The 57,671-nt window shown below is 37.7% G+C and carries 47 protein-coding genes (1 of these 47 only partly in view); 26 read left to right on the top strand and 21 right to left on the bottom strand.

Features of this window, described 5'->3' with window-relative positions; translation table 11 throughout:
• Positions 1-79: 79 nt before the first annotated feature.
• From secG to miaB, 5 genes are all read right to left on the bottom strand, one after another.
• Positions 80-448, bottom strand: coding sequence for a preprotein translocase subunit SecG (gene secG / locus ABJH90_RS11805; RefSeq protein WP_348143456.1), 369 nt, complete (start codon positions 446-448; stop codon positions 80-82).
• Positions 449-1,372, bottom strand: a complete 924-nt coding sequence (locus ABJH90_RS11800) for a hypothetical protein (protein ID WP_348143453.1) — start codon at positions 1,370-1,372, stop codon at positions 449-451. It abuts the gene before it with no gap.
• 72 nt (positions 1,373-1,444) lie between these two features.
• Positions 1,445-1,963, bottom strand: a complete 519-nt coding sequence (locus ABJH90_RS11795; RefSeq protein WP_348143450.1) for an LptE family protein — start codon at positions 1,961-1,963, stop codon at positions 1,445-1,447.
• Between the two features lie 47 nt (positions 1,964-2,010).
• The gene (locus ABJH90_RS11790; RefSeq protein WP_348143447.1) at positions 2,011-3,276 is read right to left on the bottom strand and encodes a sigma-54 dependent transcriptional regulator; all 1,266 of its coding nucleotides are present in this window, start codon (positions 3,274-3,276) and stop codon (positions 2,011-2,013) included.
• A gap of 2 nt (positions 3,277-3,278) precedes the next feature.
• Positions 3,279-4,724: a tRNA (N6-isopentenyl adenosine(37)-C2)-methylthiotransferase MiaB gene (miaB, locus tag ABJH90_RS11785; protein WP_348143444.1), complete on the bottom strand. Its 1,446-nt coding sequence runs from the start codon at positions 4,722-4,724 to the stop codon at positions 3,279-3,281.
• A gap of 160 nt (positions 4,725-4,884) precedes the next feature.
• On the opposite strand from miaB, the gene ABJH90_RS11780 reads away from it, so the two are divergent.
• Positions 4,885-6,114 carry a hypothetical protein gene (locus ABJH90_RS11780; RefSeq protein WP_348143442.1) on the top strand — a complete coding sequence of 410 codons (1,230 nt, stop codon included), beginning with the start codon at positions 4,885-4,887 and terminating at the stop codon, positions 6,112-6,114.
• A gap of 165 nt (positions 6,115-6,279) precedes the next feature.
• On the opposite strand, the gene ABJH90_RS11775 is transcribed toward ABJH90_RS11780, so the two are convergent.
• Complete coding sequence (locus ABJH90_RS11775; RefSeq protein ID WP_348143440.1) at positions 6,280-9,423, bottom strand: glycosyl hydrolase; 3,144 nt, start codon at positions 9,421-9,423, stop codon at positions 6,280-6,282.
• 192 nt (positions 9,424-9,615) lie between these two features.
• Here ABJH90_RS11775 and topA point away from each other — a divergent pair, with 192 nt between their 5' ends.
• The 7 genes from topA to ABJH90_RS11740 all read left to right on the top strand — a co-directional run bounded on the left by topA (position 9,616) and on the right by ABJH90_RS11740 (position 19,142).
• Positions 9,616-12,090: a type I DNA topoisomerase gene (topA, locus tag ABJH90_RS11770; RefSeq protein WP_348143439.1), complete on the top strand. Its 2,475-nt coding sequence runs from the start codon at positions 9,616-9,618 to the stop codon at positions 12,088-12,090.
• 15 nt (positions 12,091-12,105) lie between these two features.
• Positions 12,106-13,263, top strand: coding sequence for a formimidoylglutamase (locus tag ABJH90_RS11765; RefSeq protein WP_348143436.1), 1,158 nt, complete (start codon positions 12,106-12,108; stop codon positions 13,261-13,263).
• A gap of 116 nt (positions 13,264-13,379) precedes the next feature.
• Entirely contained in the window at positions 13,380-14,735 is a 1,356-nt protein-coding gene (gene gldK / locus ABJH90_RS11760; RefSeq protein ID WP_348143433.1) for a gliding motility lipoprotein GldK, read from the top strand.
• A 77-nt stretch (positions 14,736-14,812) separates the two neighbouring features.
• The gene (gene gldL, locus ABJH90_RS11755; RefSeq protein ID WP_348143431.1) at positions 14,813-15,460 is read left to right on the top strand and encodes a gliding motility protein GldL; all 648 of its coding nucleotides are present in this window, start codon (positions 14,813-14,815) and stop codon (positions 15,458-15,460) included.
• Positions 15,461-15,513: 53 nt separating this feature from the next.
• A complete protein-coding gene (gene gldM, locus ABJH90_RS11750; protein ID WP_348143428.1) occupies positions 15,514-17,082 on the top strand; it encodes a gliding motility protein GldM in 1,569 nt (522 codons plus the stop codon).
• A 22-nt stretch (positions 17,083-17,104) separates the two neighbouring features.
• Positions 17,105-18,007, top strand: a complete 903-nt coding sequence (gene gldN, locus ABJH90_RS11745; protein WP_348143425.1) for a gliding motility protein GldN — start codon at positions 17,105-17,107, stop codon at positions 18,005-18,007.
• Between the two features lie 79 nt (positions 18,008-18,086).
• On the top strand, positions 18,087-19,142 hold the full coding sequence (locus tag ABJH90_RS11740) for an FAD-binding oxidoreductase (protein ID WP_348143423.1): 1,056 nt from the start codon (positions 18,087-18,089) through the stop codon (positions 19,140-19,142).
• On the opposite strand, the gene ABJH90_RS11735 is transcribed toward ABJH90_RS11740, so the two are convergent.
• Positions 19,139-19,525, bottom strand: a complete 387-nt coding sequence (locus ABJH90_RS11735) for a DUF983 domain-containing protein (protein WP_348143420.1) — start codon at positions 19,523-19,525, stop codon at positions 19,139-19,141. The two genes, ABJH90_RS11740 and ABJH90_RS11735, sit on opposite strands and share 4 nt — an antisense overlap.
• 63 nt (positions 19,526-19,588) lie before the next feature.
• On the opposite strand from ABJH90_RS11735, the gene ABJH90_RS11730 reads away from it, so the two are divergent.
• The 7 genes from ABJH90_RS11730 (at position 19,589) to ABJH90_RS11700 (ending at position 29,211) form a co-directional block, all read left to right on the top strand.
• Positions 19,589-21,511, top strand: coding sequence for an ABC-F family ATP-binding cassette domain-containing protein (locus ABJH90_RS11730; RefSeq protein WP_348143417.1), 1,923 nt, complete (start codon positions 19,589-19,591; stop codon positions 21,509-21,511).
• A 177-nt stretch (positions 21,512-21,688) separates the two neighbouring features.
• Positions 21,689-22,567, top strand: a complete 879-nt coding sequence (locus ABJH90_RS11725) for a hypothetical protein (RefSeq protein ID WP_348143414.1) — start codon at positions 21,689-21,691, stop codon at positions 22,565-22,567.
• Between the two features lie 151 nt (positions 22,568-22,718).
• On the top strand, positions 22,719-23,183 hold the full coding sequence (locus ABJH90_RS11720; RefSeq protein ID WP_348143412.1) for a MarR family transcriptional regulator: 465 nt from the start codon (positions 22,719-22,721) through the stop codon (positions 23,181-23,183).
• Between the two features lie 10 nt (positions 23,184-23,193).
• The gene (locus tag ABJH90_RS11715; protein ID WP_348143410.1) at positions 23,194-24,327 is read left to right on the top strand and encodes an HlyD family efflux transporter periplasmic adaptor subunit; all 1,134 of its coding nucleotides are present in this window, start codon (positions 23,194-23,196) and stop codon (positions 24,325-24,327) included.
• The gene (locus ABJH90_RS11710; protein WP_348143407.1) at positions 24,324-27,626 is read left to right on the top strand and encodes an efflux RND transporter permease subunit; all 3,303 of its coding nucleotides are present in this window, start codon (positions 24,324-24,326) and stop codon (positions 27,624-27,626) included. Before ABJH90_RS11715 ends, ABJH90_RS11710 begins: the two co-directional genes overlap by 4 nt.
• Positions 27,623-28,969: a TolC family protein gene (locus tag ABJH90_RS11705; protein ID WP_348143404.1), complete on the top strand. Its 1,347-nt coding sequence runs from the start codon at positions 27,623-27,625 to the stop codon at positions 28,967-28,969. Before ABJH90_RS11710 ends, ABJH90_RS11705 begins: the two co-directional genes overlap by 4 nt.
• Positions 28,970-29,025: 56 nt before the next feature.
• Positions 29,026-29,211, top strand: coding sequence for a CPXCG motif-containing cysteine-rich protein (locus ABJH90_RS11700; RefSeq protein WP_348143401.1), 186 nt, complete (start codon positions 29,026-29,028; stop codon positions 29,209-29,211).
• A 122-nt stretch (positions 29,212-29,333) separates the two neighbouring features.
• Here the strand turns inward: ABJH90_RS11700 and ABJH90_RS11695 are convergent, their stop codons facing one another.
• Positions 29,334-30,140 (bottom strand): hypothetical protein, encoded by an 807-nt coding sequence (locus ABJH90_RS11695; RefSeq protein ID WP_348143398.1) that lies wholly within the window; start codon positions 30,138-30,140, stop codon positions 29,334-29,336.
• 334 nt (positions 30,141-30,474) lie between these two features.
• Here ABJH90_RS11695 and ABJH90_RS11690 point away from each other — a divergent pair, with 334 nt between their 5' ends.
• The 5 genes from ABJH90_RS11690 (at position 30,475) to ABJH90_RS11670 (ending at position 38,689) form a co-directional block, all read left to right on the top strand.
• A complete protein-coding gene (locus ABJH90_RS11690) occupies positions 30,475-32,100 on the top strand; it encodes a sodium:solute symporter (RefSeq protein WP_348143397.1) in 1,626 nt (541 codons plus the stop codon).
• Between the two features lie 61 nt (positions 32,101-32,161).
• Positions 32,162-33,649: a sulfatase gene (locus ABJH90_RS11685; RefSeq protein ID WP_348143394.1), complete on the top strand. Its 1,488-nt coding sequence runs from the start codon at positions 32,162-32,164 to the stop codon at positions 33,647-33,649.
• A 106-nt stretch (positions 33,650-33,755) separates the two neighbouring features.
• Positions 33,756-35,192, top strand: a complete 1,437-nt coding sequence (locus ABJH90_RS11680) for an arylsulfatase (RefSeq protein WP_348143392.1) — start codon at positions 33,756-33,758, stop codon at positions 35,190-35,192.
• A 148-nt stretch (positions 35,193-35,340) separates the two neighbouring features.
• Positions 35,341-37,149, top strand: a complete 1,809-nt coding sequence (locus tag ABJH90_RS11675) for an arylsulfatase (protein WP_348143389.1) — start codon at positions 35,341-35,343, stop codon at positions 37,147-37,149.
• Between the two features lie 10 nt (positions 37,150-37,159).
• Positions 37,160-38,689 carry a sulfatase-like hydrolase/transferase gene (locus ABJH90_RS11670; protein WP_348143386.1) on the top strand — a complete coding sequence of 510 codons (1,530 nt, stop codon included), beginning with the start codon at positions 37,160-37,162 and terminating at the stop codon, positions 38,687-38,689.
• Between the two features lie 63 nt (positions 38,690-38,752).
• Here ABJH90_RS11670 and fucP read toward each other — a convergent pair whose 3' ends face one another.
• The 7 genes from fucP to ABJH90_RS11635 are packed head-to-tail and all read right to left on the bottom strand — an operon-like array spanning position 38,753 to position 46,911.
• A complete protein-coding gene (fucP, locus tag ABJH90_RS11665) occupies positions 38,753-40,087 on the bottom strand; it encodes an L-fucose:H+ symporter permease (RefSeq protein ID WP_348143383.1) in 1,335 nt (444 codons plus the stop codon).
• 21 nt (positions 40,088-40,108) lie between these two features.
• On the bottom strand, positions 40,109-40,909 hold the full coding sequence (locus tag ABJH90_RS11660; RefSeq protein WP_348143380.1) for an SDR family oxidoreductase: 801 nt from the start codon (positions 40,907-40,909) through the stop codon (positions 40,109-40,111).
• Positions 40,910-40,946: 37 nt separating this feature from the next.
• Positions 40,947-42,440, bottom strand: coding sequence for a tagaturonate reductase (locus ABJH90_RS11655; RefSeq protein WP_348143377.1), 1,494 nt, complete (start codon positions 42,438-42,440; stop codon positions 40,947-40,949).
• A gap of 43 nt (positions 42,441-42,483) precedes the next feature.
• A complete protein-coding gene (locus ABJH90_RS11650) occupies positions 42,484-44,136 on the bottom strand; it encodes an altronate dehydratase family protein (RefSeq protein ID WP_348143374.1) in 1,653 nt (550 codons plus the stop codon).
• A gap of 12 nt (positions 44,137-44,148) precedes the next feature.
• Positions 44,149-44,817, bottom strand: a complete 669-nt coding sequence (locus ABJH90_RS11645) for a bifunctional 4-hydroxy-2-oxoglutarate aldolase/2-dehydro-3-deoxy-phosphogluconate aldolase (protein WP_348143371.1) — start codon at positions 44,815-44,817, stop codon at positions 44,149-44,151.
• Positions 44,818-44,834: 17 nt separating this feature from the next.
• On the bottom strand, positions 44,835-45,875 hold the full coding sequence (locus ABJH90_RS11640) for a sugar kinase (RefSeq protein WP_348143369.1): 1,041 nt from the start codon (positions 45,873-45,875) through the stop codon (positions 44,835-44,837).
• 22 nt (positions 45,876-45,897) lie between these two features.
• Positions 45,898-46,911: a zinc-binding alcohol dehydrogenase family protein gene (locus ABJH90_RS11635; RefSeq protein WP_348143366.1), complete on the bottom strand. Its 1,014-nt coding sequence runs from the start codon at positions 46,909-46,911 to the stop codon at positions 45,898-45,900.
• A 272-nt stretch (positions 46,912-47,183) separates the two neighbouring features.
• On the opposite strand from ABJH90_RS11635, the gene ABJH90_RS11630 reads away from it, so the two are divergent.
• From ABJH90_RS11630 to ABJH90_RS11615, 4 genes are all read left to right on the top strand, one after another.
• On the top strand, positions 47,184-48,302 hold the full coding sequence (locus ABJH90_RS11630) for an alcohol dehydrogenase catalytic domain-containing protein (RefSeq protein WP_348143364.1): 1,119 nt from the start codon (positions 47,184-47,186) through the stop codon (positions 48,300-48,302).
• 8 nt (positions 48,303-48,310) lie between these two features.
• On the top strand, positions 48,311-49,105 hold the full coding sequence (locus tag ABJH90_RS11625; RefSeq protein WP_348143361.1) for an alpha/beta hydrolase-fold protein: 795 nt from the start codon (positions 48,311-48,313) through the stop codon (positions 49,103-49,105).
• 70 nt (positions 49,106-49,175) lie between these two features.
• Entirely contained in the window at positions 49,176-50,060 is an 885-nt protein-coding gene (locus tag ABJH90_RS11620) for a phytanoyl-CoA dioxygenase family protein (RefSeq protein ID WP_348143358.1), read from the top strand.
• 69 nt (positions 50,061-50,129) lie between these two features.
• Entirely contained in the window at positions 50,130-50,897 is a 768-nt protein-coding gene (locus tag ABJH90_RS11615) for an aldolase/citrate lyase family protein (RefSeq protein WP_348143355.1), read from the top strand.
• Between the two features lie 28 nt (positions 50,898-50,925).
• Here the strand turns inward: ABJH90_RS11615 and ABJH90_RS11610 are convergent, their stop codons facing one another.
• Together ABJH90_RS11610 and ABJH90_RS11605 are read right to left on the bottom strand one after the other, a co-directional pair.
• Positions 50,926-51,300 carry a VOC family protein gene (locus tag ABJH90_RS11610; RefSeq protein WP_348143352.1) on the bottom strand — a complete coding sequence of 125 codons (375 nt, stop codon included), beginning with the start codon at positions 51,298-51,300 and terminating at the stop codon, positions 50,926-50,928.
• Positions 51,301-51,376: 76 nt separating this feature from the next.
• On the bottom strand, positions 51,377-51,883 hold the full coding sequence (locus ABJH90_RS11605) for a RidA family protein (RefSeq protein WP_348143349.1): 507 nt from the start codon (positions 51,881-51,883) through the stop codon (positions 51,377-51,379).
• A 250-nt stretch (positions 51,884-52,133) separates the two neighbouring features.
• On the opposite strand from ABJH90_RS11605, the gene ABJH90_RS11600 reads away from it, so the two are divergent.
• Together ABJH90_RS11600 and ABJH90_RS11595 are read left to right on the top strand one after the other, a co-directional pair.
• Positions 52,134-53,840 carry a GMC family oxidoreductase gene (locus tag ABJH90_RS11600; protein WP_348143346.1) on the top strand — a complete coding sequence of 569 codons (1,707 nt, stop codon included), beginning with the start codon at positions 52,134-52,136 and terminating at the stop codon, positions 53,838-53,840.
• Positions 53,841-53,844: 4 nt separating this feature from the next.
• Positions 53,845-54,438: a gluconate 2-dehydrogenase subunit 3 family protein gene (locus ABJH90_RS11595; protein WP_348143343.1), complete on the top strand. Its 594-nt coding sequence runs from the start codon at positions 53,845-53,847 to the stop codon at positions 54,436-54,438.
• Positions 54,439-54,442: 4 nt separating this feature from the next.
• On the opposite strand, the gene ABJH90_RS11590 is transcribed toward ABJH90_RS11595, so the two are convergent.
• The 4 genes from ABJH90_RS11590 to ABJH90_RS11575 form a co-directional block, all read right to left on the bottom strand.
• Positions 54,443-55,012, bottom strand: a complete 570-nt coding sequence (locus ABJH90_RS11590) for a uracil-DNA glycosylase family protein (RefSeq protein WP_348143340.1) — start codon at positions 55,010-55,012, stop codon at positions 54,443-54,445.
• A gap of 18 nt (positions 55,013-55,030) precedes the next feature.
• The gene (locus tag ABJH90_RS11585) at positions 55,031-55,543 is read right to left on the bottom strand and encodes a GNAT family protein (RefSeq protein ID WP_348143337.1); all 513 of its coding nucleotides are present in this window, start codon (positions 55,541-55,543) and stop codon (positions 55,031-55,033) included.
• 57 nt (positions 55,544-55,600) lie between these two features.
• Positions 55,601-56,113, bottom strand: a complete 513-nt coding sequence (locus ABJH90_RS11580) for a GNAT family N-acetyltransferase (protein ID WP_348143334.1) — start codon at positions 56,111-56,113, stop codon at positions 55,601-55,603.
• Between the two features lie 151 nt (positions 56,114-56,264).
• A protein-coding gene (locus ABJH90_RS11575) for a prolyl oligopeptidase family serine peptidase (RefSeq protein WP_348143331.1) crosses the window boundary here: on the bottom strand, positions 56,265-57,671 show its 3' portion. The gene runs 1,038 nt beyond the window's last position; 1,407 of the gene's 2,445 nt are visible here — the last part of the coding sequence; its start codon lies off the right edge, out of view; it ends in the stop codon at positions 56,265-56,267.

Below are 57,671 nucleotides of genomic sequence, written 5' to 3'. Positions count from 1 at the left end.
TAAAAACTGACATAATGTTAAAATAAAAATGCCAGCTTGTCATTTATGCTGGCATTGGTATATATTTCATTTCTGAATACTACTGTATTGAATCTGAAGGATTGTTATTGTCAGTTGCAGGTAATTGTTCCGGAACTTCTTCAGGAACGGTTTCAGGAACTACATTATCAATATCATCACCTTGCAGTAATTTAGATTCTCCTTCCCCAAAATTCCCTTTAAGTGCTACATTGGATAATAAAATAAGAACTATCAATAATGTAGCCAATGTCCAGGTGCTTTTATCTAAAAAATCCCCGGTCTTTTTTACACCCCCAACAATTTGAGTTCCTCCTCCGCCAAACGAAGAAGATAGACCACCTCCCTTAGGGTTTTGAACCATAATAACCAATACCAGGAGTAAACAAACCACTATGATAAGGACCAAAAATATTGAAAATGTGCTCATTTAATTTGTGTTTTCTTGTTGTAGCTTTTGCACTGCTTTTATTCGGTTTGCAAAGAAACTACTTTTTTCTGGATATTTCAAACTTAAAATCTTGTAAGCCTGAATGGCTTTTTTATACTTTTTTTGCTCAAGATAAACCTTTGCCAGAGTTTCGGTCATCAACTCATTTTTATCTATTGTAGTTGATTCTTTAATGTTAATAATTGAAGTCAGATTTTCCGTTGGAACTATCTTTGGCTTGTTCTCTATAAACTTATCTATTAACTCAAACTTTTTCTTTTTTAGAATGTCCTCTTCTAATGGAAAATGAATATCCTTCATTTCTCCTTCTATGGTTTCTTCTTTTTTCCTTTTTATTGATTTAAATGAAGTAAGTTGCAACCACTCCCCAAAAGAATGTTTTTCTCGTTTTGTAAAGGGTAGGGGTTTGCCAAGCTCTAATTCTTCTGCGGCCTTTTTTTTAGCCTCTATGAATTTATCTACTTTAGGATCCTTTGATGCAAAAAGTAAAGGATCAAGAATCTTATCTGCATCCTTAGCACTTTGTGGTAAAGGATGATCCTGAGAATCATCAATAAGGTGAGTGTCAGCATCCGGGTTAGGTTCAACTTCTTCTGAGATGATATCCTTGTCTGACAGGGGTAAAGTTTTACCAGAAATGGTATCTGCAATTGAGTTTTGAAGAAACACTTCAGAGGTAATAAAATCGAAAAGTATATCCCTGTCGGTAGTGTAGGCCGCTGTAACTTTTAGTGCGTTATTATATTTAAAGCTATTTAGATTTTTTAGTCCCTTTAAATGGAGTGCACGGGCAGCCTGGAAGTACGGGTACTCTTTAAGGATATCTTCCAATTGATTGGTCTGAACAGGTTCTAAAACCTTATCCGGATTCTGCAATAGGAATGTAAAATCTGCTACGTTCATATCAATTAATCAACTAATGTATTGAATATTGGCAATATCAGTCGACTCCTTATATCTTTATTCTGTTATATATTACCAGTCTGCCAGAGATGCATTAAAAATATCCTGCGTTATTCTTTCGAAAATGGCCTCCAGTGCTTCATCTCTAACCGAAGAAAATTGTGTATTAGCGTCGTAATCATAAAAAAAAGAAAACCGCTGTTCAAAATCTACATCTTCTTTGGTCCGATTAAAAAAGCGGACGTTTACACCCATAGTTAATCTATTCTGGGCAGCTCGCTGTTCTGCTGTGGCTGTCATTGGAGAAATTCGGAATTCTACAATTTCGCCCTCATATAATAAATCTGCATCAGAATTGCGTAAATCTAAACTTGTTTGGTTAAGGATCAGGTCCTGCAAAGCCAAAGTGAAATCTCTATCCAAGCCGGGTTCAAATGTAGATCCAGGGCTTTGAGATGCATAATTCTGAAAATAATTCACTTGAAATGAAGTTGCCGTACCAACGTCACCCCCGGTAAAGTTATAAGCTCCGCAGCCAATTAAAAGGAATAGCAAGGAGATGCACAAAATACTATTAAATTTTTTTTTCAAAAGATATAGTTCAAAAAGTTATCGAAATAGTTTAATTCAAAATTATGTTACAAATCATATTGTTTAATCTTTCTGTAAAGCGTTCTTTCAGAAATTCCCAATTCTGCGGCTGCGGCTTTTCGTTTTCCCCTATTTCTCTCCAGCGATTTTCTGATTAATTCAATTTCTTTTTCCTGTAAAGAAAGTGTTTCTTCCTCCTCTATTTCCTCTGCAAAATGGTATTTGTCTTCCTGCTGTATTTCTGGTCCTGTTTCTATTCTGGCTTCCGGAAGGGGTAAAACTTTTAATGCTTTACTCTCTTCTTCCTTAATACCCTCCCCGTTTGCACCATAGATCTTACGGATCAGATTTTCATTTTCCTCCTGTACTTTCGAGGAATCATTGTTTTGAAGCAGTTCCAAGGTAAGCTTTTTGAGATCATTAAGATCTCCTTTCATATCAAACAAGACCTTGTAAAGAATCTCTCTTTCGTTACTAAAATCACTTTCCTTTTTTCTCCTTTCAATTACGGCCGGAAGATTAGAATCGTTGGCATTTGGCAAATATTCGTTTAATGTTGATAAACTTATATTTCTTTCTGCTTCTAAAACCGAGATTTGTTCAGCAACATTTCTTAATTGCCGGATATTTCCGGGCCATCTATATTTTGTGAGTAGTTGTATGGCGTCATCCCGCAGCCTTATAGTTGGCATTTTGTATTTCTGGCCAAAATCTGACGCAAATTTTCTAAATAATAAATGAACATCTTCACTTCGTTCTCTTAGAGGAGGAATATGAATATCTACTGTACTTAATCTGTAATATAGATCTTCCCTGAATTTTCCCTCTTTGATAGCCTCTATCATATTCATGTTGGTGGCAGCCACAATACGAACGTTGGTTTTTTGTACCTGAGAAGATCCCACTTTTAGAAATTCCCCATTTTCCAATATTCTGAGTAGCCGTACCTGAGTGGTAAGTGGAAGTTCCCCTACTTCATCTAAAAAGATAGTACCGCCATCTGCAACTTCAAAATATCCTCTTCTGGTTTGTGTTGCCCCGGTAAAAGCTCCTTTTTCATGACCAAACAGCTCACTGTCTATGGTACCTTCGGGGATGGCTCCACAATTTACAGCTATATATTTTGCGTGTTTTCTATGGGATAAAGAGTGAATAATTTTTGGAACGGATTCTTTTCCAACACCACTTTCACCTGTAACCAAGACAGAAATGTCTGTAGGAGCAACCTGAATTGCCTTTTCCAACGCGCGATTGAGCTTTGGATCATTTCCGATAATCTCAAAACGTTGTTTTATTGCCTGTACACTTTCCATACTTAATTGTTTTCAGAATAACCAACTGCTTTGCCCAATAATGTGGCAGAGGTACAATTTTCTACCCGTACCATTACAAATTCTCCAATAGAATAGTTCTCTTTAGGAAAAACCACAACGGTATTTTGAGAATTACGTCCCATCCATTGTAATTCAGATTTTTTAGATGTTCCTTCAATAAGAACTTCTTCTACTTTACCTAAATGTTGTTTGGTTCTAAAAAAGCTATGCTTTAATTGCAAATCAATAATATCACTTAATCTTCTTTTCTTTACTTCCTCAGGAATATCGTCAACAAGTTTTCTCGCCGCCAATGTACCCGGGCGTTCAGAATAAGCAAACATAAAACCAAAGTCATATTTTACATATTCCATTAAAGATAAAGTATCCTGGTGATCTTCCTCGGTTTCGGTTGGGAAGCCCGTAATCATGTCCTGGCTTATGGCGCAGTCCGGTAAAATGTTACTAATATTATTTATTAAATCAAAATACTCTTCCCTGGTGTGCAATCTGTTCATTGCCTTTAAAATTCTGTCGCTTCCACTCTGAACGGGCAGGTGAATGTAATTACAGATATTTTTAAACCTGGCCATGGTTTCAATAACATCAAGGGTCAAATCCTGTGGATTTGAAGTAGAAAAACGAATCCTCATTTTGGGCTGTGCTTCTGCAACCAATTCCAATAAATTGGCAAAATTCACTGCCGTTGCTTTTTGTATTGATGATGCTGAGCTGAAATCTTTTTTTAAACCACCACCATACCACAAATAGCTATCAACATTCTGACCCAATAAGGTAACTTCCTTAAATCCTTTTACCCATAGTTCATTTACTTCATTTACAATTGAATGAGGATCCCTGCTGCGCTCCCTACCCCTTGTAAATGGCACAACACAAAAAGTACACATATTATCACAGCCACGAGTAATCGAAACAAAGGCGGTTACCCCGTTTGAATTTAATCGTACAGGAGCCACATCACCGTATGTTTCATCCTTGGAAAGTATAACATTAACGGCATTCCTTCCCTCGTCTACTTCTCGGATAAGATTTGGCAGATCCTTATAAGCATCGGGACCCACCACCATATCAACGATTTTTTCTTCTTCTAAAAGCTGACTTTTAAGCCGTTCTGCCATGCATCCTAAAACTCCTACTTTCATATGCGGGCGAGTTTTTTTAACGGCATTAAATTTTTCAAGCCTTTTTCTGACAGTAAGTTCCGCTTTTTCCCGAATAGAACATGTATTAACCAAAACAAGGTCTGCCTCTTCTAAAGAATTAGTGGTATTAAAACCTTCTTGAGCTAAAATAGAAGCAACAATTTCGCTGTCTGAAAAATTCATCTGACAGCCATAGCTCTCAATATATAAGTTACGGGTGTTTTTATTGTCTTTCTCCAGCTTAAGCGGGGTACCCTGATTTTTTTCCTCAATAATTTTCTCCATTCTAGTGTGTCTTCTGCGATAGCTCAAACAGTCTGCAAAGATAGTATATTCTATATACTAGTGACAAATTGACAGTTAATTATTTAACAAATTTTACGCAACTGGACGTTATAACAAGTATCTACTTTTATACAACCCAATATCTTAAATAAATCAGGTTATGAAAAAATGTATTTTAAGCCTGCTACTTGTTTTAGGTTTAGTATCCTGTGACAAAAAAGAAGAAGGCGATTATGCCGACTATCTTGTGGCGACCCCAATAACAATGAGCGTGACAGATTTTAAAAATAGTGTGGATGTAGTTGCGCCAAGACCTATTAATGAATCTGGTAAGATCTATGCCTATCAGAATTATATTTTTGTGAATGACAAATACAAAGGGGTACATGTTATTGATAATAGTGACCCAAGTTCTCCGCAAAAAATTTCATTTATTAAAATAGCGGGTAACGTAGATATTTCTGTTAAAGGAAATTTCCTATACGCCGACAGTTTAACCGACTTAATAGTGTTAGACATTTCTGAAATTAATGCTATAAGAATTGTTAATCGAATGGAAGACGTCTTACGCGATAATGTTGTATGGCCCGTCGCTGATATTTATGAATACGATGGGGTAGATTATCAGAATGAAATTTTAATCGGGTGGGATGTTAAGACTGAAAGCAGATTGAAATCTGAAGTATATGATCGTTTTGATGATCAGATATTGCTGGCCGAAGCTGCCAATGATAGCCAGGTTGGACAAGGAGGTTCGCTGGCGCGATTTAAAATTGTAAATGATTATTTATACGTTGTAGACAGTCACACAATTAATGTGTTTGAAATTAGTGATTTGGAAAACCCCAAGGATCTGGAAGATATATATGCCGGTTTCGATATTGAAACAATTTTTAACAGAGGTAATAATTTGTTTTTAGGAAGTATGCGGGGTATGTATATATATGATATAACCTCTCCGGCCACACCGACATTTATTTCAGAATTTCAACACGGCACTGCTTGTGACCCTGTAATAGTTGATGGAGATTATGCCTATGTTACCTTGCGTGGAGGTAATAATTGCGGGGCTACTGAAAGCGGCTTATTTATTGTTGATATTTCGGACATTACCACACCTGTCCTGGCAACATCATACGCAATGGATGAACCTTATGGGCTGGGAATAAAAGAGAACAAATTATTTATCTGCGATGGGAAATTTGGTCTTAAGGTTTATGATAAAACTAATATTGATAATCTTGTATCATTAAATCATTATGAGAATATTATCACTTTTGATGTCATTCCAATGGATGAAACTTTGATAATGATTGGTGATGAAATCCTGTACCAGTATAGATATTTAGATAACGATATAGAACTAATCAGTGCTATGAATCTAAACTAGATTTTTATGAGATTTATAGGAAACATCCCGTATTTTGGGATGTTTTTTTATGCATTGATATGGACTAAAAACACCAAATAAAAAATTTGACATACTTTTGTTATTGCGTTTTATGCAGATAAATTAAAGATGGTATTCAAATTACAGAGATACTATGAATAAGTACTAATCAATAGAAATCATTTTTATCTGATTGTCTAATACTTGACTATTAATTTTATTTATATAAGCCTCAAACAAAGCGTTTAAACCGTTTATCTCTATGTCCAATTCCTTTTTAATATCCTTAAAAAAAGCAAGTGCCTGATCCGTTGGAGGGTAATCCCCTCTTTGAGAATCTGACATCAGAAATGCCAACCTATTGTTTATTCTGATACCATAATTTAACGGATCTTGCCTACTTTGATTTTTAGTCATATGGATATTATTTTCAACTTTGTCTAACTTGGTTTCAAACTCGTCTATAAGTTTTTTAAGCTCCTCCTCAGTCGTAACCTTTTCCTTTACATAAGCCAAATCTTTTTTTATAGAGCGGATATCAATAATTGCCTGATTAGCTCTGTTAACCTGATCCCGTACTTTTATGAGGAAATCAAATTGATTTTTAAAATCGGTGTCTGTATTCGGGAGTCTTGGATCTTTTACTATGGTAAATTCCTTTTCAGATGCCATTCCATTATATGTAAGTCTTACCCTATAAGTGCCAGGAACTGCTTTTGGACCTACATTAGGAGAAGAGTACAAAACCATACCTTCAAAGCTTTTAAAGCCAGGATATCTTAGATCCCAGATAAAACGATTTCCACCTGTGGCAACTTTTAAAGGTTTTGAGGCCGACGGATCCAGTTTGTCTGCTTTAGAATTCGTGTTATACTTTTGAACTAATGTGCCTTTAGAGTCCAATATCTCCAGGGTAATAGTATCTGTTTCCTTTTTATCTTTTAGATAATAATTAATAATGACCCCATTTGGATGATTTTCACCTTCTAACCTCATATCGGGTTTACTCCTGCCCTGCGACTGTTTCGTTCTATAAGTAATATCGGGTTTATATAGATAAAAGTCGCTTTTTGCCATTTCTTCTGTGAGTTGATGTAAGGGGGTTAAATCATCAATCATCCAAAAACTTCTTCCATGTGTGGCGGCAATAAGATCGTTATCTCTTACGGCTAAATCTCTTATTGAGGTTATAGGAAGATTTAATTGAAATGAAGACCAATGTTGTCCGTCATCAAAAGAAACGTACATTCCCCATTCGGTACCTGCATATAATAACCCTTCTCTAACTTTATCTGACCGAATAGCTCTGGTATAATGTTTATTCTTTATCCCATTGGTAATGAGTGTCCAACTCTCACCATAATTAATGGTTTTATAAAGGTAGGGGGTATAGTCGCCAAACTTATAGGACGTTGCAGCCAAATAGGCAACGCCTTCTTTGAACGGGCTTGGTTCAATACAATTAATCATATTTAATTTGGGTGACATCTTAGATGGGGGGGTGATATTTTTCCATGTTTTTCCGTCATCTTTGGTAATATGTACTAGGCCGTCATCACTACCTACATAAATAACCCCTTTCTCTAAGGTTGATTCTGCAATCGCAAAAATATTAGAATAAAACTCTGCCCCTGTATTATCTTGCGTAATAGGTCCTCCAGAGGATTTTATTGTTTCAGGAAGACCCCTGGTCAAATCGGGCGAGATTACCTCCCAGGATTGTCCTTCGTTTGTGGAAATATGTAAAAAATTGGATCCTGCATATAGACGGTTTTGGTTATGTATACTAAACATAACGGGATAATTCCAATTAAAACGATATTTCATAATTTCTACTCCAGAACCCGCAGGATTGTCTGGCCAGACATTCGTAGACCTTGTCTGATCTAATGAATGGTCATAGCGCATCATATATCCTTTATAAGTGCCACCATATACTATATCATTATTCTTTGGGTCAACAGCTAAATGAGCGCTCTCTCCTCCCGCGGTTATCTCCCAATCTTTTTCTCCGATGCTGTTTCCAGAGCTTCTATGGGAGATTCTAACCGTAGAGTTGTCTTGTTGTGCGCCGTATATTCTATATGGAAAATTATTATCTGTGGTAACGCGGTAGAATTGCGCAGTAGGCTGGTTGTGATAGGTTGTCCAATTGGTTCCCCCATCATTTGATATTTGCCCCCCACCATCATCCGCTATAATCATCCGTTGATTATTATCCGGGTCTATCCACAAATCATGATGATCTCCGTGAGGGGCATTTTTCAATATAAAAGTTTTGCCACCATCGGTAGATACACCATAACTTACATTCATTACATAAACTTTATTCTTATCTTGAGTGTCTGCATAGATTCTACTGTAATACCAGGCTCTTTGTCGTAGTGCTCTGTTTTGGTTGATTTTCTTCCAGGTATTTCCTGCGTCATCAGATCTAAAAAGCCCGCCATCTTCAGCTTCTATTATTGCCCATACTCTATTTGAATCTACCGGCGATACTGTAATACCCACTATACCCCAGGGTCCTGAAGGAAGCCCATTATGTTCTGTGATATCGGTCCATGTATTGCCACTATCAGTGCTTTTATAAAGTTTACTGTCTGGTCCACCGCTGTCCATTCTATAACCGTTTCTCTTCATTTCCCAGGTAGAGGCATAAATAATCCTGGGATTATTTGGGTCTAGGATGAGATCACCTGCGCCAGCTTTATTACTTATATAAAGAACCTTTTCCCATGAAGAACCACCGTCAAGACTTTTGTAAACTCCTCTAGTCTCATTGGGAATCCATAGATTTCCAATTACCGCAACATAAACCATATTCGGATTGGTAGGGTGAATGCGAATTCTGGCAATATGTTCGGATCCTTCTAGGCCAATAAATTTCCAGGTCTCTCCGGCATCAACGCTTTTCCAAATTCCGTTTCCAGAAGAAACATTTCCTCGCAACGTTTGTTCCCCTTCGCCTACATAAATTACATTAGGATCGGATTCTGAAACAGCAACCGCCCCTATGGAGCCTCCAAAATAACCGTCAGAAATGCATTCCCAAGTACTCCCTGCATCAGTTGTTTTCCAAACACCGCTACCAGCAGTTCCCATATAATAAAGTAAATCATTATCCTTTACGCCTGTTACCGTTCCGGCCCTCCCTCCTCTAAACGGGCCTACTAATCGCCATTCTATAGAATTGTAAAGGGTTTCATTATATATTTTGGTGCTTAGATCTTTAGTTTTTCTTTGTGAATTAGAAGTTATAGGAATTATTAGAAAAAAGAATAAAACCAGGATTGAGATCTTTTGAAACATATTATATGGGTTAGTGATTTGCATAAAAATAACATATTTTTCCCTTCTTTTCACCAATTAAAAACAAATCCTAAAGGCATTTTATAAGGGGTAAAATTCCGGTTACTTTGGACTTCTAAATAACTTTGGTTTTACAACGCATCAACAGAAATAAAAAATTTGACATACTTTTGTCTCTTCAAAAACTGATGAATGGCTAAGAATTTAGTAATCGTAGAGTCGCCTGCAAAGGCTAAAACAATAGAAAAATTTCTTGGAAAAGATTATAAAGTTGAATCCAGTTTTGGCCATATAGCCGATCTTCCTTCCAAAGAGTTGGGAGTTGATGTGGAAAAGGACTTTAAACCTAAATATATTGTTGGCCAGGACAAAAAGGCCCTGGTGAAAAAGCTGAAGGATCTTGCAAAAAAAGCAGACACCATATGGCTGGCGAGTGATGAAGACCGGGAAGGGGAAGCAATTTCCTGGCATTTGGCGGAGACACTAGACCTTGATCGATCCAGAACTAAACGTATTGTGTTTAATTCAATTACCAAGTCGGCTATTCAAAAGGCAATTGAAAACCCAAGAGAAATAAATTATAACCTGGTAAATGCCCAACAGGCAAGAAGAGTTCTTGATAGGTTGGTTGGATACGAATTGTCACCTGTTCTTTGGAAAAAAATTAAACCCGGCTTATCTGCGGGCAGGGTTCAATCTGTAGCTGTTCGTTTAATTGTTGAAAGAGAACGCGACATTGATGTTTTTAACCCTGAAGCTTCCTACAAGGTAGTGGCGGAATTTAAAACTGAGAAAGGAAATGTCTTTGGAGCAAAACTCGGAAAGAACTTCCAAACTAAAGAAGAGGCTCAGGTGTTTTTAAATAAAAATGCAGGAGCCCTGTTTAATGTTGCAAGCCTGGATAAAAAACTTGCAAAAAAATCACCTTCCGCACCATTTACTACTTCTACTTTACAGCAGGAGGCATCCCGTAAATTATATTTTTCAGTAGCGAGAACTATGCAGGTTGCGCAGCGTTTATATGAAGCTGGTCTAATTACTTACATGAGGACAGACAGTGTAAATTTATCAGGAGAAGCAATAGGGGCTGCTAAAGACACCATTATTCAGAATTATGGTGAAAAGTATAGTAAAGTCAGAAATTATAAAGGCAAATCGAAAGGAGCTCAGGAAGCGCATGAAGCCATACGACCCACAGATATGAATTTACAATCTCCTTCACTGGAAAGAGATCAGTCTAAATTATACGAATTGATTTGGAAACGTACGCTTGCCTCACAAATGAGCGATGCACAATTAGAACGTACTAATGTAAAAATCAAATCGAACTCTTATCAGGAAGAATTTACCGCAAATGGTGAAGTCATTAAATTTGATGGCTTTTTAAAGGTTTATCTTGAGGGTAAGGACGAAGAGGATATAGCTGAAGAGCAGGAAGGTTTGCTACCGGCAATGAAAACCGGCGATGAGTTATTCTATAATTATATAACGGCAACAGAACGGTTCACAAGACCCCCGTATAGATATACAGAGGCTACATTGGTAAAGAAACTGGAGGAACTGGGTATAGGAAGACCCTCAACTTATGCCCCAACAATATCCACTGTTCAAAATAGAGGATATGTGGAAAAAGGAAGTATTGAAGGTGAAGAACGAAAGTATTCACAACTGATTTTAAAATCAGATAAGGTTGAGGAAAAATCTCTTACAGAGGTAATTGGCTCAGATAAAGGCAAATTGGTACCTACTGACATAGGGATGATTGTAAATGATTTTTTGGTGAATCATTTTGCACATATTTTAGATTACAACTTTACTGCCAAAGTGGAGAAAGATTTTGACGAAATAGCCAAAGGTCAGGAAGATTGGCAAAAGGTAATGAAGGACTTTTATCAGGACTTTCACCCAAATGTACTGGATGTTGAGGAAAACGCCGAACGTGCAAGTGGAGAACGTGTCCTGGGGACAGACCCTAAATCGGGAAGACAAGTTGCAGTTCGTTTGGGACGATTTGGTCCTATGGTTCAAATTGGTACGGTTGAAGAAGAGGACAAGCCATTATTTGCAAGTTTACTTCCGGAACAATCCCTTAATACGATTACCTATGAGGAAGCAATGGAACTTTTCCAACTTCCCAGAAAATTGGGTGTATTTGAAGGAGAGGAAGTAGAGGCCAATGTGGGCAGATTTGGTCCTTATGTTAGATTTGGGAAAAAATTTGTCTCTTTGGACAAAGGCGAAAGTGCTTTTGATGTTAATCTTGAAAGGGCAATAGAATTAATTCGCGAAAAGCAAAAAGCCGATGCTCCTATCGCAGTTTATGAAAATAAAGATGTTACTAAAGGTAAGGGTCGTTTTGGACCTTTTATCAAATGGGATGGTATGTTTATTAATGTAAATAAAAAGTATGACTTTGATAATCTTTCGGAAGCTGATCTTATTGAGTTGATAGAATCTAAAAAACAAAAAGAGGCAGAGAAACTTATCAAGGAATGGTCTGATGAAGGCATCCGGATTGAAAAGGCGCGATGGGGAAGGCACAATATTATCAAAGGCAAGACCAAGGTTGAACTTGCTAAAGACGTAGATGCAGCCAATATCTCCCTGGAAGATGCACAAGCATTACTCGAAAAGAAAAAACCCAAAAAGAAGACTAAGAAAACCTAAGACTAGCGTACAAATATGGCGTTCGATTTTTTACTTCCTGTTAATGAAATGGCCCTTGCCCACTGTGAGTTATTACCACCACAATCTCTTGGCCGGAATATTTTTAAACACACAGAAAAAAAAGGGTTACCTGTCTTAGCTAATGCTTCCTTTGCCTTAATAGGAGTTCTGGAGTCGAGAAATGCATTTGAAAAGAAAACAGAGCGACTAGATACGACTGAGATCAGAATTCAGCTTTACAAGCTCTTGATGGGTAATTGGAATTCAGTTTTTGTTGACCTGGGGGATATAGCGGAAGGAGAATCGGTCGAGGATACTTATTTTGTTGTAAAGGAAATTGTAGCAGAATTACTTGAAGAAAATGTGATTCCTATAATAATTGGGGCCACTCAGGATATTACTTACCCTTCTTATAGGGCATTTGATAAAATTAAGGATATGGTAAATCTGGTGTCAATAGACAGCAGGTTTGATTTCGGGGCGGATGAGGAACTTATTTCTTCCCATTCATATATGAGTAAAATAATTACAGATAAGCCCAACAATCTTTTCAACTTTTCAAATATTGGTTATCAAAGCTATTTCAATGCACAGGAAGAAATAGATCTGATGGACCGCCTATTTTTTGATGCATACAGACTGGGAGAAATAACTTCCGACATTTCCTTGGCAGAACCTGTATTGAGAAACGCGCATATTGTAAGCCTTGATGCCAGAGCAATAAAAGCAGGCGAGATAGATGGATCTAAGAATTTTTCTCCAAATGGATTTAATGGAAGAGAAATATGTGCAATAGCCAGATATGCCGGCATGAGTGATAATGTTGCAATATTTGGAATATATGAAAGCGAGAATACCGTACAATCCTTTCAATTAATTTCACAAATTATCTGGTATTTCATAGAAGGATATAATTTTAGAATAAAAGAGTTGCCGAGTGCTAAAAGCAAAGATTTTAACAAGTTTAATGTGCCTACAGAAACCGAGCAATTAATTTTTTATAAAAGTTTACTTACCGAAAGATGGTGGGTTGAGATTCCATCAATTTTATCTTCACATAATAAAATAAATTCACCTGCGTTATTACCTTGCACTGAACAGGACTATTTAGACGCATGTAACCAAAATATTCCCGAAAGGTGGTTCAAGGCCTATAAGAAAGGTTTTAACTAACATCAAATTATTTTAAAGGATAGACTGTTTTATACAATAAATTATTCAAAATGCAGTTTTAGAGAATAATAATTGTGAATACTGTTTATAGTCTTAATCGAAATTTAACCTAAAGTATGAAGAAGCTATTGTTATTATCTATAGCGTTTGTTTTTTTGCTCACTAGTTGTGGGTCTAAAACAAAAGGAGAACTAGTCGGAGTCCAGGGTAAAAAGTGGTATCCGGAAAAACCTTATGGAATGGAACTAATCCCAAGAGGAGCATTTATCATGGGTAAAAGTGAGGAAGATGTAGGGAAGGTTCTTAATGCGCCAACCAAAACTGTAACCGTAAGATCATTCTATATGGATGATACGGAAATAACTAACAGCGAATATCGCCAGTTTGTAGAATGGGTGAAAGATTCCATCGTAAGAACTAAGCTGGCCATCCTGGCTGATGAATTAGGGATGGGTCCGGAAGATGAAGGTATCGGCGAATATGCATTTAAGGATGCCGATACTACCAATATGTCTACGTATGAAAAGTACATGTTGGATAATTATTCCGGGATGGGCGAAACTGGTTATGAAGGAAGAAGCCTAAATAGAGATCAGGATTTGATCTGGGACATTTCGGATTATCCGGATGAATACTATACAGAAATAATGGATTCAATATATATTCCTGAAGAGGAATCATATAACGGTCAGCGAACTGTAGATGTCACAAAAATTAAATACAGTTACAACTGGATGGACATTGAGGCAGCTGCACGTTCAAGAGATGCCAGAAGAAAAGATTTTATTAGACATGAAGAATTGGAGATCTATCCGGATACGACCGTTTGGATAAGAGACTTTCAGTACTCTTATAATGAACCAATGCATAATGACTATTTCTGGCACGATGCCTATAGTGATTATCCGGTTGTTGGAGTTTCATGGCAACAGGCCCAGGCTTTTTGCAACTGGAGAACGAAATTTAAAAATGATGACCAGAAGAGCAGAGGAAGACAATTTGTTAATGGATTCAGATTACCTACGGAAGCTGAATGGGAATATGCCGCCAGAGGTGGAATTGAAAGTGGAACTTATCCCTGGGGTGGTCCTTACGTGATCAGCGATACAGGTTGCTTTATGGCTAACTTTAAACCACAGCGGGGTGATTACGCAGCGGATGCGGCTTTGTATACGGTAGAAGCCAAGTCTTATGAACCAAATGACTATAACCTTTACAATATGGCAGGAAATGTTTCTGAATGGACTAACTCCAGCTATGACCCAAATTCATACGAATATGAATCTACTATGAATCCCAATGCAGGTGATTATGGTAACAAAAGAAAAGTTATACGCGGAGGTTCTTGGAAAGATGTTGCTTATTTCCTACAGGTAAGTACCAGAGATTATGAGTATAGAGATTCTGCCAGAAGTTATATCGGTTTTAGGACCGTTCAAGATTATATGGGAGAGGAAGACTCAACACAATAGTTTTTGCGTATATAAATAAATCAAACAATAAACCAAATACTTATTTTTAACATTAAACTTAAATTAAATTTAGAATTATGGCACAGTCAAAATCAACAAAGAAATTATTTAACATGGCCTATGGCCTCGGAGCATCGGTGGTTATCATTGGTGCGTTATTTAAAATCCTGCACTGGGAATTTGGACCTCTAACAGGTGGTCTTCTTCTTGCGGTAGGTCTTATTACAGAAGCACTTATTTTTGCAATTAGTGCATTTGAACCAGTAGATGACGAATACGATTGGTCTCTTGTATACCCTGAATTATCAGGAGGTATGTCTGGTGGTAAAAATGATGTTTCAGATGCTAAAGAGGCAGAAGGTATATTATCCAGGAAGTTAGATGAGCTTTTAAAAGAAGCCAACATAGATGCTAACCTTATGGAAAGCCTTGGAGAGAGCATTCGTAATTTTGAAGGTGCTGCAAAAGGTATTGCTCCTTCAGTAGATGCAATGGAATCTACCAAAAAATATTCAGATGAAATGGTAGAGGCAGCAGCTCAAATGGAGTCGTTAAACAGCTTATACAAAGTACAATTGGAAAGCGCTAGCAGACAAGCTTCTGTAAATGAAGAAGTTGTTCAGAACGCAAGTGCTCTTAAAGACCAAATGGAATCTCTTGCTTCCAATCTTTCTTCCTTAAATGGAGTATATGGCGGCATGTTATCTGCAATGAGCAAAAACTAATTAGTGTATTAGTAAACCCAAATCAAAATTTTAATCAAAACTAATTAGAAAACATGGCAGGAGGAAAATTGTCACCACGTCAGAAGATGATCAACTTAATGTATTTGATCTTTATCGCAATGCTGGCGTTAAATATGAGTAAGGAAGTTCTGGCGGCATTCGGTCTTATGAACGAAAAGCTGGAAGCTTCTAACGCAAAAACCACAGAGAACAATCTAGCGTTCTTAAATGGTTTAGAAACTAAAGCATCTGAAAATGCGGAAAAATTTGGTCCGCTACTAGAAGATGCCAAAAAGATTAAGGAATTGTCCCAGGAATATTATGATTATCTGGAGGCCCTTAAAGGTAAAATGTTAATCGAGATTAAAGATCCTAAAGATTATCAGGTTATGGATAAGTCTGATTATTTAGATCAGAAATTTTTTCAAGGCGATAACCTGGCTCCTGAAGGGAAAGAATTCTTAAAAAGGATTACTGATTATCGTACTCAAGTTTCAGCTATTTTACCGGAAAGCATGAGTGAAGTTAAGGCTTCTGTTCAAACCAGATTTGAAACTGGTGATGCTAAAGGTAAAGTTGAGAAAAGAGATGGAACAAAACAGGATTGGATCAACTATCATTTCGAAGGTTTTCCGGTTGTTGCTTCTCTAACTAAGATAACACAGATTCAATCTGATGTTAAGGCTACAGAGCAGGATGCTTTAAAGTCTATGTTAGAAGGTCAGTTGACCAGTGAAGTTTCTATGACTAATTATACCACACTCCTAGAGCAGGAAAAATCGGCTTTTTATGCTGGTGAGAAATTCTCAGGGGCAGTTGTATTAGGTCGTAAAGATGCTACAACAAGGCCAAATGAAGTTAATCTTACTTTAGATGGAAGAAAACTTAGTGAAGGTAAGGATTATGAGATTGATAATGGTCAGGTTAGACTTTTAGTTAGTGCCGGTGCGCCCGGAGACCATAAGATTGCTGGTAACCTGGTATTTATTCAGGATGGTGAGAGAACAGAAGTTCCTGTTGCTCAAACATTTGCCACAATCACTAAACCAAATGCCGCATTAATTGCAGCAGATAAGATGAATGTGGTTTATCGAGGGGTTTCTAATCCAATGTCGATTTCTATTCCTGGAATACCAAATAACAAGGTTAGTGCATCAGCTCCGGGTCTTAAGAGAAGACAAGGCAGCAAGTATATCATGAACCCGGGAACGGGAAGAACAGTTACAATTGTCGCATCTGGTACCTTGCCTGACGGACAACGTGTTTCCTCAAAATCTGAGTTCAGAATTAAGGATATTCCACGACCTTCCGGATCTATTAGAGGAGAAACTGGAAGTGCCAAGATGCCTAGAAGAAATCTTGAAATTGCAACAATTGGTGCATTACTTGAAGACTTCGATTTTGACTTGAATCTTGCAATTAGCGGATTTAAATTTAAAGTTCCAGGTCAACCCACGGTAAGTGTAAAAGGTAACAAACTGGATTCAAGAGCTAAATCGGCCTTGAAAAGAGCTAAAAGAGGTGATGCTCTTCAGGTATTCGATATTCAAGCGTATATCACGAATAACAAAAGCTATAAACTGAAGAAAGTATCTCCGGTAATTATAGAGATTACGAACTAAGAATAGTATAAATTATAATTTTATGAATTGGAAGAATGTTTTAATTGCTGGAGCTGTAGCGCTACTACCTATATCCATGATGGCACAGGCTAATATTTTAAATGCCAAGTTGCCTGATGAAATTGGGAAGAAGACAGAAGCGCAAATAGCGGCGGATAATGACGCTCCGCTGCCATACGGCTACGTGGATGACAGGGATATCCTTTGGTCTAAGACCGTATGGGAGATAGTTGATCTTGATGAAAGAGTGAATTTCCCCCTGTACTATCCGCTTGATACCATAGATATTGGTTCCGACAGAAGGTCGTTATATGATGTTTTTATGAAAAACATTAAAAACGGTAAACTTACTGACGTATATGTGGATTCCTATTTTACTGAAAAAAGAAATTTCAGTGATCTGGAAGCTACTTTGAAAAAAGTAGATACCACAGATCTCGGATATGAGCAAATCAATGCCGGTGAGCAACTTTCCCCCGAATATGTTAACCAGAGGGAACTTACTGCTGCGGATATTGAAGAATATCGCATCAAAGGGATATGGTATTTTGACAAGCGGCAAGGCGAATTAAAGTATCGACTGCTGGGGATTGCCCCGGTAGCGCCCGATGTAAACTTTGTAGATGATGAATCTATGGATCCCAATGAGAATAAAGTTGAACTTTTTTGGGTATGGTATCCTAGTGCCAGAGAGATATTACATGATGCTAAGGTTTTTAACCAACAAAACTCAGCCCAGCCAATATCCTTTGATATGTTATTGAATGCCAGACGTTTTAACGGTCTTATCTATAGAGAGGACAACGTTCAGGGCGATCGTATAATTAATGATTATATAGCAGACAATGCGCTATTCCAGTTGCTTGAAGCAGATCGTATTAAGGAAACTATACGAGACAGGGAACAGGATATGTGGGCATATTAGAAGCAAGCGTTAAATTCCAATTCAGATATAAATTAAAAAACGCTGCACCATTTGGTGCGGCGTTTTTTAATTTTACACTATGGTAGATTACTTAATAGTAGGTCTTGGACTGGCCGGGATCGCATTTTGTGAAAGGCTTGAAGAGCATGGTAAAACCTTCATAGTGATCAATGATGACTCTCAAACATCATCGAATATTGCAGGAGGCTTGTATAATCCGGTAATTTTAAAAAGATTTAGCCTTGCCTGGAAAGCTAATGAACAACTAAATCTGGCTCAGAAATTTTATAAAAGCTTAGAGGATAAATTAGGCGTACCTCTGGATCACAAAGTGACGGTTTTAAGAATATTTGCATCTGTAGAAGAGCAAAACCTTTGGTTTGAGGCAGCTGATAAGCAAAAATTACAGCCATACCTTTCTACAAAATTACTCCTTAATAATAATCCATGTCTGGATGCCCAATACGGCTTTGGGGAGGTCTTACATACGGGAAGAGTAGATACGAAGAAGTTGGTGAAAGCATATTCCCGATATTTATCCAAAAAAAAGTTATTATATGAGGAAACTTTCAACTTTGACGATTTAAAGATGGGAACGTCTGGTGTTTCCTATAGATCAAATAATGCCAAAAAAATTGTTTTTGCTACAGGGTTTGGACTAAAGAGGAATAAGTATTTTAATTATTTACCACTCAACGGAACAAAAGGAGAGCTCTTAACTATAAAGGCCCCGCTTCTTAAGGAAGAGAGGGTCATTAAATCTTCAGTTTTTATTATTCCTGTGGGTAATGATCTTTACAGAATAGGAGCCACCTACAAATGGAAGGATAAAAGTAATGAACCCACCTCAGAGGCCAGATCAGAACTCCTTACAAAGCTTGAGACCTTTTTAAACTGTGATTATAAAATAGTGAATCATGTTGCCGGAATAAGGCCTACAGTGGCTGATAGGAGGCCTTTGGTGGGTAAACACCCTGTTCTCGATCATATTTACATATTAAATGGTTTTGGATCAAGAGGTGTCTTGATTGCCCCTTATGCTTCAAGCCAGTTATATGAATATATAGAGAAGGGTGGGTCCATAGACCCCGAAATGGACATCACTAGATATGAAAAAGCGTATATTAAAGTTTAATCTATACGAACACTTCCAGGATCGTATTTTATAAAGATGTTTATCCAAATATTTCGGGAAAGCCTGATAATAACAGGTAAAAAGACTACCATAGTAATCACTATTGCAATAAATGTATTTAGTAAACTCGTGCCAATTATTAAAAAAGCAATAACAAAGGCCGCTACTGCAAATGCTATTCCAACGGCATAACTAACGTACATTGCCCCGTAGAAAAAGGAAGGCTCAATTTTATACTTGGTATTGCAGTGAGAACAACGTGCCTGCATTTTAAAAAGAGAACCCAGATGATAAGGATTTGGATCTGTAAACATACTTTCCTGATGACACCTTGGACAACTTCCTGTTAAAATACTGTAGAGTTTGTTTCCTTTTTTTAACATTTGCAAAAGTTTAGGCAAAACTACGGTTTTGCAAAGTTTCTAATTGTAACACCAAGCACAAAAATGCTAAATATTCATAATCTTTCTGTTTCTTTTGGAGGAGAATACCTGTTTAAAGAAATCGCGTTTAGATTAAATGCGGGGGATAGGGTTGGGCTTATTGGAAAAAATGGTGCAGGGAAATCTACCTTGCTTAAACTGCTTTCTAAGGAAATGGACCCAGATTCAGGTACATTGGCCACAGAAAAAGATATAAAAATAGGCTGTTTAAAACAGGATCTTGATTTTGAACATGGCAGATCTGTTCTCGAAGAGGCCTATGAAGCTTTTACGGAAATAAAAGTATTAGAACTCAAATTGGAGCAAATAAATTTGCAATTAGGGGAAAGAACGGATTACGAGAGCGAGCTTTACAATCAATTAATTATAGACCTGAATGACTTAACTCATCAATATGAAGTTCATGGAGGGTACAATTATCAGGGACAGACGGAAAGAATTCTTATAGGTCTTGGTTTTAAAAGGGAAGATTTTGATAAAAGTACAGATACATTTTCCGGTGGATGGCGGATGCGTATAGAATTAGCTAAATTACTCCTACAAAATAATGATGTTCTTTTATTAGATGAACCTACCAACCATTTGGATATTGATTCTATACTTTGGCTGGAGCAATTTCTGCTTAATTATCCCGGTGCACTGGTGATAGTTTCTCATGATAGAATGTTTTTGGATAATGTTACAAATAGAACAATAGAAATATCCCTTGGAAGAATTTATGATTACAACAAACCATATTCTAAATATTTAGAGCTACGGGAAGAAATAAAAGCACAACAACTAAGTGCCCAAAAAAACCAGGAAAGAGAAATCCAACAAACAGAGCGCTTAATAGACAAATTCCGGGCCAAGGCCTCAAAAGCTACTATGGCTCAATCACTTATAAAGAAACTGGATAGAATGGAACGCATTGAGGTTGATCAGGATGACCTTAGTGCTATGAAATTAAGATTTCCAATTTCCGTAACTCCCGGGAAAGTGATATTTGAAATGGAAGAACTTTCCAAAAGTTATGGTAATAAGGAGGTTTTAAACGGAGTAGATATAATTTTGGAAAGGGATAGCAAAACAGCTTTTGTGGGCCAGAATGGCCAAGGTAAAACAACCTTGGCCAAGATTCTTGTAGGGGAATTGGAGTATCAGGGAAGACTAAAATCCGGCCATAATGTTGAGATAGGTTATTTCGCCCAAAATCAAATGGAATATCTGGATGGTAATAAAACCATACTTGACACTATGATTGATGCTGCCAATGAGAAGAATAGGAGCAAAGTAAGGGATATATTAGGATCTTTTCTCTTTAGTGGAGACGATGTAGATAAATATGTCAAAGTTTTATCTGGTGGGGAAAGGAACAGATTGGCTTTGGCTAAAATGTTGCTGCAACCCTTTAATGTTCTTGTTATGGATGAGCCAACAAATCATCTCGATATCAAATCTAAACATATTTTAAAAGAGGCATTGAAACAGTTCGAAGGCACATTGATTGTGGTTTCACACGACCGGGATTTTTTGCAGGGACTTACCAATAAAGTGTATGAGTTTAAGGAAAAAAGAATAAAAGAGTATTTAGGGGACATCAATTATTTTCTTGATCAGCGGAAAGTTGATGATTTCCGGGAAATTGAAAAGAAGCAAAAAGATCAGAAAAAGAAAGAAAAACGCAATAACAAACCTTCAGATTATGAAGGTCAGAAAAGATTAAAGTCCCTAAAGAATAAGTTAAGTACTATTGAAAGTAACATAGCCGGTTTAGAAGAGGAGATCGCTAAAATAGATCACAACCTGCTTATGGATTATGATACTACAATTGCCATTCCGGATTTTTTCGACACTTATCAGGCTAAAAAAAATAAGCTGGAGGAGTTGATGGTAAAGTGGGAAAACACCACTTTAGAGCTTGAAAACAGTACAACGGGGGAATAAAATGCAGGGCTGATTTTTTTTCACAACAGAAAATAGGCCTTTCACAACAAAAACGTGCACTTCATCGATAATATAGGTTGTTTATCTACATTAATTAGTATTTTTGTAAGGTAATTCTTTAGTAAATCAATGTTTTTATTTAATTAAAGCTACAAGAATTTCTTAAAGTCCCATCTAATGAAAAAACTGCTGCTTGTTCTGGTTCTTTTAATAACGGCAAATCAGGTGATTAATGCAAAGGTTAGTAAAGCTGAAAAAATGGCTTTAATAGATCTTTATGAAAGCACTAATGGAACTTCCTGGTTAAAGCAATGGGTTCTGGACCAGCCGGTATCAGAATGGTACGGGGTTAAGGTTGAAGGAAATCATGTGGTGGAGATAAATTTATTTCGCAATAATCTATCAGGTACTATTCCTGAGAGCGTTGGCAACTTGAATCACTTACGAATTCTTAATCTGGCATTTAATACGCTGAGTGGAGAATTGCCTAGTACTATTACACAGCTGCAAAGCCTGGAGGTTCTAAAAATAGAGATGAACAGGTTTAAAGGAAATCTTCCGGAAGAGATAGGTAACATGGAAAATTTATTAGAGCTTACCGCTTTTAATAATTTTTTCTCCGGTGCTATTCCAAATAGTATAGGGAATATAGTGAACCTGCGGGTACTCAATCTTTCCAGTAATAATTTTGTTGGCCATATACCAGATTCAATAGGAAATCTTACAAGACTTGAGAGTCTGGGACTCTTTGAGAATACTTTGGATGGTGATATCCCACGAAACCTGGGACAACTGGTTTTGCTCAAGGAACTTGTACTTGCAAATAATCAATTAGGCGGGGAGATTCCTGCAGAATTTGGTCAGTTGGCTAGTCTTAAAGTGTTACAAATTCAGAATAACAAATTTAATTCATATAAAAACCTTGAACTTATGGACACCAGGGAGTTTCTGGTTTTTGATTATGATAAAGGGGATGTAAAATTAGATTTCAAGGATGTCAATTTTTCTAAAACCCGCATGGCAGATACAAAATTTGAAGATGATAATGAAAATTAGTAGTTAACTTGTACTTTAGTTAGTTAGGCGAAGGGATGCGGTAAGCATCCCTTTTTGTTTTAAGATAAGTTGAAAAAATTGAACAAATATTATGAATACTTTAACATTGGTTGCATATGCAACTAATAAGATTTAACGTTATATTTGCGGTATGAATAATACAGACATATTAGTAGATTTTGATAAATCCGTAGGGCGTTGGATCGGCAGTACTGCTAAGATGCTTGATAATTATTTACATGAAGCTTTTCAAAGAGAAGGACTTGATCTTAGTAAGGAGCAAATGGTAGTTCTTAAAAAATTGCATGAAAATGACGGCCTTATTCAAAATGAATTGGCCTTTCTAACGTTAAGGGATAAATCTTCCCTTGCAAGATTACTGGCCAAAATGGAACGTAAAAACTATATAACCAGAGAACAGGATGATTTCGATAAACGGGTAAACCGGGTTTTTCTTACTGAAACGGGTAGAATCACATTTAGACAAACCAGACCTATAATAGTTGTTCTAAAGAAAATCATGGAAAAGAATATTAAAGAAGAAGAGATATTTCAACTTATAAACACCCTGGAGCGCATTCAACATAATATAAGCTCTGCAGAGGCTCAAATTTAACCGTAAAGGAATGAGAAAATTAATTTTATCAATATTAGGAATCTTAATTATAATAGCCTCATTTTTCTTGGCTCAGCAAATTATTAACAGTAAATCCAGACCAAAGGCGAAAGTAGAAAAAGTAGTAAAAACTGTTTTCACAGAAACTGTTGCCAACGGGACGGTTCCTATTATTGTCCCTGCAAATGGCAATTTAAGGGCAAAAAGGAGGGTTGAACTCTATGCTGAAGTTCAGGGAGTATTCCAAAGAGCGAATAAACTGTTTAAAGCAGGGCAACCTTATAGTCAAGGTGAAACTATTATCAAAATTGATGCATCCGAATATTATGCCAGTGTGCAGTCTTCCAAAAGTAATTTATACAATTTAATTACATCTATTATGCCCGATCTTCGCCTGGATTACCCTGAAGTATTTCCCAAGTGGCAGGCTTACTTGAGCGGATTTGACCTGGATAGGACCACACCACCTCTTCCGGAAATGACAACCGAAAAAGAAAAATTCTTTATTTCCGGACGTGGAATTCTTACTAATTATTACAGTGTTAAAAACCAGGAACAGCGTCTTAAAAAATATCGCATTTCGGCTCCGTTTACGGGTATACTTACTGAAGCTCTTGTTACTGAGGGCTCGCTGGTGAGATCAGGACAGAAACTGGGAGAATTTATAAATACGGATATTTATGAATTGGAGGTTTCAATTAGTAAAACCTACAGTGACCTTTTAAAAATAGGCGAAGAAGTGGAATTGGTAAATTTGGATCAAAATAAAACTTACAAAGGAGTTGTTGCCCGTATTAATGGAAATGTAGATCAGGCTACCCAAACAATAAAGGCCTACATTGATGTAAGAAATAAGGACCTTAAAGAAGGCATGTATCTGGAGGCCAATTTAAATGCCAAACAAGAATCTGACGCCATTGAAATAGATAGAAGTCTTCTGTTAGAGAATAATCAAATTTTTGTGGTTAAAGATTCAGTCCTTGATCTTATTGATGTTAAACCAGTTTATTTTTCGAATAAAAAAGTGGTTTTGAAAGAAGTTCCGGAAGGGACAACGATAGTTACAAGACCAGTGGTAGGAGCTTATGCCGGAATGTTGGTAAAAAAATATAAAGGAGAAACTGCCAAAAACATAAACCAATGAGAAGAATAATTGAATACTTTATTAAGTATCATGTGGCAGTGAATGTTATTATTCTGGCCATATTCGTATTTGGAATTGTAGGCGCATTATCCTTAAAGTCATCTTTTTTTCCACTGGCCGATTCAAAAAACATTCTTATTACGATTACCTATCCCGGCGCTTCCCCTTTGGAAGTTGAAGAAGGAATTGTATTAAAAATTGAAGATAATCTAAAAGGATTAGAAGGAGTAGAACGAGTTACTTCCACTTCCACAGAAAATAGCGGCAGGATAAATGTGGAAATTGAGAAGGGAAGGGATGTTGATTTCATGCTTTTGCAGGTAAAGAATGCTGTAGATAGGGTGCCCTCTTTTCCCACCGGAATGGAACCATTAGTAGTTTCCAAATTAGAACCGGTTAGACCAACTATAAGTTTTGCGATTAGTGGAAAAAATATTCCTCTTGCCACTTTAAAACAAATTGCCCGTCAGATTGAAAACGACATTCGAGGTATTGATGGGATCTCGCAAATAAGTATTTCAGGCTACCCGAAGGAAGAAATTGAAATAGCTGTAAACGAGAATAATTTACTGGCTTATGAAATGTCTTTTACAGATGTAGCACAAGCGGTAGCAAATGCTAATATTCTGGTTACCGGGGGAAATATTAAAACCAATGCCGAAGAATATTTGATTAGGGCCAATAATAGGTCTTATTATGGAGATGAACTTTCAAATTTGATAATTAGAGCCGATGCGGCCGGTCAGACCGTACGCTTAAAGGATGTCGCAATTGTAAGAGACCGGTTTTCAGAATCACCCAATGCTGCTTACTTTAATGGAGATTTATCTGTAACCACAACGATAACAAGCACTAATACTGAAGATCTTATTTCATCTGCTGAAAAAGTAATAAATTATATTGAAGATTTTAATCAGAAATATAATAATGTACAGTTAAATGTTGTTCGTGACCTTTCTGTAACACTCAATCAACGGACAGAATTACTTACCAAAAATGCCATTATGGGGATGATTTTGGTTTTGCTATTTCTTTCTGTTTTTCTAAATACACGTTTGGCTTTTTGGGTAGCCTTTGGCCTACCCGTTGCTTTTTTTGCCATGTTTATTTTCGCCGGGTTCTTTGACGTTACTATTAATATCCTCTCTTTATTTGGAATGATAATAGTTATAGGAATCCTGGTTGATGATGGTATTGTAATTGCTGAAAATATTTACCAGCATTATGAGAAAGGTAAATCGCCCATTCAGGCGGCACTTGAAGGTACCCTGGAGGTAATTCCGCCTATAGTTACAGCAATTGTAACCACAATTTTGGCCTTTTCTATTTTTCTTTTTCTGGACGGTCGAATTGGAGAATTTTTTGCAGAGGTCTCTGTTATTGTCATTATAACACTATTAGTTTCTTTAGTTGAAGCTTTAATAATTTTGCCCGCTCACCTTGCACATTCCAAGGCCTTGCAACGGCAGGATCCAAATCCTAAGACAGGTATAGCCAAAATTTTTGCAAGATTAAAGATTATAAATAAGTGGGGAGATGACGTAATGTCCTGGTTTAGGGACAAGGCCTATACTCCAACACTTGCTTTTGCAATGCGTTATAAATTATTAACTTTTTCCTTTTTTGTATTTGCACTTATTCTCACCTTCGGATCTATTGGAGGAGGTATAATACGAATGACTTTTTTCCCAAATACGGCCAGTGATCAGGTTCGGGTAGAGTTGCTTATGCCAAATGGAACTAATGAGCGTGTAACGGATTCCATAATTTCATTTATCGAAGAAAAGGCCGAAATAGTCAATCAGGAACTTACGGAACAATATCTTAAGGGCACAGGCAAGGTACTTTATAAAAATGTTATTAGAAATGTGGGCCCCGGTTCTTCGGCAGCTACCCTTTCTATTAACTTATTACCAGGTGAGGAACGACCCAATCAGATAACATCAGATGTGGTATCTAATCGATTAAGAGAATTAGTGGGACCTGTAATTGGAGTGGAAAGTCTAATATATGGTTCCGGTAGAAATTTCGGAGGAGACCCTGTATCTGTATCCTTATTGGGCAATAATATTCAGGAATTAAAAGGAGCAAAAGATGAGTTAAAAAACGCAATGCTAAATAATCCCGCTCTAAAAGATATTTCCGATAATGACCCTGCAGGTATTAAAGAAATAAAAATAGAGCTCAAGGAAAACGCCTACATGCTAGGTCTGAACTTAAGAACTGTAATGAATCAGGTGCGTGCAGGGTTTTTTGGGGCACAGGCCCAGCGGTTTCAGAGAGGTCAGGATGAGATACGGGTTTGGGTAAGATATAATCGTGAAAATAGATCTTCAATAACGGATTTGGATGAAATGCGAATCGTTACCGCAAATGGTAGTCGAATACCCTTTAAAGAAATAGCAGACTATAGTATAGAGCGTGGAGATGTGGCCGTAAATCATCTAGATGGTCAACGTGAAATACAATTATCATCAGATCTTAAAGATGCCAAAGTAGTAAGTGCCACAGATGTGATGACTGAGATACGTACAGAGATAATGCCTGAAATTCTGTCGAAATATCCAACAGTTACACCTTCATATGAAGGTCAAAACAGAGAAGCAGGTAAACTTATGGGCTCCCTTCAATTTGTAGGTCTGACTGTATTGTTTCTTATGTATTTGACCATAGCTTTTACCTTCCGAAGTTTTAGTCAACCTTTAATGCTACTATTATTAGTGCCTTTTAGTTTTACTGCAGTAGCCTGGGGACATTGGATTCACGATTTTCCAATTAACATTATTTCAATGTTGGGCATTATTGCATTAATAGGGATTATGGTAAATGATGGACTTGTTCTGATAGGCAAATTTAACAATAACCTGAGGTCCGGGATGCAATTTGATAATGCGCTTATGGAAGCAGGACGCTCTCGTTTTCGCGCTATCTTTTTAACTTCATTAACCACAATAGCAGGTCTGGCGCCTCTAATGCTGGAACAAAGCAGGCAGGCACGATTCCTAATACCTATGGCAATCTCTATTGCTTATGGAATTGCTTTTGCCACGGTTCTAACACTGATAATGTTACCTATTTTCCTCGCCTTTAGTAATAAAGTAAAAGTGAATAATAAATGGTTGTTCTCAGGAAATAAAGTACCAAAAGAACAGGTGGAGCGGGCTATAAAGGAACAACATGAAGAAGATAATCTTCATGATCAAATAGTGACAAAATTGGTAGAAGAATCAGCAAATGGACAGCCAACTTCTGAAAAAGTAGAAGACACCGTTAAAGAACTTCAAGCAAAAGATAAATGAAAAATTATATTTGGGTTATTGTGCTTTTAGTATTGAGTATTAATACTAATGCACAGGATGAAATATTGTCGAAAAGTGAGGCTATAGCAATCGCATTAGAGCAGAATTTTGGGATTAAGTTTGCTGAAAATGAGGTGGAGATAGCCGATAATAATCAGGGAGTCTTAAACACGGGGTTTTTACCAACCCTGACCGGTTCAGCTGGAGCTACTTATAACAGAGATGATTCAACAATTGAATTTCCCGGCCAGGTAGATGAAAACGGAAACTCCAGGCCGGATGTTGAAATTAATAAGGCAGAAGCACAACGTTATAATGCAGGACTTAACTTAAATTATATTCTTTTTGATGGTTTAGGGCGAAGATACAATTATAAGCGGCTTAAGGAACAGTACCAATTGACGGAATTACAGGCCAGGGAAACTATACAAAACACCATACTTCAATTGTTAAGTATCTATTTTGAAGTAGCCCGTTTATCCGAAAACGAATATGCACAAAAAGAAGCTTTGGAGGTTTCAAAAGATAGGATTAAAAGGGCTCAATACGCATTTGAGTATGGACAAAACACGCAGTTGGATGTATTAAATGCGGAAGTTGATGTTACCAATGACAGTATACTACTCCTGAATACTCAGAGATTATTGAAAAATACTAAGCGCGACTTGAATGTTGTACTAAACCAGGAGGTATCTAGTTTATTTGAAGTAGATACCTTAATCAGTTTTATTCCCATGCTGGAATTACAGGCGATGGTTGATGATGTATCCATAAATAACCTGGCCATCCTGCAAACCGAAAGGAATTTAGTAATAAATGAATACGACATCAAAGTAAGTAAATCGGGTTATTTACCGGTGATTGGCCTGACGGGTTCATATGGTTGGAATTTAAATCAGAGTGCTGCCTCCGCATTTTTTCCCGGAACCAATAATAACAATTTAAACCTATCTCTTAACGCCGGCCTCACCTGGAACCTTTTTGACGGAGGAAACACGATAAATCGAGTTCGTAATGCTAAAATAGTATATGAAAATCAGGAGTTATTAAAAAGGCAAGTTGAACTTGAGGTAGCAAGGGATATTGAGAATGCTTTGGAATCTTATGAAAATAGGTTGGCGATTTATGAAATTCAGGAGAAAGCAGTAATTACCAATCAGAATAATTTTGAACGATCAAGGGAGCAATACCAATTGGGGAGGATTACGTCAATAACTTTCAGACAGGCTCAGATTAACCTTTTAGCTGCCCAAACAACCAAAAACCTTGCAAAATACGATGCTAAATTAGCAGAATTGCAGTTATTGCAATTAACCGGCCAATTATTGAATGTAGATTTTTAATACTGTTGCTTTAATTTAAGAGAGGTCATTTATAAATTAAAATTTAGAGTTCCTCAATGTACGAACACTACTTTCAGTGCCCTTATTGCTGGGAAGAAATATCAATGCTCTTAGACCCCTCTATTACACAGCAGAATTATGTTGAAGATTGTGAAATTTGCTGTAATCCCATAGAAATTAATTCACAATTTAATAATAACAGCGAACTTGTAAGTTTCCAGGCCAATAACCTGGAACAATGATAGTATTTAAAAACCCTATTATTTGGTTTTCTTCTTTATAATCAAAGTTGTGCATACTGGTTACTAAAATTAAGTATATTTTGTGGTATCGCATAGAAAGAGCTGATGAATTAAGTCTGGAATTAAAACTGAAAACCAATTTTCATATACCAGCCTTTAACGTTTCCATTAAAAATAGCTTCATCTCTCGGAAAATCTAAATGATAAGTTCGGTAGCCTAGTGCAATCATAAAGGTTTTGGTAAATAGATATTTTGCGCTTATTATTGCTTGATATGAGTTGATATTATCTGGAAAGGGTGGCCCAAAGTCGGCATAGCCTGCAAATTCTATTTTACGATGTGGTCTATACCGCAGATTAGTCGCAATAACAGGGTCAATCCAAAATTTACTTCGATTACCATCGATGGGAACAATTCCTAATAGATTTGTTCTCAAATCAATTTTGAAATACAAAAATTTCATCCCAATCAATCCCTCAAATTCAAATTTAGGGTTTTTTATAATCCTGTATCCAACACCCAGATCACCAGCCATATATGTTAGTTTTACAATGTTATCCTGAAGTACTAATTCAAACGGCGTAATAGCTTCACTTTCCAGTATTAACGCAGAATAGTTAAACTGTGCAACTAGATGCTTATTCCTATATTGACCCGCTAGCATCAAAGCAAACTTAATGGAGTTTTTAATGTCTTTGAAACCCACATCAATGTCATATTGTGGAGGTGGTGGGATAGGATAATTTGCCGGTTGGGGTGGTCGATATATAGTCCCTTCCAAACCTATAAACCAGAAATAAGGACTAATTCGGAAATTCCAGTCATTCCAGAGAGAATCTAATTCCTGCTTCTCCTGACCCGATAAATTTGTGAGGGTGCTGAATAGGCAGAGTACTATAGTTAACGATTTAAATAGCTTTTTTGTCAATAATACGAAATCTGTAAAAATTACTTAAGCTCGAAAGTTTCTGAATCAAATTTAAGAATTGATTTGTATTTCCATTACAAATATGACATGATTAATATAAAAAAGTATACATGTGTCATATGATTATTCTTTCTGTGTTTAAAGGGGTCAGAACAGCTTTATTTTGAATTTTAACTCTGAAAACCTTGTTGACCGCTAAATAATATTATGTTCCTTCCCCGAATTCAGCATCAGTTTGATTTACGGGTTTTGATTATCTTAACAGCCGGAAGGTTTTATCGGAAGTGATGATTCCATCTTTGTTTTAGACAAGTATTGATTAAAAGTATTATTTATGAAAGGACTTGATTCGTTAGATTGGGTAGTTATTACGGCCTACTTCGTTATATTACTAGGAGTAGCCTGGTGGGTTATAAAGCAAAAGCAGAAGAATACAGAAGATTATTTCCTTGCCGGAAGGAATATTGGGTGGTTTATAGTTGGGGCCTCTATTTTTGCTTCTAATATTGGATCGGAACATGTGGTTGGACTTGCAGGAAATGGGGCAGGCGATAAAATGCCCTTGCTTATTTACGAATTACACGCATGGATAGTATTAATGTTGGGCTGGGTATTTCTGCCATTCTATGCCCGGAGCGGGGTATTTACCATGCCCGAATTTCTGGAAAAACGCTTTGATTCCCGATCCAGATGGGTCTTGTCTGTTGTCTCTTTAATAGCCTATATTCTAACCAAAGTTTCCGTTACTATCTATGCTGGAGGTGTGGTAGTTTCGGCATTATTAGGAATTCCTTTTTGGATTGGTGCCGTTGCTACTGTTGTACTTACGGGAGTTTACACCGTACTAGGAGGAATGCGTGCTGTGGTTTATACAGAAACAATTCAGGCAATAGTGCTGGTGCTAGGCGCGGGGATATTAACCTTTCTTGGATTGGATGCTGTTGGAGGATGGGGTGAGTTAAAGAATACTGTTGGACCTGAATATTTTAACATGTGGCGTCCTAATGCTGATCCTGATTATCCTTGGCTTCCACTTTTTATAACCAGTACAGTAGTTGGTATCTGGTATTGGTGTACAGATCAGGTAATTGTTCAGAGGGTACTTTCGGCTAAAAACATAAAAGAGGGTAGGAGAGGAAGTATATTTGGAGCACTATTAAAACTCATGCCCGTCTTTCTTTTTTTAATACCGGGAGTAATTGCCCTGGCTTTAAAAATAAAGGGCGAGCTTCACTGGGACAGCCCGGACGAGGCTTTTCCGGTACTAATGAGTAACTTAATGCCCTCTGGGTTACGTGGCTTGGTAGCAGCCGGTTTGTTGGCCGCTTTGATGAGTTCTTTAGCATCTGTTTTTAATTCCTGTTCTACCTTATTTACGCTTGATATTTATAAAAAATTAAAACCGGAAAAACCGGAAAATGAATTGGTAAAAACAGGTAGAATAGCCACTTTTATTGTTGTAGGACTTGGACTTTTATGGATTCCTATTATTACAACACTTTCTGATGGCCTCTATGAATACCTGCAAAATGTACAGGCTTATATTTCGCCACCCATAGCGGCAGTTTTCTTATTAGGGATATTTTATAAACGTATCAATGCCAATGGTGCAATTGCCACACTAGTTGGAGGTTTTTTGATTGGCTTTGGGAAACTTACCCTGGAGATCGTCAAATCAAGTTTTACTGAAGGCAGTTTTATTTATGCCATAGCCGATATAAATTGGCTGGTTTTTGGAGCTTATTTCTTTGCCATGTGCATAGGTATAGCTGTTGTTGTAAGTATGATGTACCCGGCTCCTTCCCAGGCACAACTGCAAGGTCTCACTTTCGGTACAATTAGTCCGGAACAAAGAGCAGAAAATAAAGCTAGTTATAATTGGGTCGATATTGTTACATCGGTATTGATTATTGCCATTGTGGGATATATCATGATTTCATTTAGTACTCTTGCGTTGTAGATTTATCATGCTGAATGAAATTAGTAAGATTAAAAATGAAATATTTATAAATTGACAGTAGATGCGTTCATTACTCCTGATTTTATTAATTTTTATAGTTAGCTGTAATTCAGCAAAGGACGATAAACCCAATGTAGTTCTATTTGTTGTAGATGATCTGGGTTGGACTGATTTGTCGAGTTATGGGAGCGATTTATATCAGACACCAAATGTTGATAAGCTTGCCAAAAATGGTATGCTATTTACAGATGCATATGCTACGTGTACGGTGTGTTCACCATCGAGAGCAAGTATAATGACCGGTAAATATCCGGCCCGAATCAATTGTACCGATTGGATAAGTGGACATAAAAAACCCTTTGCCAAATTGAAAATTCCGGAGTGGACCCAATATATGGCACAGGAAGAAACCACATTGGCTGAGGTATTCCAAAAGGCTGGTTACAAAACGATCCATATAGGGAAATGGCATTTGGGAAAAGAAGACAAATATTGGCCTGAATTTCAAGGATTTGACATCAATGTTGGTGGTTGGTCAATGGGTTCCCCACAAAAAAGGAATGGAGGAAATGGCTACTTCCCACCTTATTTAAACCCCCGGTTAAGTGATGGACCTGAAGGAGAATACCTTACCGAACGCTTGGGAGATGCAGCTTTGGAATTTATTGAAGAGAATAAACATGGGAAGGCACCATTTTTCATGAATTTCTGGTTTTATAACGTACATACCCCCCTGCAGGCGAAAGAGGATAAGATAGAAAAGTACGAAAAACAGGTTAAGCAAAGCGCCAATCATCAAAATCCGGTATATGCTGCCATGGTGGAACATATGGATGATGCTGTTGGTAAAGTATTAAAGAAGCTTGAGGAAAGCGGTATGCTTGAGAATACCATTGTTATTTTTACCAGTGATAATGGAGGACTTAGGGGGAATTATGAAAATAACAGGAAAAAGGTTACTTCAAATTTACCATTGCGTTCAGGAAAAGGAGATGTTTATGAAGGAGGTGTTCGGGTACCATTTATTGTTCATTGGCCCAATAATATTTTGGAAGGACAAGTTGCTAATACTCCCATAATTTCTGCAGATATTTTTCCAACAATTCTTGGATTAACAGGTATTAAGATAAAAGAGCAATCTACTGAAAATATAGATGGGATAGATTTCACACCTCTTTTAACTTCGGGGGCTGATATTCATAGGGACGCAATATACTGGCATTATCCACATTATCATTTGGAGGGAGCAAAGCCTTATAGCGCAATACGCAAAGGCGATTGGAAGCTAATTGAGATTTTTGAAAATAAGGAGCTGGAGCTTTATAACCTTAAAGAAGATATTGGTGAAAAAAACAATCTGAGATTGAGTTACCCGGAAAAGGTGGTGGAACTTCAAAATGATTTAAACACCTGGCGAAAAGATGTAAATGCACAGTTACCAAAAACTAATCCTCAGTTTATGGAAGAATATGAAAGTTCCTGGAAAGCAGGGAAATGGAGTAATATGTCAGATGAGCAATTTTTGGAACATTTAAGGAAGGCCAATTGATGCGTATAGTAATTAATTTTTATAAGAAACTTTCTAATCAAGAATTTTCAATAGCTTGTAATTGTTAAAAAGTAATCTTCAAATCGCTAATTTAAGATAGTAACCAATGAAGAAAACTGTAATATTCCTCCTGGGATCACTAATTGTATTTTCCTGCTCGGAAGTGAAGCAGAAGAAAGAATTAAAGCCCAATATCATTTATATTCTGGCAGATGATTTAGGTTATGGTGATTTGAGTTGCTATGGACAGCAAAACTTTCAAACACCCCACCTGGATAATCTTGCCCGACAAGGCATGAAGTTTACGCAGCATTATAGTGGGTCTACAGTTTGTGCACCTTCACGGTCCTGCTTAATGACCGGCTTACATACAGGACATACACCTATTAGGGGTAATAAGGAGCAAGAAATTGAGGGGCAAATGTCTTTACCCGCATCTTCTTTAACTCTTGCCGAATTACTCAAAAATGCTGGATATAAGACAGGAGCATTTGGAAAATGGGGCCTGGGGTTTATTGGGCATGAGGGAGATCCCAATAAGCAGGGATTTGATGAGTTTTATGGTTATAATTGCCAGCGAATGGCACATAGGTATTATCCGCCCTATTTATGGCAAAATGAAACAAAAGTATTTTTAAATGGAAATGATTGGACCAATACGGTTACCTATGCTCCGGATAAAATTCAGGAAGCCACCTTGCGGTTTATTGAAGAAAATAAAGACACAACATTTTTTGCATATGTACCATTGGTACTGCCTCATGCGGAATTGATTTCACCTAATGACTCTCTCTTGCAATACTTTCAAGGGAAATTTGCAGAAAAACCTTATTTGCCAACAGAACCCTATACTTCTGACTATGGTCCGAACATTATACCACAACAATATTGTTCTCAGGATTCACCTTATGCTGTTTTTGCTTCCATGGTCACTCGCCTGGATGCATATGTTGGACAAATAATAACTAAATTGGAAGAGCTTGGAATCAAAAAGAATACAATTATTATGTTCGCCAGTGATAATGGTCCTCATGAGGAAGGTGGCGCAAATCCTGATTTTTTTAATAGTGCAGGTGGCTTGCGGGGAGTTAAGCGGGATCTCTATGAAGGAGGTATTCGAACACCTATGATTGTAGTTTGGCCAGATAAAGTAAAGGCTGGATCAACATCAAATCATATTTCGGCATTTTGGGACATAATGCCAACGTGTGCTGAAATTGCCGGGGTTCAATTAAAATCGGAAACTGATGGAATCTCTTTTTTGCCGGAATTATTGGGGCAAACGGCTCAAAAAAAGCATGAATATCTCTACTGGGAATTTAGTGAAAGAGGAGGTCGACAAGCTATCCGGATGGGTGATTGGAAAGCTATAGTATACGATTTGCAAAATAATCCCAAACCCAAAATTCAGCTTTATAACCTGGCAGAAGATGAATGGGAAAATAATGATATCTCCTCCGAGCATCCCGAAATAGTCATAAAAATGACCCAATTGATGAAAAATGCCAGAACGGAATCAGAATTGTTCCCCTTGTTCCAATAAGAAAGCATATAGTATTATATTCTGTACAGATTAATTACGCAACACCTCCGAATATCCTGAATTGATTATATTTAGATAACGGGAAGGGGCTTGATCCAACCGGGGAGAATAGGATGAAAAAATTATGAATTTTTAAATCAGTATTTGATTGATTAGAAGAGCTTGTATAGGTTTATTCGCACTGCTTATCTGTTGCTGTAAGGGAAATGAAACAGATGCTATTCCTGTAACAGCCAGACCAAATGTGATTATTGTTTTTACTGATGATCAGGGCTATGGAGATTTGGGTTATCACGGGAACCCTATAATGAAAACGCCAAATCTGGATTCTTTTGCAGAAGCATCCCTGGAACTTACTAATTTCCATGTCGGGACTACTTGCGCACCAAGTCGAGCTGGACTATTAACAGGCCGAAATGCCAATAGGAATAATGCCTGGCATACTATTGCCGGATGTTCTATCCTCTCTGAGAACGAAGAGACCATTGCTGAGGTTTTTAAAAAGAACCAATATGAGACAGCAATGTTTGGTAAATGGCACCTGGGGGATAATTACCCATACCGTCCTATTGATCGGGGATTTCAAAATGCCATATACCATGGGGGTGGGGGTGTTGGTCAAACCCCGGATTATTGGAAAAATGATTATTTTGATGATACTTATTTCCGTAATGGAAAGCCTGAGAAATTCAATGGATACTGTACCGATGTGTGGTTTAATCAGGCTATCGATTTTCTGAAAGAAAGAAATAATCAGGACCCATTTTTTATGTATTTGGCATTGAATGCAGCACATAGTCCATTTAATGTGCCCGAGACTTACGCAGAAATGTATGAGAATGCGCCATTGAGTGAAGAACAAAAACGATTCTATGGGATGGTTTCCAATATTGACCATAATTTTGGAAGACTAGTTGATTATCTAAAGAAGAATAAACTTTTTGAAAATACGATATTGATTTTCACTACGGATAATGGCACAGCCAGAGGGATAGCCCATTTGAAAAATGAAGTTAAAGAATTGGGCTACAATGCGGGTTTAAGAGGAATTAAGGGAAGTCATTATGATGGGGGTCATAAAGTTCCTTTTTTTATTAGTTGGCCAAATGGGGAAATACTACAAAAAAAAGACATAAACGAACTGGTTGCTCATGTAGATATATTACCCACTTTGGCAAAGTTGTCTGGAATTAGCTGGAAGCCAAAAAATCCTTTGGATGGGACAAATGTTGCCAAAATATTAAAAGGTGATAAACAGGGGCTTGACAGAATGTTAGTAGTTGATACACAGCGCAACCAATGGCCGGTTAAAGGACGAAACAGTTGTGTTATGTCAACGCAATGGCGATTAATAGATGGAAAAGAACTTTATAATACTGTTGATGACCCCGGACAGAATATTGATCTGGCAAAAGAACACCCGGATATCGTTAAAAAAATGCAAGCCTTTTATGAGCAATGGTGGCAAAGTGTGGAAAAGGATTTTGCATACGCCGAAATACCAGTTGGCTTTCAAGAACACAATCCGGTAAAACTTACCATTCACGACCTGCATTCCAAAGAAAATCTTCCATGGAACCAAGTGTTAATCAGGAAGGGAGAATTAAATCCTGATGGCTTTTATAGTATTAAAGTAGTTAAAGACGGGACCTATCAATTTCGCCTGAGCCGTCATCCTGCTGAATCAAATTTGGCTATTAATGGAGTTGCGTCGAAAATTCCTTCAACCCTTTATACTGATGGAGCACCGGAAAGCCGATCAATAGGGGCTAATAAAGCCATAGTTGAGATTGACAATAGAAAAATGCAAGTTGATGTAAATGATGGGAAACCCTATGCATTGTTGGAGAGTAAACTCCAGAAAGGCAGTTATAAACTTAAAAGTAAATTCATTACTGTTGATGCAAAGGAAATTCCAGTGTATTATACAACCATTAAACTTATAGAACCCAATTGATAGAAATTATATGAAAAATTTAATACTGTTGGGCTTAATACTATTGCTTTCTTCATGTGTGGAGGAAAAAAAGGAGGAAAATGTACAACCCAACATTGTTTTTGTTTTCGCAGATGATTTAACCTATTCTGCAATAAATGCTTTAGGTAATAAAGAAATACAAACTCCTAACATAGATAGATTAGTAAACGCAGGTACAACTTTTAGCCACGCATATAATATGGGTGCCTGGAACGGTGCCGTTTGCTTGGCATCACGGGCAATGATGATATCTGGAAGAAGTTTATGGAATGCAGATAGCTTTAGGCAGGAATGGATAGTGGGTACAGGAACAGATAAAACATGGGGTAAACTTATGGAAGATGCAGGATACGATACCTATATGACCGGAAAATGGCATGTTGATGCCAAAGCGGATAGTGTTTTTCAGAATGTAGTTCATGTAAGGCCGGGCATGCCCAGAGATGCATGGAAAAATGATGAAATGATGGAAAATTTAGGAAAAATTAAAGGCACCAATATACCGCCTGCTAAATTCATGCCCGTTGGTTACAGCCGTCCACTAAGTGAGAAAGATTCAAGCTGGTCACCAGTGGATCCTAAGTACGGAGGCTATTGGGAAGGCGGAAAACACTGGAGTGAAGTTTTAAAGGATGATGCACTTGGTTTCATTGAGAACACTAAAAACAGTGATAAACCCTTTTTTATGTATCTCGCCTTTAATGCACCACATGACCCGAGGCAGGCTCCGCAGGAATACCTTGATAAGTATCCTTTAGAGAATATCAGTATTCCTAAAAGTTGGTTGCCTGAATATCCCTATAAAGATGGTATTGGAAATGGCCCGGATTTAAGGGATGAAGCATTGGCCCCATTTCCACGAACCGAATATGCTACAAAAACACACATTCAGGAATATTATGCTCTAATATCTCATCTGGACGATCAAATAGGGGCCATTATAAATGAACTGGAAGAAAGCGGACAAATGCAAAACACTTATGTCATTTTTACGGCGGATCATGGGTTGGCAATTGGCAGGCATGGGTTATTGGGGAAACAAAGTCAATTTGATCACAGCATAAGAGCACCTTTTATGATAATGGGACCAGATATACCAAGGGGTAAAATAAACCATTCTGACATTTATTTACAGGATGCAATGGCAACAAGTTTGGAATTGGCCGGCATTCCGAAACCAGCTTATCTGTATTTTAACAGCGTTTTGGATATGGTAAATGGAGATCAGGATAAAAGCTCCTATAAAGCAATATATGGAGCTTATGTAGACTTACAAAGAATGATACGTAAAGATGGTTTTAAACTTATAGTTTATCCAAAGCTGGAGAAGGTTTTATTATTTGACATGGAGCAGGACCCTGAGGAAATGAATGATCTTTCCGAATTAGAGGAGTATCATACAAAGGTTAATGATCTTTTTGAAGATTTATTAATCCTGCAAGAAGAAATGAATGATACTTTGGATATCAGTTATATAAGAAAAAAATTGGTTTTACCAGAAACTGAAGGTATACAGTAAAGTAGTGTTATACATGAATTTTTCATGTAAAAAATTAGTAAGCAATAAAACACTAGTTGGATTTTAGGTCCAAATCCGGGTTTCATTAGGATGTATTCTGAAAGTTCTGTAACCATAGATGGCAACAACTATAAAGCATATAAGGGGTAATACAAATGAAAAATTTACTTCTGGCACACCTAGAATTTCAATATCGGTATATCCTGAACCTCCAAAGTCTAAAATTGCACCCTGAAGAACAGGCATAATAGCTCCACCTACAATGGCCATTACTAAAAATGCAGCGCCAAATTTTGCATCTTCACCAACTCCTTCCAGAGCGATTCCATAAATGGTTGGAAACATAACCGACATGCACATTGATATGCCAACAAGGGAATATAAACCTGTCATTCCCGGAATAAAAATTGCTCCGAGGGTAAAAGCAATGGCCCCAAATGCGAAATACATCAGTAATTTCCCGGAAGGGATATATTTTAATAAATAGGTCCCAATCCAACGGCCTATTAAAAATAAGATCAATGCCCAGTAGGCATAGGTCACGGCACTTCGGTTGTCTATTCCCAGGGTTTCCGCATACTGATAAATATAGGTCCAGCACATAATTTGTGCCCCTACATAAAACATTTGTGCTATGACCCCTTCCACAAACTTTGTGTTCTTAGACAAACGTTTTACAGCATTACCAACAGAGTCATTTATAACTTCTTTTTTTTCAGGCATTTTTACCAATACAATTAGCAGTAACATGAACAATACGAACAATCCAAGAATGACGTAGGGGTTGCGAATAACCATTAAGTCAGATGTGCGTACTGCTGTTTTAGCGGTTTCAGAAAGAGTGTCATAAATAACATTGCCCTCTGCGTCCAGATCATCTGAATGGAGCGAACCCAAAATAAATGTTTGTGCTACAAATAAACCTGTTAAGGCACCAATAGGATTAAAGGCCTGGGCGAGGTTTAATCTGCGGGTGGCTGTTTTCACATCACCCATAGATAAAATAAATGGATTTGCTGTGGTTTCAAGAAAGGCCAAACCAAAAGTTAGAATGTACAAAGCGGCAAGAAAAAAACCAAACTCCTCGTAAGCGGCTGCCGGATAAAATAATAATGCCCCAATTGAATAGAGGATCAACCCCAGGACAATTCCTTTTTTATAAGTGTATTTTTTTATAAACATGGCAGCAGGAAATGCCATGGTAAAATACCCCCCATAGAAAGCCATTTGAACCCAGGATGCCTGGGTATTGTTCAATTCCAAAATCTTCTTAAAGGCCGATACCATGGGATTGGTGATGTCGTTTGCAAAGCCCCATAATGCGAATAAAGAAGTTATTAATATAAAAGGGATTAACACCTGCTTAGAGACTACCGGTATTTTCTTTTCGTTTGCCATAATAGTTATTTCCCGGCTGGATTAGTCATTTTCTTGTGTTAATAATGATCTGTCCAGATGAACATAACCCCCATCAACAGTAATAAACTGCCCTGTGGTATGCGATGATTTTTCAGAAATAGTAAACAAACAAGTATCTGCAATTTCCTGTGGTGTTGTCATTCGATTTTCCAAAGGAATTTTTTTTATGATAGACTTGAGTTTTTTGTCTCCGTTTTTAATAGATTTTATCCAGGTGTCGTATGAAGGTGTCCAGCTTTCTGCAATTATTATGGCATTTGAGCGGATTCCATATTTGATAAGGTCTACCGCCCATTCGCGTGTAAGTCCTAAAACAGCACCTTTAGATGCGGCATAGGCAGATGTTCCACCCTGGCCTGTCAGAGCCACTTTAGATCCGATATTCAGAATATTCCCTTTGGATTCTTTTAATAACGGTAAGGCATGTTTGACTATCAAAAAAAAGCTTACCATGTTTAGTTTTAATGAATTCATGAATTCCTCATAAGAAGCATCAAGTCCTACCCCATCATTAACACCAACATTATTAATAACAACATCTATCCTTCCATACTTTTTGGAGATGGTTTCGATAGCGTTTTGAATTTGTTTCGGATCAGTAACATCTGTTTTGCAAAAGATAGCATCAATACCTTTTTTCTGAATTTTATCAACATATATAGAACCTCTGTCGTTCCTGTCAATTACCGCAGGAATGGCGCCTTCATTTACTAAATTCTGCAAGATGGTTTCTCCAATGCTGCCTTTCAAACCCGCAGCTCCGGAAATGACAACCACCTTGTCTTTTAATCCCAAATCCATACACTTTTGTTTTTAGATTATAAAAAATATTTTGTCTTCAATCCTCATAGACCTGAATGTTATTAATTTGCCCCGGATCTAAATGGTTTATATTTAAAACAGCCCTTTTGATTCCTATCTTTAAGATTGAATCCAAATTTTGGATAACTTCATTTTGTAAGCCTTCTATTTTAGTCAAATCTTTGCCCCAGAAATTTTGATTGGACAGAACTGAATGAACAAGTCTGTTTATACTTTCTTTGGAACCATCTACCTTTTGCCATTGGGTTTTAAAAAAATCTATTATTTCATGATCATCAGCAAGCTCAATGGGCTCTCCATTTCTATCTCCTTTATAGAATTCAATTAAGGCAGCCAGTGAGAATAATAAGTATTTGGGAAGGCTTCTTTTTCTTTTGATATATTCAAGGACCGAGGGCAAAACCCTTGTTTTGTATTTGGAAATGGAATTGAGTGAAATACTCATCAGGGCATGTTCTAAATATGGGTTTCTAAATCTGTCCAAAACCTCATTGGAGAACTGAATTAATTCTTCTTTAGGAAGATCAAGGGTCGGGCATATTTCATCAAAGATGATATTTTTTAAAAATGTACCCACTACCGGATTTTCTACAGACTCCCGCACTTTTTCTATTCCATAAAGGTATCCCACCGGAACTAATGAAGTGTGGGCTCCATTTAATATCCGCACCTTTCTGGTTCGGTACGGCTCCATATCATCTGTGAAAATAACATTCAACCCACATTTTTCAGATGGGAATTCTTGCTTCACTTCTTTCGGAGCTTCAATGACCCATAAATGAAACTGTTCGCCCTCAACTACTAAATTATCTTCATAACCTAATTCTCGTGTGATTACATCTATCTTGTCTTTGGGATATCCGGGTACTATCCTGTCGACCAAAGTATTGCAGAAAATATTGTCTTCATTGATCCATTTAACAAATTCTTCGCCTAATTTCCAATCTTTAGTATATTGAAGAATGAGTTTTTTTAAGTTGTCCCCATTTCTGTCTATTAATTCACAGGGTAATATGATTAGCCCTTTATCTGAAGCACCTTTAAAAACTTGAAATCTTCTGTATAAAAGTGCCGTTAATTTTCCAGGATAACTATTCTGAGGAGTATCATCTAACAGATCATCTTTATGATAAGCAATACCGGCTTCTGTGGTATTTGAGATCACAAATCTTAAATCAGGGTTTGCAGCAATTTCCAAATAATCAGAATAATTTTCATAAGGATCAATTGCCCTTTGGATACAGTCTATGATTTGATGTTCGCTAATCGCCTTTCCATTTTTAATCCCGTTTAAATACAGGGTATACAAGCCATCCTGATTGCTGAGTATTTTGGTTAGTCCATGGGCTATGGGTTGTACAACCACTACTCCAGAATCAAAATCCACCTTATTATTCATTTCCTGAATCATCCAATCAGCAAATGCCCTCAAAAAATTTCCTTCCCCAAATTGTAGTATCCTTTCAGGATATGCATTAGTGCGAATGATACTTCTGCTTAGTTTTTTCAAAGGTTTATAAGTTACATGAATTACTTTGATGTTAGCTAAAAGCTTATAACGAGATGCCTCTTTTCCAGGGGATAAAATCGTTTTGTCCTTTGAGTACTGCCTTAGGCAAAATTTCACCACTGGCAGTGGCAATCAAATACTCCAGAATTTTTTCTCCCATACTTTCAATGCTATCTTCCCCACTTATGACGGTCCCTGCATTAATATCAACAATATCCTTCATTTTTTCATATAAATGAGTATTACTGGAAAGCTTCAGAACAGGAGCAATGGGGTTTCCTGTTGGCGTTCCCAGACCCGTTGTAAATACTATCATATTGCACCCAGAACCAGCAAGCCCCGTTGTGCTTTCCACGTCATTTCCGGGAGTGCACAAAAGATTTAGTCCATGCCGGGTAATTTGTTCGGTATAATCCAGCGCGTCCACAACCGGCGAAGTTCCTCCTTTTTTCGCTGCTCCGGCAGATTTCATAGCGTCGGTAATAAGCCCGTCCTTAATATTGCCTGGTGATGGATTGTTTTCGAAAGCTGAGCCCAAGGCTTTGGCTGCCGCGGAATAGGAATCCATAAGTGCTGCAAATTTTTTTGCAGTTTCATCGGTCTTACACCTATTAATAAGTTCTTGTTCCACGCCATTTAATTCGGGAAACTCCGAAAGTACTGCTGTACCCCCCAGTGCGACTAACAGATCTGAAGCATAGCCTAATGCCGGATTGGCTGAAATTCCCGAAAATCCGTCGGAGCCACCACATTCCAGGCCTAAAACTAAATTGCTTAAAGGGGATGGTTTTCTTTCTAATTTATTTGCCTTTGTTAATCCAATAAAGGTGCGTTTTACAGCCTCTTCAATAAATTCACGTTCACTTCCACTATCTTGTTGCCGCAGATAATAAACAGGTTTTGCAAAGCCTGGATCATTTTGCTTAATTGCTTTCTGGAGGATATCAACTTCTGCATTCTGGCAGCCCAAACTTAAAACGGTGGCCCCTGCTACATTCGGATTTGTAATATATCCCGCTAAAAGTCTGCAAAGAGCTTCAGAATCCTGACGCATACCTCCACAGCCCCCGTCATGTTTTAGAAATTTTATACCATCTACATTCTTGAATACTCTGTTCTTGGAGAGTTCATCTTTGGTATGAATAATAGATGTGGCAAATAGTTCTTCTTCATTGGCCCCTGATTTATATTTATTGATCAAGGCCTGGGTATCCACAGCAAAATCCTTTCTGGTTATATAACCTAAAGCTTCGGATAATGCGCCCTCCATTACATCTACATTCCGGTTTTCACAAAAAACCATGGGGATTATTAACCAATAATTAGCCGTCCCAACGCTATCATCTGCCCTGTGATAGCCCATAAAGGTTCTCTCCTTAAATTTGGAAATATCCGGGGCATTCCATTTAAAACTTTTTTTGGTGCTATTATAAGCCGCTGAAGCGTGTTTGACATTTTCTATGGTTATCGCGCTACCATTAGGAATTGGCTTAATAGCTTTTCCAATCAGAACGCCATACATATAAATCTCATCACCAATACTAAAATTTTGCCCGGCGAATTTATGTTTAGCCCTGATATTTTCCTTTAAAACAATATTCACCCCTTTAACCTCGACAGTTCTTCCTTTTTCAAGGCCTGTAAGGGCTACGATAATATTATCTCTGGCATCTATTTGAACATATTCTTTGGACATACCTTTAGCTAATTAGCCCCTTACAGATTTAATTATATCTAATGTCTTTCTTACCTCATTCTCCAACTTCGAAAAATCTTTTTGTGCGAGAATTTCCTTAGATATTAATTTAGATCCCATTCCTACGCATGTTACACCGGCTTCAAACCAGCCCCTAAGGTTAGATTCTTCTGTACTCACACCCCCTGTGGGCATAATATCCGTCCATGGAGATGGCCCTTTAATTGCTTTTACAAAACCCGGTCCATAGGTAGATCCCGGAAATAGCTTTACTATTTCACAGCCCAATTCCTCTGCCCTGGCTATTTCTGTAAGAGAACCGCAACCGGGAGACCAAAGTACTTTTCTCCGGTTACAAACAAGAGCAATGTCTTCCCGAAGCACGGGTGTGACAATAAAATTGGCCCCTAATTGCATATATAAAGAGGCTGCCCCGGCATCTGTTATTGATCCAACACCCATTATCATCCCCGGCAATTCGGCCAGTGCAAATTTGTTGAGTTTGGCAAACACTTCATGCGCAAAATCGCCCCTTGAAGTAAATTCCATTAACCTTGCACCTCCTTCATAGCAGGCTCTTAGTACTTTTTTGCCTAATTCTACATCTGAATGAAAAAACAAGGGAATCATCCCACTTTCTCGCATAGCCATTGCCACTTCTAATCTTGAATATTTTGCCATCGTATATTATTAAATAATTATCTAGCTACTCTGCCTGAGGCATCACCGCCCATTAATTTTTGGACCTCTTCTACCGTTACCAAATTGGCATCTCCCTTTATCGTGTGTTTTAAACAGGATGCTGCTACTGCAAAATTTAATGCATTCTGATCGTCTTCGGGGTACTTTAATAATCCATAAATTAAACCACCCATAAAAGAATCTCCTCCTCCAACCCTATCCACGATGTGGGTTATTTGATATTGGGGAGATTTAAACAAAGTCTTTCCATCGTACATTACGCCGGCCCATGTATTGTGCGAAGCAGAAAGAGAACCCCTAAGCGTTGTGATCACTTTCTTTGCCCGCGGAAACTTTTCCATCATTTGCTGGCAGACCGAGAGGAATGCTTCGGCCTTTACATCATGCCCCTGTGTAGTGATGTCCAAACCTTCGGGTTTAATTCCAAAATGTTTTTCTGCATCTTCTTCATTTCCTAAAATAATATCACAATAGGAGGTAAGTTCGGTCATGATTCCCTCGGGCTCAACACCATACTTCCAGAGTTTAGCTCTATAATTCAGGTCGGTGGATACAGTTATTCCCATTTCACTGGCCTTTTGTACAGCTTCAAGACATACATCTGCTGCTCCCTGTGAAATGGCTGGTGTGATACCTGTCCAGTGAAACCATCCTGCACCTTCAAAAACCTTTTCCCAATCAATCATCCCCGATTTAATTTCAGCAATGGCCGAATGAGCCCTGTCGTAAATTACTTTACTTCCCCTGGATACCGCCCCTGTTTCAAGAAAATATATTCCTAATCGGTCTCCACCATAAATAATGTCATCTACTCCAACACCTCTTTTACGCATTTCCATCAAAGCGCATTCTCCAATATCATTCTTTGGTAAACGTGTTACAAAACTAACCGGAATGCCATAATTGGCTAAGGAAACAGCCACATTAGACTCGCCTCCGCCATATATTATATCAAAAGAATTTGTTTGGGAAAACCGTAAAAATCCCGGGGGTGCCAGACGTAACATAATTTCCCCAAAAGTCACTACTTTTTTCATTCAAAAAATCGTTTTTATTATCTTAAAAATTAACTGTAGCCTTTATCACGCCGTTTGTCGGGTCTAACCAACTATCGAAGTGATGAATCATTTCGTCAAAGCTCACATTATGAGTTATGAAAGAATCCACTGGAAATTTATCTTTTTTTAAAATATCCATTACAGTTTCAAAGTCTTCCAAGGTAGCATTTCTGCTGCACATTATTGTGGTTTCTTTTGCATGTAAAGCCGGATGTGCAAATTCAAGTTTCCCATTAGATAAACCTACCAGAATATATCGGCCCCCATTTGCCATATAATCTATGCCTTTCTCTAATGCTTCCTTATTGCCCGTGGCATCAAACACGGCAGTGGCCATCTCACCGTTGGTAATTTCTGCTATGATATCCACGGCTGTCTCACCGGCCAAAACAATATGATCAATATCCATATTATCTTTGGCGTAATTTAATCTTCCGGAATCTATATCCATAGCAATTACTTTTGCGCCCGAGATCTGTGCAAATTTCATTATTCCTATTCCAATTGGGCCGCAACCCATTACAATGATGAATTCATTGGCCTGCACTTGAGCCCTTCTGATCGCATGAGCTCCAATAGCCAGAGGTTCCACAATTGCCATCTCAGCATAACTTAATTTGTTTGTAGGGATCAATAAGTTTAATGGTACCGAAATCTGCTCTTGCATCCCACCATCGGTATGAACTCCAAGTACCTTGAGTTCAGTACAACAATTGGTTTTTCCATTTCTACAGGCAACGCATTGTCCACAACTGATATAGGGCATTACAATTACTTTATCACCGACTTTGATATTTTGTTTATTTTCTCCTATTTCAATCACTTCAGCGGCCAGCTCGTGTCCTAGTATCCTGGGGTAGGTAAAAAATGCCTGGTTTCCCGTATATGCATGTAAATCAGTTCCGCAAATCCCAATTTTCTTTACACTGAGAATAGCTTGTCCTTCTACTTTTTGAGGTTTGTTTTTTTCCTTTAGTTTAAACCGACCAGGTTTTTCACATACAATATACTTCATCAATAGCTCTTATAAATTTGAAAGAAACACACCCATAGGAAAGCTCTTTACTAAACTAATTCAAAAAAATTAAATAATTATTTTTAATTGCCTTATAAAGTTATATAAACCATATATAACTTAAGGTGAACTCAACATTTTTGTAATTGAATACTTTAGGCGAACTTTGAAGAGACCGGTTATTTTTCTTATCCGGGCTTTTATTATTTATTTTTTTAAGTATAAAATTTAGGCTTAAACCCTATATTAAAGTAATGCACAACATCTAAATCATGCCAGTAAAATGTAAAGCGGCCATTGCAATTGGAAATGGAAATTTCACCATTGAAAATATCGAGGTTAATGAACCACGAGAAGATGAAGTTATGGTAGCTATTAAAGCAGCCGCTTTGTGCCACACGGATTATGATTCCTTAAATTGGGGAAAACCTCTGATATTGGGCCATGAGGGGGCAGGAGTAGTTAAAGCAATAGGCAGGGATGTTAAAGATCTTCATGTGGGGGACTCTGTTATTTTAAATTGGGCTACTCCCTGTAATGACTGTTTCCAGTGTAATTTAGGGAATCTTCATATTTGTGAAAATAACTCCCCTGTTGTAGCCGGGGCCAATGGGTATACCGATGGACATGCCCATTTGGAAGGCACTTTATGGAAAGGCAAACCCATTGAGCGTTCTTTTAATATTGGGACTTTATCGGAATATACTCTTGTAAAGGCATCGGCTGTCGTAAAAAACACAGCGGAAAGAATGTCTTTTGCATCGGCCAGTATAATCAGTTGTGGGGTAATGACCGGATATGGATCTGTTGTAAATTCTGCAAAAGTAAAATCCAATAGTTCCGTTGTTGTTTTAGGTACAGGTGGGGTTGGTTTAAGCGTTATTCAGGGAGCAAAACTGTGTAAAGCTTCCATGATTATCGCTATAGATATAAATGAACAAAGACTGGCTATGGCTAAAGAATTTGGTGCAACAGACCTTATTCTTGCCAGTAGAGAGGACAAGGGATTATTGAAGGCTGCTGAAGCTGTAAAGTTACTGACCAAAGGCAGGGGAGCAGATTATGCCTTTGAATGCACTGCAGTTCCTGAGCTCGGTGCAGCACCATTGGCAATGGTTAGGAATGCGGGTACCGCGGTCCAGGTAAGTGGAATTGAAGAGGAAATTACTATCGACATGAATTTATTTGAGTGGGATAAAATTTATATAAACCCATTATATGGCGGATGTAACCCTCAGCTAGATTTTCCAAAAATCATTAAACATTATGAATCTGGTGAATTAAGACTGGACGAAATGATAACGCAAACCTACAACCTGGATCATTTGCAGGAAGCCTTTAATGATATGTTGGCTGGAAAAAATGCCAAAGGTGTTATTCTATTTGATTAATTTTAAAGATGTTCAGAACTATTGAAAAATCAGATCCTGCTTTTGAAAGTAATCATCTAAGTTTTATTACGGTAAAGACTAAAAACTTAAAAGGGAGGGGTGATATTTGTCTTTTTGTACCTCCACTAGAAGGCCTTAGGGATATTCCTTTGGTTGTCCTGCTTCATGGGGTATACGGGAGTGCCTGGGTGTGGTCGCAAAAGGGGGGTGTGCACCTTACCGCATGGGATATGATTCAAAAGAAGGAATTAGAGCCTATGGTGATAGCCATGCCTTCCGACGGACTTTGGGGCGACGGATCGGGCTATCTGCCGCACAACGATTTTGATTTTGAAAAGTGGATCGTGGAAGATGTAACGAGGGCTGTTATTGATAACGTTGCATCCGTTAGCGAGAAATCCGATCTATATATTTCAGGGCTTTCTATGGGAGGTTTCGGGGCGCTGCGTTTAGGAATCAAATATTCGGATAAATTCAAGGCAGTATCTGCACATTCGTCAATTACTGAAATGGAACAAATGTCTTTGTTTGTAGAGGAATCTCTAACCGAGTACGAGCAGATTAATAAGCAGGAGGAATCCGTTTTAGAGTTAGCTCTGGCCAGAAAAGAACATTTGCCTCAATTGAGATTTGATTGTGGGTCCGAAGATTTACTGATTAATCATAACAGAATTCTGCACGATCAATTAAATAAGGCCCAAATAGCCCATGAATATGAGGAATTTGAAGGGGGGCACGAATGGGACTATTGGGCGAAACACATAAAAGACAGTTTGGGGTTCTTTAATAAGTTTATCAAATAACTAAAACTATTTGTAACTTAAAATTAATTCTATGAATTTGAGTCAAACATAAACCACAAGAAATTTAGATATGGCAGCAATAAGAGACTTGGCGGATTATCATAAATTGGTATCCGACCTTTTTAAACAACCAAAGACGCGCGAAGAATGGGATCAATACAGGTTGAGTGATGAACAGGTAGCTCATTTTCATGAATATGGGTATTTGTCGGGAATTAAATTATTGGAAGATGATCAAATTGAAGTCTTACGTAACCAATTGGCCGAGGTTATAGATCCCAAACATCCTGCTCACCATTTATTCTATGAATTTCATAGCAATGAATCAGAGGATTCCGATTCTATTTTATTTCATTCTTTGGGACAATGGCGTATTACCAATGGGTTTCATGATATTCTTTGGAACCCGGCATTCCTCATGGCTGCACATCAGTTATTGGAAAATAAGCCGGTCAGATTCTGGCATGATCAATTATTTTATAAACCGGCTAAACACGGCGGGGTAGTAGCCTGGCACCAGGACTACTCGTATTGGACGCGCACAGTAGCCATGCAGCATTTAACCTGCTGGACAGGCCTGGACGACGCAACAACCGAAAATGGGTGTTTGCACTATATCCCTAAAAGTCATAAATGGGGATTGCTTGATGCACCGGCACTAGCAGGTGATATGAACGGATTAATGAAATATCTCACTGAAGCACAAAAAAAGGAATTTAAACCAGTTGCCATAGAAATGAAAAAGGGATATGGGACTTTTCATCATCCTTTACTGGTTCATGGCTCTTATGAAAACAATTCTGAAATGAGCAGGCGGGCATTTGTGATTAATGTATTTGCAGATGGTACCGTGAGCAATACGGATGATGAACTCTTGACAGGGGTTCCAATAATTCCCAAAGGAAGCAAAATGCAAGGTAAATTTTTCCCTTTACTTTATAATCCAGATGCTTAATTGCAAACTGAGATTTAGTGCTCATTTAAACCGGGAGAAAGCAATAGAATATTAAACCAAATAAAACCCATGAAAATTAATATTTTGAAAAAGGCATTAGAAGAAGGCAAAACTGTGTTTGGGCCCTTCTGTAAAATGCTGGATCCAACTATCGTTGAATTAGCGGCATTGGCAGGCTTTGATTTTGTGATTATAGATATGGAACATGGACCTTATAGTATAGAAACCGTTCAGCAGATGGTAAGAGCGGCAGAAGCCAGAGGCATCACAGCGGTGGTTAGGGTACCAGAAAATAGTGAAACATCTATTCTGCGCGTATTGGATATTGGAGCAAAATGTATTCAGGTTCCTCAGATCTCTACAGCCGAGGATGCAGGGAAAGTAGTGAAATCTGCTATGTTTCATCCTAAGGGAGAACGTGGGATGTGCCGATACGTAAGGGCTGGAGATTATACAGCCATTGATAAATCTGAACATTTTGGCAGATCTAATGAAAGTATATTAACTATTATACATATCGAAGGTGTTGCAGGTCTGGAGAATTTACCGACTATTCTCACCTATGATGGTATAGATGTTATTTTTTTAGGACCCTATGACTTGTCTCAATCTTGTGGTGTTCCCGGGCAGGTACAGCATGAAAAAGTTATAAAACGCATGGAAGAAGCCGTTGTACTGGCCAGAAAAAGTGGTAAGGTAGTTGGTACTTTTGTGGAAACCGTAGAGGACGCAAAAAAGTGGGAGAAAATAGGGGTTCAATACATCGCTTATGCCGTTGATACAGGAATAATTTTAAACGCATTTCAACAAATAACCACTAAACTAATTAACAATTAGCTCGTAATTACTAATCTCAAATAATTTTTTAAATTTTCCAGGGCGGATTCCTCCTGTTCACCCCGCCATAATACAGTATTAATTGATTACCATCGGGATCTTTTAATCTTGCTTCCCTCCATAACCAGGGTTTATCATTAGGTAATTCATCGAATTCGATTCCTTTGGAAAATAACTTACTTACGTATTCATCCAGATCTTCACATTCAAAATAAACATATATACCATCTCCGGAAGGTGGTTTCTCGGTTTGGTGTATGGAAAAAGTGCCATCCCCGTCAGGACATTCAAATCTTGCGTAATGTGGTAAGGCCTTAACGATTAGTTTTAATCCCATCTTTTCATAGAAAGGAATGGACTTTGTCAAATCCACGGATGGCACTGTAATTTGATTTAAATTCATCTAAGCTTGTTTCGATTCTCCAATGAGGACTTATTTTCTCTGAAATGATTTCTCTTAGTTTACTCTCCGGAAATAGCTATTCGGTTTTATGTACTTCCAATTCAATTTCTATCATAAACTCAGGTAATGCTAATTCCTTAACGCCTAGCCAGGAACCTGTAGGAAATTGCTTGGTGTAAATGGTGTTGCGATAGGCTGCAAGCTCTAGAAATAATGGCATATTGGTTGTAAAAATATTCTCAACAACAACATCATCAAAAGTGCACCCATAATGCTTTAGTATTTTGTCCAGATCCGAATAACAATTTTTCATTTGCTGCTCAAAATCTCCTACTGCAGTTGGATTGCCGGCATCGTCCATGCTTACAGCACCGGAAATTTTAATGTCATTCCCGATTTTCACAGCATGGGAATATCCATATGCTTTTTCCGTTTCAGGCCTGAGCAGAAAATACTCGGGCTTTTCAACTTCAACTATTTGTTCTTTTTCGGCTTCCTTGGGTGCCTCATTGCAACTTTGAATTAGTAATGCAAAAACAAAGATGGGAGCAAGAAATTTAATTCGGTTTGAGATAGGGTTCATATTTTTCATGTTTTTGAGTTTTAAAAGATTACTTGTTTGTCTGTTTCTGACGTTACTGTTTTAAAAATACCGAAGTTAATAAATCTTTGATACAGGTTTATCATTTTTTCTTCATGGTATATTTGAGTTAATCTAAAAAAATGGAAATATTATACCAATGAAACAGACTCAAGAATATTTTTGATGTATCGGCAGTAGCTACATTGTTTAAATTTGATTAAATTCAAACGTTGAAAACTGTACTAATTTTATGGCCAACTATAATATAGATGCAAAAAAGAATATGACCTATGACGCCATAGTTATAGGATCAGGGATCAGCGGAGGCTGGGCCGCTAAAGAGCTTTGTGAAGGCGGTTTAAAAACTTTGGTATTAGAACGGGGAAGAATTGTTGAGCACGTGGTAGACTACCCCACTATGAACAAGGACCCCTGGGATCTGGAATTGCGTGGAGCCCTTGGACCAGACGATCTTAAAAAACATGCGATAGGCGCACGGGCAGGTTTTGTCGGCGCAAATAATGAGCACTTTTATGCAAATGACGAGGAGAATCCTTATACCGAAGTCAAGCCATTTCTATGGCTTCGCGGACATCAGATGGGTGGTCGTTCGTTACTCTGGGGCAAGCAGTGTTATAGGTGGAGTGATCTCGATTTTGAAGCCAATGCCAAAGATGGTCATGGAGTTGACTGGCCCTTACGGTACAAGGATATAGAATCATGGTATACCTATGTTGAAAAGTTTGCAGGGATTAGTGGTCAGGCACTTGGTTTGCCACAATTACCTGATAGCCATTTTCTGCCTCCCATGGAACTCAATTGCGTCGAAAAAGATATAAAAGGCAGAATAGAAAAAGAATTTCCCGGACGCGTTATGACTATTGGCCGGGCAGCTCATCTTACAGAACCTTTGAATGGTCGTGGTCAATGCCAGTTTAGAAACAGATGTGACAGAGGATGCCCATATGGTGCATATTTTAGTAGTAATGCTGTAACCCTTCCGGCGGCTAATGCAACCGGTAATCTTACTATCAGGCCTTACTCCATTGTTAATTCCATTATTTATGATGATCAAAAGGGCAAAGCTACCGGGGTCAGAATTATAGATGCTGAGACCAATGAACATATAGAGTTTTATGCAAAAATTATTTTCTGTAACGCCTCTGCCTTGAGTACTACACAGATCTTATTTAATTCCACTTCCAGTCGTTTTGAAAATGGTCTTGGAAATGACAGTGGTGAATTGGGTCACAACTTAATGGATCATACCTATAGGGTGGGTGCCATGGGCAGGGTAGAAGGCTATGAAGACAAATATTATAAAGGCAGGAGACCGAACGGAATTTATATTCCGCGCTATGTGAACATTGATGAAAAAACTAAAACAGATAAATTTGTACGAGGCTTTGGTTATCAGGGCGGAGGTGGCCGTGGTAATTGGAGCACAGGGGCCAACCAGGAACAATTTGGTGCTGATTTTAAAGATGGATTGATGAAACCCGGCCCATGGGAATTCTTCATTACAGGATTCGCAGAATGCTTGCCTTATCATGAGAATAAGGTTACGCTAGATAAAGAGAATGTCGATAAATGGGGCCAGCCTATATTAGCTATAGATTGTGAGTTCAAAGAAAATGAAAAGGCAATTAACAAGCAGATTAAGACCGATGCAGTGGAAATGCTGGAGAAAGCAGGGGTGAAAGATATTGTGGGATTTGACAATGAGCACGAACCTGGATATGGAATTCACGAAATGGGGACAGCCCGAATGGGCAGGGATCCAAGGACCTCCGTATTGAATGGAACAAATCAAATCCATGCAGCAAAAAACGTATTCGTAACGGATGGCGCCTGTATGACATCATCTTCATGTGTTAACCCATCTTTAACTTATATGGCTCTCACTGCACGGGCAGTGAATCACGCAATTTCCGAACTCAAAAAGAAAAACCTTTAAGATTATGGACAGAAGAGCAGCATTAAAGAAAACAGCAATGGCAGCAGGGTCTGCAGCCCTGGTTCCATCTCTTTTTTCGCTATTACAGTCTTGTCAGCAACAACCACGTTTAAGTTGGGAACCCATATTCTTAAGTGTAAATCAAGCTGAATTTATCTCAACCTTAGTTGACACTTTATTGCCAAAAACCGAAACTCCGGGGGCGCTGGATGTGAAAGTAGATATGTTCATAGATTTAGTGTTTGCAAAGCTGTTTAATAAGGCAGGTCAGGATGAAATGATTGTTCAAATGGAGCAATTTAATGCAACTTGTAAAGAGAAGTTTGGCAACACATTCTCAGAATTAAGTGAGCAGGATCGTGAAGAATTTTTAAAAGAAGAAGAATCGAAATCTACCAAGTATAATGGCAAAGTCTGGGGGACAGCAGTAGGTAAACAAAACCCTGTAGGGTTCTATCGTAGTATTAAATCACTGGCCTTATGGGGATATTTTTCTTCAGAAGAAATCGGAAAAAATGTACTGAGTTATGACCCTATTCCGGGAGAATATCTGGGCTGTATTCCACTTTCCGATGTTGGGAACACCTGGAGTTTATAGAAAATTAACAAACGAGCCTAATTTTCTTTTGCAAGACAGGAATAAGATCATTTACAAACCAGGGATTTTTTTTCAGCCAGATATTATTTCTTGGAGAAGGGTGGGGTAGTGGTAAGTGTCCTGGAAGATAGTTCTTGTAATTTTTCACAGTTTCTGTTAATGTTTTGCCTTTCTGAACTCCCAAATAATAAGATTGAGCATAATTGCCAATTAGTATTGTTAGCTCAAGCTTTTTCATATGATCAAGCAACTTATTGTGGTACAAAGGAGCACATTCTGGCCTAGGTGGTAAATCTCCTGATTTGCCTTTCCCGGGATAGCAAAAGCCCATAGGAATTAATGCAAAAATTTCAGGATTATAAAAAGTTTCATTACTGACGTTGAGCCATTGTCGCAATCTTTTACCGCTTTGGTCATCCCATGGGATACCTGTTTTATGCACAATGCTGCCCGGAGCCTGTCCTATAATGGCAATCTTACTGTTTAGATGTGCCGAGACTACGGGATTTACCCCATTGTTTAAAAAAGGTAAACAAACCTGACATTTTTTTATTTCACTAAGCAAAGATTCCATCTCATCACAATCCTTTTTTCATAATTCGTTTAATTTAAAGTACCTGTGTTCATCCAAAACTTTATCATTTTTGATTAATGCCTTTCTAGAAATACCCTCTTTTTTATATCCATTTTTTTCAAGCGCCTTCATGGAAGCCGTATTAAATTCAAAGACACCTGCATATATTCGAATCAATTTTAAGTCTTCAAACCCATAATCTGTAATTAATTCAATAGCTTTTGTTGCTATTCCTTTACCCCAAAAGGACTCACCAATCCAATAACCAATTTCGGCTGATTTACTGTAAACATCCTTCTGAATGATTAATCCTATTACCCCGCAAAGATCACCGTTGTATTCAATTCCGAAATTCTGTTTTGGTTTTTCTTCTTTTACTCTGTTTATAAAAAACTCCGCATTGCCTTCGCCATAGGGATAAGGAAAAGCGTCTCTCAAATTTATCCATATATTCTTATTATTGGCAAGTTTTGCCAACTGAGATGTATCAGATAATTGCAGGGCTCTTAGATTTATTTCTTTTGATTTCAATAGTTATTTGCTTTGGGTAACCCAAGTATCTAAACCCGGGGTTTAGTGATATGGCCTTTATTTTTGAATTTTATACAACAAGAGTTCTTCATCTTCATTGGGTAGTATAATTGTACCTGCCATTTCTAATCCTAATTTTTCCAAAAGCTTTTGAGAAGAAATATTCTCTTTTGATGTGATTGCCTTAATTTCTTCAATTTCAAATTCGTCAAAAGCGGCTTCTTTCAATCTATTTGTAGCTTCATAGGCAAAACCCTGACCTTCATATTCAGGGAGGAATGCAAACCCTATATCAATGCCATCCATTCCTTCCCTGTCATAGAGTCCGCAAGTACCTATTTTTATATTGTCTGACTTTTGAAATATGGTATAGTTAGAATATCCTAGTCTTTGGAGTTGGGGCAACATTTTTGTTTTAATATAGTCTTTTGCACTTACAACTGATTTGATATCTCTATCTCCAATATATTGAATAAACTTTGGGGTATTCATTAGTTTATAAATAAACTCCGCATCTCCCTCAGACGTTGGCTTAATAAGTACTCTTTCTGTTTCGAATTCTTTGTGCATTATTTTTTATTGGGCCAAAATTTAATTCTCTCTGATAGCAAATTCACCCGGTTACTGAGAAGCTTGCTCATTCAAAGAACTTAAAATATTTTATGAATATTACTAATTTTCAACCAGCAGTGTTATGCCAGAAAACAACTTATAGCGTTGATCATTTTAATTCCGTTTTTTTAGCGTTACCGGGAGGTTTGTTCTTTACATATTTCTCCAGCCATTGATCCTGCTCCCAAAGCAGATGCAGAATAGATTCCTTTGCTCTGTAACCATGACTTTCGTTTGGTAACATCACCAACCTTACCTGAGCACCTAAGCCTTTAAGCGCATTAAAATATCGGATACTTTGCATAGGGTAGGTTCCCGAATTATTATCTGCTTCACCATGAGTCATAAGCAAGGGTGTCTTCATTTTATCGGCATGCATAAAGGGAGACATAGTGTAATATACTTCAGGAGCTTCCCAATAATTTCTTTCTTCACTTTGGAACCCGAAAGGCGTGAGTGTTCTGTTGTAAGCACCACTTCTAGCGATTCCAGCAGCGAAAAGATCAGAATGGGAAAGCAGGTTGGCAACCATAAATGCCCCATAACTATGTCCTCCAACACCTACGCGTGTCCTGTCAATATAGCCCATGGAATCTACTGCGTCAATGGCGGCTTTGGCATTCGCTACTAGTTGCATTCGAAAAGTATCATTTGGTTGATCATCACCTTCGCCCACTATAGGAAATGAAGCGCCATCGAGCACAACAAAACCTTTGGCCACCCAATAAATAGGTGATCCATAGTAAGGAAAGGTAAATTTGTTTGGATTAGAGGTCTTCTGTGAAGCACTAGATTGATCTTTAAATTCACGGGGATAAGCCCATAAAATCATTGGCATTTTTTCTTTTTGCTCTTTATTATATCCTACTGGAAGATATAAAGTGCCCGAAAGATCTAAGCCATCATCCCTTTTATAAGTGATAACTTCTTTATGGATTCCCTGAATACTTTTAAAAGGATTGTCAAAATCTGTCAACTGTGCAAGCTGATTTTTCTTTAAATCTCTAATAAAATAATTAGGGTACTCCTCAGGCGATTCTATTCGAACTAAAAGTTCACTTTTGTCAACATCAAAATGCCTAAGGTTTTCAAGTTTGTCGGTATATTCCGATTGATAAAGCCGACTGGTTTTGCGAGATTTAAGGTTGATCTTATCAATAAAAGGGAACTGTCCTTTTTCAGAATATCCAGCGCCTTTAAGGAAGGCATAACTACCTTTTACAGCCAGGACATCGCTCCCCATTTTGTTTCTCTTTGTTACAAAACTTCCTGGGTCGCTGTATCTGTCCTGATAATTTCTATCAAATAGAATTTTAGGTTCTACAGAGGAATCAGATGGATTGAATAAATATGTTTTGGTATTTCTTGTATTCCACCAGTAATCATAAATAAGGGCTGTATTCTCATGTCCCCAATCCGCCCTATCATATCTGTTGATGGTTTTCATCAGACTCTTAGCTTCTCCGATGAACGGGGCATCCAATTGAAAGATTTCATCCCTGTATGAGACCTCTTT

This window comes from Eudoraea sp., from assembly GCF_039969275.1.
Classification (GTDB): Bacteria; Bacteroidota; Bacteroidia; order Flavobacteriales; family Flavobacteriaceae; genus Eudoraea.
This window is presented reverse-complemented; position numbering and strand designations above follow the sequence as displayed.

Coding starts and splice junctions, on each gene's coding strand:
- secG (WP_348143456.1), bottom strand. CDS start 448: ATGAGCACATTTTCAATATTTTTGGTCCTTATCATAGTGGTTTGTTTA.
- ABJH90_RS11800 (WP_348143453.1), bottom strand. CDS start 1,372: ATGAACGTAGCAGATTTTACATTCCTATTGCAGAATCCGGATAAGGTT.
- ABJH90_RS11790 (WP_348143447.1), bottom strand. CDS start 3,276: ATGGAAAGTGTACAGGCAATAAAACAACGTTTTGAGATTATCGGAAAT.
- miaB (WP_348143444.1), bottom strand. CDS start 4,724: ATGGAGAAAATTATTGAGGAAAAAAATCAGGGTACCCCGCTTAAGCTG.
- ABJH90_RS11780 (WP_348143442.1), top strand. CDS start 4,885: ATGAAAAAATGTATTTTAAGCCTGCTACTTGTTTTAGGTTTAGTATCC.
- ABJH90_RS11775 (WP_348143440.1), bottom strand. CDS start 9,423: ATGTTTCAAAAGATCTCAATCCTGGTTTTATTCTTTTTTCTAATAATT.
- topA (WP_348143439.1), top strand. CDS start 9,616: ATGGCTAAGAATTTAGTAATCGTAGAGTCGCCTGCAAAGGCTAAAACA.
- ABJH90_RS11765 (WP_348143436.1), top strand. CDS start 12,106: ATGGCGTTCGATTTTTTACTTCCTGTTAATGAAATGGCCCTTGCCCAC.
- gldK (WP_348143433.1), top strand. CDS start 13,380: ATGAAGAAGCTATTGTTATTATCTATAGCGTTTGTTTTTTTGCTCACT.
- gldL (WP_348143431.1), top strand. CDS start 14,813: ATGGCACAGTCAAAATCAACAAAGAAATTATTTAACATGGCCTATGGC.
- gldM (WP_348143428.1), top strand. CDS start 15,514: ATGGCAGGAGGAAAATTGTCACCACGTCAGAAGATGATCAACTTAATG.
- gldN (WP_348143425.1), top strand. CDS start 17,105: ATGAATTGGAAGAATGTTTTAATTGCTGGAGCTGTAGCGCTACTACCT.
- ABJH90_RS11740 (WP_348143423.1), top strand. CDS start 18,087: ATGGTAGATTACTTAATAGTAGGTCTTGGACTGGCCGGGATCGCATTT.
- ABJH90_RS11735 (WP_348143420.1), bottom strand. CDS start 19,525: ATGTTAAAAAAAGGAAACAAACTCTACAGTATTTTAACAGGAAGTTGT.
- ABJH90_RS11730 (WP_348143417.1), top strand. CDS start 19,589: ATGCTAAATATTCATAATCTTTCTGTTTCTTTTGGAGGAGAATACCTG.
- ABJH90_RS11725 (WP_348143414.1), top strand. CDS start 21,689: ATGAAAAAACTGCTGCTTGTTCTGGTTCTTTTAATAACGGCAAATCAG.
- ABJH90_RS11720 (WP_348143412.1), top strand. CDS start 22,719: ATGAATAATACAGACATATTAGTAGATTTTGATAAATCCGTAGGGCGT.
- ABJH90_RS11715 (WP_348143410.1), top strand. CDS start 23,194: ATGAGAAAATTAATTTTATCAATATTAGGAATCTTAATTATAATAGCC.
- ABJH90_RS11710 (WP_348143407.1), top strand. CDS start 24,324: ATGAGAAGAATAATTGAATACTTTATTAAGTATCATGTGGCAGTGAAT.
- ABJH90_RS11705 (WP_348143404.1), top strand. CDS start 27,623: ATGAAAAATTATATTTGGGTTATTGTGCTTTTAGTATTGAGTATTAAT.
- ABJH90_RS11700 (WP_348143401.1), top strand. CDS start 29,026: ATGTACGAACACTACTTTCAGTGCCCTTATTGCTGGGAAGAAATATCA.
- ABJH90_RS11690 (WP_348143397.1), top strand. CDS start 30,475: ATGAAAGGACTTGATTCGTTAGATTGGGTAGTTATTACGGCCTACTTC.
- ABJH90_RS11685 (WP_348143394.1), top strand. CDS start 32,162: ATGCGTTCATTACTCCTGATTTTATTAATTTTTATAGTTAGCTGTAAT.
- ABJH90_RS11680 (WP_348143392.1), top strand. CDS start 33,756: ATGAAGAAAACTGTAATATTCCTCCTGGGATCACTAATTGTATTTTCC.
- ABJH90_RS11670 (WP_348143386.1), top strand. CDS start 37,160: ATGAAAAATTTAATACTGTTGGGCTTAATACTATTGCTTTCTTCATGT.
- fucP (WP_348143383.1), bottom strand. CDS start 40,087: ATGGCAAACGAAAAGAAAATACCGGTAGTCTCTAAGCAGGTGTTAATC.
- ABJH90_RS11660 (WP_348143380.1), bottom strand. CDS start 40,909: ATGGATTTGGGATTAAAAGACAAGGTGGTTGTCATTTCCGGAGCTGCG.
- ABJH90_RS11650 (WP_348143374.1), bottom strand. CDS start 44,136: ATGTCCAAAGAATATGTTCAAATAGATGCCAGAGATAATATTATCGTA.
- ABJH90_RS11645 (WP_348143371.1), bottom strand. CDS start 44,817: ATGGCAAAATATTCAAGATTAGAAGTGGCAATGGCTATGCGAGAAAGT.
- ABJH90_RS11640 (WP_348143369.1), bottom strand. CDS start 45,875: ATGAAAAAAGTAGTGACTTTTGGGGAAATTATGTTACGTCTGGCACCC.
- ABJH90_RS11635 (WP_348143366.1), bottom strand. CDS start 46,911: ATGAAGTATATTGTATGTGAAAAACCTGGTCGGTTTAAACTAAAGGAA.
- ABJH90_RS11630 (WP_348143364.1), top strand. CDS start 47,184: ATGCCAGTAAAATGTAAAGCGGCCATTGCAATTGGAAATGGAAATTTC.
- ABJH90_RS11625 (WP_348143361.1), top strand. CDS start 48,311: ATGTTCAGAACTATTGAAAAATCAGATCCTGCTTTTGAAAGTAATCAT.
- ABJH90_RS11620 (WP_348143358.1), top strand. CDS start 49,176: ATGGCAGCAATAAGAGACTTGGCGGATTATCATAAATTGGTATCCGAC.
- ABJH90_RS11615 (WP_348143355.1), top strand. CDS start 50,130: ATGAAAATTAATATTTTGAAAAAGGCATTAGAAGAAGGCAAAACTGTG.
- ABJH90_RS11610 (WP_348143352.1), bottom strand. CDS start 51,300: ATGAATTTAAATCAAATTACAGTGCCATCCGTGGATTTGACAAAGTCC.
- ABJH90_RS11605 (WP_348143349.1), bottom strand. CDS start 51,883: ATGAACCCTATCTCAAACCGAATTAAATTTCTTGCTCCCATCTTTGTT.
- ABJH90_RS11600 (WP_348143346.1), top strand. CDS start 52,134: ATGGCCAACTATAATATAGATGCAAAAAAGAATATGACCTATGACGCC.
- ABJH90_RS11595 (WP_348143343.1), top strand. CDS start 53,845: ATGGACAGAAGAGCAGCATTAAAGAAAACAGCAATGGCAGCAGGGTCT.
- ABJH90_RS11590 (WP_348143340.1), bottom strand. CDS start 55,012: ATGGAATCTTTGCTTAGTGAAATAAAAAAATGTCAGGTTTGTTTACCT.
- ABJH90_RS11580 (WP_348143334.1), bottom strand. CDS start 56,113: ATGCACAAAGAATTCGAAACAGAAAGAGTACTTATTAAGCCAACGTCT.